A 56,652-nucleotide genomic window follows, 5' to 3' on the forward strand; every position below is an offset into this window, starting at 1 on the left:
TCAGAAGTGAAACGCCGTAGCGCCGATGGTAGTGTGGGGTCTCCCCATGCGAGAGTAGGACACTGCCAGGCATCAAATAAACGTTATCAGTGTGACGACTGGTAATGCGCAAATCGCAGAACGCGATATTGCCGGCATCGAAAGATGCAACGTAAAAGAATCGGTGGAGCGGTAGTTCAGTTGGTTAGAATACCTGCCTGTCACGCAGGGGGTCGCGGGTTCGAGCCCCGTCCGTTCCGCCACTTAATTGATAAGCCCTGAGTCTCGACTCAGGGCTTTTTCATATCTGCATTTTACGCTTTTCAGGCCGGAATTATCCTTCCTTACCGCCTTACCCCCCATATTGTTGCCGTTAGATCAAAAGTCTTATGCCGAACCAGGCGTTTTTGATCAATAAAAAAGTTGCCATAATCTTCCTCATACCACATCTACCTGTTAATGAGAGAAAACATTATGAGCATCCCTGCATTTGGTTTAGGTACTTTCCGCCTTCAGGATCAGGTTGTTATCGATTCTGTCAGCACCGCACTCGAGCTGGGCTATCGCACTATCGATACCGCGCAGATCTATGAAAACGAAGCGGCTGTTGGCCAGGCTATCGCTGCCAGCGGCGTGAAACGTGAAGACCTGTTCATCACCACCAAGATTTGGATCGCGAACCTGGCGAAAGGCGCGCTGATCCCAAGCCTGCAAGAAAGCCTGAAAAAACTGCAAACGTCCTACGTTGATCTGACGCTGATCCACTGGCCGTCACCCAATGACGAAGTGCCGGTTGCCGAATTTATGGCTGAGCTGCTGGAAGCGAAAAAGCTGGGATTGACTCGCCAAATTGGCGTATCTAACTTCACCATCGATTTGATGCAGCAAGCGATTGACGCGATTGGCGCCGATGAAATCGCCACCAACCAAATCGAGCTGTCACCGTTCTTGCAGAACCGCAAGGTGGTAGAATTCGCGCAGCAGCACGGCATCGCCATCACCTCTTACATGACGTTGGCCTACGGCAAAGCGCTGCAGGATGAAACGATCAAAAGCATCGCCGCTCGTCACAATGCAACTCCAGCACAGGTTGTCCTGGCTTGGGCATTGAAACTGGGCTATGCAGTTATTCCTTCCTCGACCAAGCGTGAAAACCTGGCGAGCAACCTGTTGGCGCAGCAACTGACGCTGACCGACGAAGATATGGCGCAGATTGCCGCACTGGAGTGCAACGGCCGTCTGGTTAGCCCGGAAGGTCTGGCGCCAAACTGGGATTAATCATTCCTCGCAGTAGTCAGCATAAGGCGCCCATCGGGGCGCCTTTTTTATCGTTTCAGGTATTCACTCACAAAATCAATAAAGCTGCGCAGACGGTTGCTGACGGCGCTGTCGCTGTAATAAACCGCGTTGATCGGCATGGCGACCGGCAGTGTCGCTTCCACCAGAATCGGAACCAAATCTCCACGTTTGATATCTTCGTCGCTCATAAAGTCCGACAGGCAGGCGATACCGTTGCCATGCAGACAGAGATGGCGCTGGGTTTCTCCGCTATTGGTCGTCAAGCCTGGGGTGATTTCCAACTGGCTGCCATCTGAACAAGCCAGTGGCCAGCGGTTCAGGCTGGGCAGGTCGTTGAAGCCGATGCAGCAGTGATGTGCAAGATCTTCTACCGTTAGTGGCGTGCCGTGTTGAGCCAGATAGGCGGGAGAGGCAAGCACATGCCGATAGCTGGTCATCAGTTTGCGTGCTTTCAGCGTGGAATCGGTCAGTTCGCCTACGCGGATTGCGATATCCACTTTTCGCTCGATCAAATTGATAAAGTTTTCCGAAGACACCAGCGATAGCGACATTTCAGGATAACGTTCGCGGAACTCCGCCACTAAAGGCGTCAGCATGTGCAGCACCACCGGCGTTGCCGCGTCGACGCGCAGCAGGCCTTGCGGACGCTGGCGGCTTTCCATCAGCGCATTTTCCGCCGCGGCCATGTCGTTCAGTACCTTCTGCACCTGGCGAAAGTAATTCTCTCCTTCCTGAGTCAGGCTGATTTGGCGCGTGGTGCGGTTGAGTAACGTCACGCCCAGTTTGCTTTCCAGTTTTTTCACCGTTCGGCTGACTACGGAGTTCGCTTGTTCCAGGCGTTCGGCCGCCCGGCTGAAGCTGCCGCTTTCCACTACGGTGACAAAGGTGATCAGCTCGTCTGAGTTTGCTTTCATTTTTGCTCCGATAGCAAAGTTAATTTGAAATTTTGAGCATTTTTATCATTTAAGCATAGGCCGATAATAGCCGTCATCAACTTGAATGCTATTTCGGAGTAAAAATGCCACTCGCATTACTTGCCTTAACCATCAGCGCTTTTGCTATCGGCACGACCGAGTTCGTGATTGTCGGGTTGATCCCGACTATCGCGGAACAGCTTGGGGTGACCGTACCGTCCGCTGGATTGCTGGTGACTATCTATGCCCTCGGCGTGGCCATTGGTGCGCCGGTGCTGACGGCCCTGACCAGCCGTATACCGCGCAAGCTGCTGCTGGTTGGCCTGATGGCGCTGTTCACTCTCGGCAACCTGCTGGCCTGGCAATCACCCAGCTATGAATCGCTGGTGATTGCCCGGTTGTTGACCGGCCTGGCGCACGGCGTGTTCTTCTCTATCGGCTCCACTATCGCGACGAGCCTGGTGGCGAAAGAGAAGGCGGCTTCCGCCATTGCCATCATGTTTGGTGGCCTGACGGTGGCGCTGGTGACCGGCGTACCGTTAGGGACATTCATCGGCCAGCAGTTTGGCTGGCGTGAAACCTTCCTGGCCGTTTCTCTGATTGGCGCGGTCGCTACAGTGGCCAGCATTATTCTGGTGCCGAACAATATCAAGAACCAGGGCAGCGCCGGCGTGCGGGAACAAATGAAAGTACTGACCCATCCTCGTCTGCTGCTGATTTACGCAATTACCGCATTGGGATACGGCGGGGTCTTCACGACCTTTACCTTCCTTGCGCCGATGATGCAGGAACTGGCGGGCTTCTCTGCTCCGACCGTGAGCTGGATACTGTTGGCTTATGGCGTCGCGGTGGCGGTGGGTAACATCTGGGGGGGCAAGCTGGCCGATCGCCATGGGGCGGTGCGTGCGTTGAGCTTTATCTTTGCCGCGTTGGCCGTTTTGTTACTGGTGTTTCAGTTTACCGCCAGCCACAGTATCGCCGCTTTGCTGACGGTGATTGCGATGGGCGTGTTCGCTTTCGGCAACGTGCCGGGGCTGCAGGTCTATGTGGTACAAAAAGCCGCGCAATACACGCCAAATGCGGTGGATGTGGCGTCCGGTCTCAACATCGCGGCGTTCAACATCGGCATTGCGCTTGGTTCGGTGATTGGCGGCCAGACCGTTGCCTCGCTGGGGCTGGCGCAGACCCCCTGGATTGGCGCGCTGATCGTGGTGGTTGCATTGTTGCTGGTTAGCCTCAGTGGCCGTCTGGATAAAAAGTCTCAGCGGCAAACAGCTTGATAGGCAACTATTACTGCCTGGCCCGCGTTTTGCGGGCCTTTTCGCATTTTTCACCTATTATCCCCCACCTTTACACAGCTATACCGTCAGAAGATTGAAATCGCTGCAGGTGGCCCCTATAACTGAAAAGGTGATGCCCGCAAAAGCCATGCCCTCTATGCGGGGTAGGCGTATAATCAATTCATCGTTGGCGAGTCTTCATCGCCAGTTTTCATGTTACTGGGTAATAGGCGAATCGCGTGCCGAAACGAACTTATGCAATGCGGTATGTTGCAGGTCAGCCAGTTGAGCGAATCTTTCCTGGCGCCGTTAACCAGCCGTTGCCGCCAGGGGCGGCGCTGCCGACGACCGGCGCCTTGCGCGTTATGGTGTGGAATATTTTCAAACAGCAGCGAGCCGACTGGCTTTCGGTGCTGAAAAACCATGGCAAAGACGCGCAACTGGTGCTGTTGCAAGAGGCGCAAACCACGCCGGAGCTGGTGAGCTACGCTACCGCCAACTACCTGGCGGCCGATCAGGTACCGGCCTTTGTGCTACCGCAGCACCCTTCCGGCGTGATGACGCTGGCGGCCGCTCATCCTGTTTACTGTTGCCCGCTGCGCGAGCGAGAGCCGCTGCTGCGGCTGTCCAAGTCGGCCCTGATCACCGTTTATCCGCTGTACAACGGCGAGCTGTTGATGGTGGTGAACATCCATGCGGTGAACTTTAGCCTGGGCGTCGACGTCTACAGCAAGCAATTGGGGCCAATTGGTGAGCAGATCGCCAGCCACCGGGGGCCGGTGATCATGGCCGGGGACTTCAACGCCTGGAGCCGCAAGCGCATCAATGCGCTGTATGACTTCGCCGGAGAGATGGCGCTGCGCGAAGTGAGCTTCGCCGACGATCATCGCCGCAAGGCCTTCGGCCGTCCGCTGGATTTCGTATTTTACCGCAATCTGGGGGTGGTGGAGGCGTCGGTATTGGTGACCAGCGCGTCGGATCACAATCCGTTGTTGGTGGAGTTCCACCCGGAAAAAGACTCTCCCGTCTGGTGAATCGCAGGTAATAAAAAAGCACCCCGCAGGGTGCTTTTTTGTACCGGAAACTTAGGTATCCGGCGTTAGCTTGTTGCCGACAAACAGGGTCAGCTTCAGACCTGGCTGCAGGTTGCCTTTGGCGAGCGTTGAATTCCAACGCATCACGTCGTTAATATCGACGCCGTGACGACGTGCGATACTGGCGAGCGAATCACCTTTACGGACCTGGTAGGTGATACTGCTGTTACTGCCAGTATTGCTGGCCACTTGCAGGGTTTGCCCAACTTTTATGGCGCTCTTGGCGCGTAAGTTGTTCCAACTCTGCAAATCGCTGGTCTTAACGTTCAGCCGCTTGGCAATGCCCGATAAGGTGTCGCCGGAGCGCACTTTATACGAACTGCCACCGGTCAAACCGCTGTTCTTCGCCAACTGCGTCGTTGGCTGAGTCACGGCGATCTGGCCATCGGCCAGCGAGTCTTTCAGTTGCTCTGCATGTCCTTTGGGAACCATGATGTAATGGGGCCCGTTGGGTGCCGTAACGCCTTTTTTGTAGCCTGGGTTATACGCTTTCATCTTGGTGACTGAAAGCCCTGCCATCTCAGCCGCCTGAGTCAGCTGGATCTGCTGTCCGACATCAATACGCGCCAGCGCACGGGTTTCATCCGTTTTCGGGAGTTTCACGCCGTACTTCTTGCTGTTCTTGATGATGTCGCTCAGCGCCAGCATTTTCGGGACATAGATTGACGTTTCACGCGGAAGCGACAATGCCCAGAAATTGGTTGGCTTACCCTGGCGTTTGTTTGCCTTCACCGCTTGCATCACGCGGCCTTCACCACTGTTATAGGCGGCTACGGTCAGTAACCAGTCGCCGTTAAACATGCGGTTCAAGCGCTGCATCATGTTAAGCGCAGCGGTTGTTGAGGCGACGACATCGCGTCGACCGTCATACCACTGATTGTTTTTCAAACCATAATTGCGACCCGTTTGCGGCACGATTTGCCATAGCCCTGCGGCGTTGGCACTTGACGTGGCGTGTGGGTCAAAAGCGCTCTCCACTATGGGTAGCAGTACCAGTTCCATCGGCATATTACGTTTCTTAATCTGCCCGACTATCCAGTACATGTACGGCTCTGCCCGTAATGTTACATCGTGGAGATAGCTCTTACTTTTTAAGTACTTTCTTTTCTGATCACGGATCCGGGAATTTTCCGGAACCTCCATCTTCAGCTCGTCGCTAATGAAGTTCCACAGGTCCTGTTGCGCGGCGGGACTGTTGTTATCCAACCACCGCGCCGAGCTCGCTCGGCCATTTGCTGTGTACTCTCCTGCTTCACCATCTTGACCAGCCGAAGACAAACTCTGTGCATGCTGTTCTGGCGCCGGTGCGTCCTGCCTGGACGACTGGCAACCCACTAGCAAGACTGAGGCGAGAAATATCGCTTTAGCCTTCATGTGTGTGTCAATGTAGTTGCTTAAAAGACGAGCAATAATACTTTGCTTCGCCAAATAACACAACTAAAAGCTTAGAAGTTATCTTTCCGCAGGCGTAATTCGGAAAAAACTGAATGAAGGCTTTGGGGTGGTGAATTAAAGCCTAATTTCTTTTGTAAATCAGTGTCATGGCAGCGTAAAAATAGGTTAATTTTGCGCTCTAATTGCAATGTAGTCGGCACGCTGGCTTGGCCTTTTGCCCTTAACGCTTCAACATGTTGTTGATATGTTTCAATCTCTCGATCTTCCGGCAAAATAGCCCGCGCAAACTTAAGATTTGAAAGAGTATATTCATGCGCGCAGCAAATTAAGGTGTTATCGGGAAGTTGCGCGAGTTGTTGAAATGAGTCGTACATTTGTTTGGCGGTGCCTTCAAACAGCCTGCCGCAGCCGGCGGAGAAAATGGTGTCGCCGCAGAACAGATAAGGGGCACTATAGAATGCCACATGGCCCAACGTATGACCGGGAACGGCGATAGTCTTGTAGTGGCGGCCATCGATGTCAAAGGTGTCGCCGTCGCGGACGATGTGGTTGGCGCCTTTGTCCGCGGTTTCTTGCGGCCCATAGACGGCCAGGCCGGGATACTGCGCCACGATCTGCGCCACGCCGCCGACGTGATCGTGATGATGGTGGGTCAGCAGGATCGCCGCCGGCGCCAGCTGCAGGCGCTGCAACGCTTCAAGTACCGGCTGCGCTTCACCCGGATCGACGATAATGCAGCGCCCCTGTCGGTCATCCAATAACCAAATGTAATTGTCCTGGAAGGCGGGAATGCTGATAAGATTCATGGTGTACCTCTCGTTGGCAACGGCTTGAAAGAAGATAATAAATCATGAAACCAGCCCATACTCTACAAAAGCTCACCGGCCCGCAGTCCTGGGCTGAGCTGCCGTGGGGGGAGTACTATCGTGAAGCGCTCGAGCGGCAGTTGCAACCCTGGTGGCCCAAGCTGTTCGGTTTCCATCTGCTGAAGATGGGCATGCTCAGTGCCGAGCTGGCCACGGACAAATGCGCAATCTCCCACCAGGTTAACGTAGGGCTGGAGGGGGAAGGGCTGCAGGTGGTCGCCGATGCTTATCAACTGCCGTTCGCCGCCAAGTCGGTAGATGCCTGCCTGCTGGCGCATACGCTGTCCTATGCGGACGATCCGCACCGCATGCTGCGTGAAGTGGACAGGGTGTTGATCGACGACGGCTGGTTGGTCGTCAGCAGCTTCAATCCGTTCAGCCTGCTGGGATTGGGCAAGCTGGTGCCCGGGTTGCGTCGCCGCCAGCCCTATGTCAGCCGCATGTTTACCCAGATGCGGCTGCTGGATTGGCTCAGCCTGCTGAATTACGAGGTGTTGCACCAGGCGCGTTTTCACGTGCTGCCGTGGCACCGCAAGGGCGGCAAGTTTTTATGTACCCATTTGCCGGCGCTGGGCTGCATGAGCGTGATTGTGGCGCGTAAGCGCACCTTGCCGCTGACGCCTACGCCGATGAAACTGGGGGCGAGAAAGCCGTCTCTCAGCCGCGCGGTGGGCGCGACCAAGAGCTATCGCAAGCTGCCTTAGGCTTCCGGTTGGTAACCGACGTCTTCCTGCGTCGGTTTGCCGGCCGCTTCGCGCGCCAGCACGTCACAACGTTCGTTCTCCGGATGGCCGGCGTGGCCCTTGACCCATTCCCATTTCACCTCGTGGCGCTGAATGGCCTGATCCAGCCGCTGCCACAGATCGACATTTTTGACCGGTTTTTTGTCGGCGGTTTTCCAACCGCGTTTCTTCCAGTTATGGATCCAGCTGGTGATGCCCTGGCGCACGTACTGGCTGTCGGTGCTGAGCGTCACGGCGCAGGGGACGGTCAGCGCTTCCAGCGCCACGATCGCCGCCATCATTTCCATGCGGTTATTGGTGGTCAGACGAAATCCTTCGCTGAAGGTTTTTTCCGTCTGCTTATAGCGTAGTATCGCGCCGTAGCCACCGGGGCCGGGGTTGCCAAGGCAGGAGCCGTCGGTGAAAATTTCTACCTGTTTGAGCATCTCTGGTAGACTCTTCCTATCAGTTTTATAAAAGCCAAGTCTGACATAAACGAGCGCTGTGAGCACTGCAATATGATCTCTACAACCACCAGACAGATTGTCCTCGATACCGAAACCACCGGTATGAACAAGCTTGGGGTGCACTACGAAGGGCACCGCATCATCGAAATCGGTGCGGTGGAGGTGATTAACCGCCGCCTGACCGGGCGCAACTTCCACGTTTACATCAAGCCGGATAGGCTGGTGGATCCGGAAGCCTACGGCGTACACGGCATCAGCGACGACTTCCTGGCCGACAAGCCGACCTTCGATCAGGTTGCCGAGGAATTTCTCGACTTTATCCGCGGCGGCGAGCTGGTGATCCATAACGCGGCGTTCGATATCGGCTTTATGGATCACGAATTCCGCATGTTGCAGCAGGGCATCCCGAAGACCGAGACCTTCTGCACCATCACCGACAGCCTGTTGATGGCGCGTCGCCTGTTCCCGGGCAAGCGCAACAACCTCGATGCCTTGTGCAGCCGTTATGAGATAGATAACAGCAAGCGTACGCTGCACGGCGCATTGCTCGATGCCGAGATCCTGGCGGAAGTCTATCTGGCGATGACCGGCGGTCAGACCTCGATAGCGTTCCAGATGGAGGGGGATACCCAGCAAAATGACGCCGCGCAAGAAATACAGCGTATCGTCCGCCCGGCTACGGCGATGAAAGTGGTCTACGCCAGCGACGAAGAAATAAAGGCGCACGAGGCGCGTCTGGATCTGGTGGCAAAAAAGGGCGGTAGCTGCCTGTGGCGCGGGGCGCCGGCGGAATAACGGCGTTTTTGCGTGAAAAAACCTCACCGGATGAATCTTCGTTGAAAAACTGTGCAAACGGTTCATTTGCGGAGAAAAAGGCGTTGACGGAACCGAGAGGCGTCCGTAATATGCGCCTCGTTCCCCCGCAAGAGGGAATGGCGCGGAGCGGTAGTTCAGTTGGTTAGAATACCTGCCTGTCACGCAGGGGGTCGCGGGTTCGAGCCCCGTCCGTTCCGCCACTATTCAGAAGCCCTGAGTTAGCGATAACTCAGGGCTTCGTCGTTTCCGTTCTCTGAAAAACGGTGCGGCCCAATCAACGGGGCCGGCGGACCGGCCCCTTATCCTCAGAATAACACCGAATAGTTCAAGCCGAAGGTGCGTCCGCGGCCTTTATAGCTGTACAGCTCAGGCGAGCCGTAGGTCGGGCTGTACAGGATCGGCGCGCGTTGGCCCCAAACGGTGGTGTACTCCTTGTCCAGCAGGTTTTCCACGCTGAAGCTGATTTTTCCTACCGGCAGGGTATAGCTGCCGAGGAAGTCGACGGTGTTGTAGCCATCGATCTTGCGGCCCTGAGTGGAGTTGGCTTTGGTGTAATCGCCGTCGTCCGACACGTCGAAGGTTTGCTGCGACTGTAAGCGCAGATTCCAGTCGCCCGGCGCCCAGCCGACATAAGCGGTGACTTTCGATGGGCTGGCGGTATCGACCACCAGCTTCTTCCATTCGCCGTTGACCTTGGTTTCGGAACGGATGAGGTTGAAGTTGGTACCGGCGCTCCAGTCGCTGTCTTCAAAGAAATAATCCACCGCGCCTTCCAGCCCATAGATGCGCCGCTTGTCCGCATTGACGTTGATGGTCATGTCGGTTTTGTTGATGGCGATGCTCTTGTCGGACAGCGAGTAGTAGGCGGCGATTTGCGTGCGCAGGTTATCGCCGGTATAGCGCCAGCCCAGCTCGTAGGCATTGACCTTGATGCCTTCCAGTTTGGAATCGCCGACGTTGACGCTCTTCAGCAATTGATAATGGCTGCCGTTCAACGCGTAGGTGCCGTTGCCGTAATATTTGCCCGGATCCGGGATCTCGAAGCCCTGAGAGAAGTTGAACCAGGTTTGCTGGCGCTCGGTCAGATGTGCCAACAGGCCGGCATTGAACAGCGCGTTGTTGTAGTCGGTTTTCCCTCCCGGTATAGCGTCGGCGGACGTCGCGGCGCCGGTGGCGATCGCCTGCTGTTGGTTATAACCGACGAAGTCATCAATCTTGTTTTCGGTGTACTGGTAACGCACGCCGCCGCTCAGGGTGAAGATGGGATTGATGTCGTAACTGGCCTGCAGGAACGACGCCAGGTTGCTGGTGGTATAGCTCGGGTAGCGGCCGGTGCCGTAAGCGTTCTCCAGCGTCATGCCGCCGGACTGTTGGGCCTTCGCCAGGTCGAAGAACTGCTGGTTGGCGTTGAAGCTCTCATGCTCGGCGTCGATGCCGTAAGTCAGCGTCAGCGCGTCGACAGGTTTGCTGTTTAACGTCAGTTTGCCGCCGTAAAAATCGGTTTTTTGCTGCGAAGCGCCAATGCTGCTGACGTAATAGTTCGGCGCTTTGCCCGCCAGCGTTGGGAATGGGTAGAAGGTCAACGTTTCGTCGCGATAGTAGACCTGCGCCACCAGATCCTGGCCGAGGAAATCGGTGTTGGAATATTGCAGGTTGATCAGGTGGCGCTCGGTGCCGGGGATGCGATCGGAGTTTAAGTTACCGCTGTTGTACGCCTTGGCGTTGCCGGTCACCGCCGCGAAGTTTTCCCCCAGAAACAGGCCGTGATCGCCGTCGGACTGGCTTTTGTAGTATTGGGTGGTCAGCTGCAGCTGTTGATGATCGTCGATGTTGAGGGTGCCGGTGCCCATCACATCGAGGCGATTGGAATACTGCAGGCCGGTTTGGGTATTGTCGATCAATACCTCATTGCCTTTGCCGTCATACCAGCCGCCATAGCGCTGGTAAGAAACGGACAGGCGCCCCGAGGCGTTGTCGTTGCCGCCGCTGACCGCCGCCGCCACGTTCTCGTCGTGATCGTTATGGCCGCCAAAGCCGGTTTTACCGCCGACCTGCAACTCGACCTGCTGTTCCTGTTGCCCTTTTTTGGTGACGATATTGATCAGGCCGCCGGTGCTGCCGCCGCCGTACAGCGAGGTCGCGCCGGAAATCACCTCGATATGATCGATATTGAACGGATCGATCGAATCCAACTGGCGGCTGTCGCTGCGCGATGAATTCAGGCGCACGCCGTCAATCATCACCATCATCGAGCGGCCGCGCATATTCATGCCATAGTTGGTGCGGCCCTGGCCGCTGACGTCCATGCCGGGGATCAGCTGCGCCAACATGTCCTTGATCTCTTTGCCGCCCTGAACCTGCTGTTCGATCTCCTGACTTTCGATCACCCAGGTGGTCTGCGCCATTTCCGCCATGCTACGGTGTGAACGGCTGGCTGAGACCACCATCTGCTCTTCGGCGCCGGCTTTCTGATCTTCGGCCCAGGCCGCTGGCGCAAGCATTGCCAGCAGACAAGGGTTCAAAACCCAAAGGTGTTTGCGTTTCATCGTTATTTATTTCCCAGGTGATATTGTTATTGCGTTATTTTTGAGAATGATTCTTTTATCAATAACGTTTCTTGTTATCAATAAAATCATGATATGATTTTTTGCGATACATTAACGTAATTAATTAGTTTTATTAACATTTTGCCCGCTGCGCGATCGAGCAACCCACGCCGTCAACACGGCAGCCGATCGGCCATACGTTCAAGCGACAGCCGTTGCCGGAGAATCGAGAACATGTCCGCCAGCTACAGAATTTTTGATATCACCTTGAAAAGCAAAATACTGATTTCACCTTCGCTGGTGCGCTGCGTGTTTGAAGGTGCGGATATTCATCGGATGAAGCTGGAAGCGCCGGATCAGCGCATCAAACTGCTGTTCCCGGCGGCGGACGGCCAGATCCCGCAATTGGCCAATAGCCCGGACTGGTACGGCGATTACATGGCGATCCCCAAAGAGCGGCGCCCGGTGATGCGCACTTATACGCTGCGTGCGCTGCGCCGTGAGCAGAATCAGATGGACGTCGAGTTCGTGCTGCATGGCGTGAACGGCCCGGCCTCCGCCTGGGCGACTCACGCCGAGCCGGGTGATGCCATTCAGACCGTCGCCCCCAACGCTGACTTCGACGGCGACAGCGGCGGCTACGAATGGACGCCGCCGGCGCAGTTGCAGCAGGCGCTGTTGATCGCCGATGAAACGGCCGTGCCGGCGGCGATGGGCATTCTGGAGCAATTGGCGCAGCAGGCTAATCCGCCGCGCGTGCAGGCGTTCTTCGAAGTGCCGCAGGCGGGGGATTGCCTGGATTTGACCCGTTTCCCGTTCGCCGAGGTTTACTGGCTGCCGCGCGATGTGGGCCGCCAATTGGCGCACGGCACGTTGCTGGTGGAAGCGGTGCGCCAGCGGGTGGATATCCCCGCGTCGGCCTGTGCGCAGGCGCAGTCCCTGGTGGAAAGCAGCCTGAGCGATGAGGTGTTGTGGGAGCGGGCAGCTGGCAGCAACGCTTTCTACGCCTGGGTGGCGGCCGAGTCTTCCACGGTGAAAACGCTGCGGCGTTACCTGATCGGCGAACGCGATCTGGACCGCGCTACCGTTAACTTTATGGCCTACTGGTGTTGAGTGCGCCGTCCTTTTCCGGCATCGGCGCTGGAGGCGCAGCAGGCCGCCGCACGGATGATGACGCGCGGCGACAAGCTGGCGGCGATCGGCGCGGAGCCTTTATCTCTCTGCCGAACATCGACGTGCCAATCGCCGGCTGGGAGCGTGTTTAATCAGTCGAGACGCAGAAAGCTGTCGGCGTCGCGCCAGGCCGGGAAGGCGTTGCGGTAACTCTGCAGGGTTTCCAGCGACAGCTCAGCGTCCAGCTGCGCGGCTGCGCCGGGCTCGGCATCAGCCAGGATCTCGCCCTGCGGGCTGATGATCAGGCTGTCTCCGCTGTAGTTCAGGCCGTTGGCATCGTCGCCCACCCGGTTGCAGCCCGCCACATACACCTGATTTTCAATCGCCCGCGCCGCCAGCAGCGTTTGCCAATGGCGGCTGCGCGGCGCCGGCCAGTTGGCGACGTACAGCGCCAGATCGTAATCCTGCTGATAGCGCGCCCAGACCGGGAAACGCAGGTCGTAGCAGATCTGCGGCAGGATGCGCCAGCCGCGCCACTCGAAGATTTCACGCCGGTTGCCGGCCTGGTAGTGCAGGTGTTCGCCGGCCATGCGGAACAGATGGCGTTTATCATAGGCATGCACCTGGCCGCCCGGCTCCACCAGCAGGAAGCGGTTGACCGCGCCCTCGTCAGTTTTCAGCGCCACGCTGCCGCCGATTAACGCATGGCTTTTCACCGCCCAACCGTGCAGCCAGTCGATCACCTGCTGTTCGGGCAGGGCGCTCTCGCCGGCATCCATGGCGAAACCGGTGGTGAACATTTCCGGCAAGACGATGAGATCACGCCCGGCGATCGGCGCCAGCAACGCGTCGAAGGCGGCCAGGTTAGCGAGGCCGTCGCGCCAGACCAGCGGTTGCTGCAACAGGGTAATTTTTAAAGTCGACATAACCGCTCCGCAGCTGCATCCAGCGTGGCGTCCTGTTTAGCGAAGCACAGCCGGATCAATTTATGAGGGAAAGGATCGGCACAGAAGACCGACAGCGGAATGGCCGCCACGCCCACGTGCTCGGTTAACCAATGGCAGAACGCTACATCGTCCAGATCGGAGATGGCGCTGTAGTCCGCCAGCAAGAAGTATGTACCGGCGCAGGGTAAAATTTCCAGTCGGCTGCTCGCCAGCGCCTGCACAAAGCGATCTCGCTTGGCGCGATAGAACGCCGGCAGCTGTCGCCAGTGCTCCGGCTCGGCGCGCAGGCTATCCGCCAGCGCCAGCTGCGCCGGAGTATTGACCGAAAAGGTCAGGTATTGATGCACCTTGCGCACCTCAGCGCTCAGCGCGGCGGGCGCCACGCAGTAACCCACTTTCCAGCCGGTCATGTGGAAGGTTTTTCCGAAAGAGGAGACCGCGATCGCCCGTTGGCGCAGCTGCGGGTGGGCCAACACGCTGGCGTGGCCGCCTTTGGCGAAGCAGATGTGTTCGTAAACCTCGTCGCTGAGCACGTAGATTTCGCGTTCGGCGATGGCGTGCCACAGCTGTTGCATGTCTTCCGCCTGCCAGGCGGTGGCGGACGGGTTGTGCGGCGTGTTGACGATCACCAGGCGGGTGCGCGGCGACAGCGCGGCGGCGAACCGTTGCCAATCCACGGCAAACGCGGGCGGCTGCAGGGCGAGGCGTTTGAGTACGCCGCCCGCCAGCGTCACCGCCGGCGCGTAGCTGTCGTAGCTCGGATCGAAACAGACCACCTCATCGCCGGGGCGCACCAGCGCGGTGATGGCGGCGAACAGCGCTTCGGTGGCGCCGGCGGTGACGGTCACTTCGCCGCCGGCGTCCGGCTGCCAGCCATACAGCTCGGCGGTTTTGTCGGCGATGGCTTCGCGCAGCGCCGCCACGCCGGTCATCGGCGCATATTGGTTGGCGCCCTGGGCGACGTGCCAGGCCAGGCGTTCTTTCAGGTAGTCCGGCCCGTCGAAATCAGGGAAGCCCTGCGACAGGTTGATCGCCTGATGCTGCTGCGCCAGCGCGCTCATTTGGGTGAAGATGGTGGTGCCCAGGGCAGGCAGTTTACTTTCGGGAATCAATGCGGAAGTGCTCATAGCAGGTGAATACTCCAGGCGCTTATATTGCCGTCAATATAACACGATGCTAGTATTTGGCAATCAAGACGCTTAGATGGCTAAATGCGAAAAAGTGCTTAGCCCGCCACGCGGCAGGCAACGTTTCATCTGCCGGCCGCCTTACCGAACGGGAAACGATAACAATGACGGAGAATCCGCAACTTACCGCATTACTGGCGGCCTGCCACTGGATTGGCGACAAAGGCTGGTGTCCGGCGACCGGCGGCAACATGTCGCTGCGCCTCGACGAACGCCAGTGCCTGGTCACCGAATCCGGCAAAGACAAAGGCAGCCTGAGCGCCGCCGATTTTCTGCAGGTGGATATCGCCGACAATCATGTGCCGAGCGGCCGTACGCCGTCGGCGGAAACCGGGCTGCATACGCTGCTCTATCGCTTGTACCCGCACCTTGGCGCGGTGTTGCATACCCATTCCGTCAACGCCACCGTGTTGTCGCGGGTGGAACGCGGCGATGCGTTGGTGCTGCAGGGGTACGAAATGCAAAAGTCGCTCGCCGGTCAGCGCAGCCACCTGGACAGCGTGGCGATCCCCATTTTCGATAACGATCAGGACATTCCCCGGCTGGCGTCGCGCGTCGCGGCCTATGCCGAGGTCACGCCGCTGCAGTACGGTTTTCTGGTGCGCGGCCACGGTCTCTATTGCTGGGGAAGTCAGGTGGCGGAAGCCCGCCGCCATCTCGAAGGGCTGGAATTCCTGTTCCAGTGTGAACTGCAACGTCGCTTGCTGGAGGCGAAATGATCCGCGCTATCGTGACCGATATTGAAGGCACCACCAGCGATATTCGCTTCGTGCACCAGGTATTGTTTCCCTATGCCCGCGAACGGCTGGCGGATTTTGTACGCCGTCACGCCACGGAGAGCGAAGTCGCCGCGCCGCTGGCGGCGCTGCGCGCTGAAATTGACCAGCCGCAGGCGGATCTCGACGCGCTGATCGCCGCGCTGTACCGCTTTATGGATGAAGACCGCAAATCCACCGCGCTCAAGGCGCTGCAGGGCATCATCTGGCGCAGCGGCTATCGCGAAGGGGATTTCCGCGGGCATCTGTACCCGGAGGTTGCGGGGCAGTTGGCCGCCTGGCAGCGTCAGGGGCTGAAGCTTTACGTCTATTCCTCCGGTTCGGTGGAAGCGCAGAAGCTGCTGTTCGGCCACAGCAGCGCCGGCGATCTGCAGCCGCTGTTCAGCGGCTATTTCGACACGCACGTCGGCGCCAAGCGTGAAACCGCGTCGTACCGCAACATTGCGCAGGCTATCGGCATCGCGCCCGACGAACTGTTGTTCCTGTCCGATATCCACCAGGAACTGGACGCCGCGCAGGCCGCCGGCTGGCATACCTGCCAGCTGATCCGCGATGAGGCGGATGCACAGAGCCGGCATCCGCAGGTCAGCCGTTTTGATCATATCGATTTAGGGGAGTTTGTCTCATGAGTGGATTGACCATTTTCAGTGATACAGCGCCGCAGCAGCCGCTGTGGCAGAGCCGCGACGCGCAGGAAATCCAGCGGCAGCTGGCGCAGATCGGCGTGCGCTTTGAGCGTTGGCAGGCGGATCGCGAACTGGGCGACAATCCGCAGCCGCAGGCGGTGATCGCCGCCTACCAGCATGAGATCGACCGGCTGGTGGCGGAAAAGGGCTACCAGAGCTGGGACGTGATCAGCATGCGGCCGGACCACGAACAGCGTCAGGCGCTGCGCGAAAAATTCCTGTCCGAACACACGCACGGTGAGGATGAAGTGCGCTTTTTCGTTGAAGGGGCGGGGCTGTTTTGCCTGCATCTGGACGGCAAGATCTTCCAGATCCTGTGCGAAAAGAACGATCTGATCTCAGTGCCGGCCAACACCCGTCACTGGTTCGATATGGGCTCGGCGCCGCACTTTACCGCGATCCGGGTATTTGACAACCCGGAGGGCTGGGTGGCGCATTTCACCGGCGACACGATCGCCGATGCCTATCCGCGTCTGGACTGATCGTCAACCGGCGGGCGTTAACCCAGTGTCCGCCGGAAAATCCCCGCTTCAACCTGCTGCGGCGTGATCACGCCGCTGTCGAACACCCACCCGCTGATGAGTTTTGCCGGCGTGACGTCGAACGCCGGATTGTAGACCGGCGCCTTGGCCGGCGCCCACTGGCAGGTGCCGAAGCTGCCTGAAACGCCGGTGACTTCGGCCGCCGCGCGTTGCTCGATCGGGATGGCGGCGCCGTCCGGACAGTGCGGATCGTGGGTGGTGTGCGGGGCGGCCACGTAGAACGGGATGCCGTGATAGTGCGCCAGCACCGCCAGGCTGTAGGTGCCAATCTTGTTGGCGACGTCGCCGTTGGCGGCGATGCGATCCGCGCCGACCCATACCGCATCGACCTGGCCTTGCGCCATCAGGCTGGCGGCCATTGAATCGCAGATCAGACGATAGGGAATGCCCAGCTCGCCCAGTTCCCAGGCGGTCAGGCGGCCGCCCTGCAGCAGCGGCCGGGTTTCATCGACCCATACTTGTTGCACCTTGCCCTGCTGGTGGGCGCGCAGCAGCACCCCGATAGCGGTGCCGACGCCGGCGGTGGCCAATCCGCCGGTATTGCAGTGGGTCAGCAGGCGGCTGCCGGGCTTGACCAGCCCTGCGCCGCGATCGGCGATGCGATCGCACAGCAGGCGATCCTCCTCCACCAACCGCAGCGCTTCGTCCACCATCGCCGGCGCCCAGTCAGGTTCCGCCAGCGCCAACTTCATGCGATCCAGATTGTTCATCAGGTTAACCGCCGTCGGGCGGGCGGCGCGCAGCGTGTGCAGCGCCTGCTCCAGCTCGGCGCGCGGCAGACCGCGTTCCGCGAGCAGCGCCAACAGCAGGCTGGCGGACAGCCCGATCAGCGGAGCGCCGCGCACCCGCAGGCTGTGAATGTGCCCGACCAACTCTTCCACGCTGTCGCAAGCGCGCCACCGCTTTTCCTGCGGCAGGGCTTGCTGATCGAGGATCCAAAGGCGGTTATCTCGCAGGGTCAAACTGGTGGTGTTAAGCGCTTGCATCGGCGGTTAATTCCTTGTTGCGTGGTTATTGCATCTGAAACGCTATTCTGCCAACATGACTTCCAGATGTATAGACGTCCAAATGCTTTTACGTCTAAATAATCAGAGTTGCTGGGTCAGTGAGAGAGAACAGAGGGGTTGGGGAATGTCGCTTTATCGTACGTTTACGGCTGCCGATGCCGTTGAATATGCCCGCCAATACGGGCAGGTGGCCGAACCGCAGGCGCTGGTGAGCGCCGACGAGATCGGTGACGGCAACCTGAACCTGGTGTTCAAGATCCGCGATCGTGAAGGTGTGAGCCGGGTGATCGTCAAACAGGCGCTGCCCTACGTGCGCTGCGTGGGCGAATCCTGGCCGCTGACGTTGGATCGGGCGCGCATCGAAGCGGAAACGCTGCTGGTCCACGGCGGTTTCTGCCCGCGGCATACGGTAAAAGTCTTGCATCACGATCCCGAGTTGGCGGTGATGGTGCAGGAAGATCTCTCCGATCATCGCATCTGGCGCAGTGAACTGGTGCAGGGGAACTATCATCCGCTGGCGGCCGGGCAACTGGCGGAATACCTGGCGCAGACGCTGTTTCACACCTCCGATTTTTATCAGTCGGCGCAGCAGAAAAAGGCGGAAGTCAGCCGTTTCACCAACCCCGAACTGTGCCAGATCACCGAAGATCTGTTCTTTACCGATCCCTATATCGACCATGAGCGCAATCAGTTCGAGGCGGCGCTGTTGCCGCAGGTGCAGGCGCTGCGCGAGGATGCGCCGCTGAAGTTGGCGGTCGCCGGCCTGAAACATCGCTTCCTCAGCAAGGCGGAGGCGCTGTTGCACGGGGATATCCACAGCGGTTCGATCTTCGTGGCGGAAGGGCGATTGAAAGCGATCGACGCCGAATTCGGTTTCTACGGCCCGATCGGTTTCGATGTCGGCACTGCGTTAGGCAACCTGCTGCTCAACTATTGCGGCCAGCCGGGGCTGTTCGGGCCGCGCGACGCCGCCGCCGGGCGCGAGCAGCGGCTGCAGGATGTGCGCGAGCTGTGGCTGATCTTTGCCGATCGCTTTCTGGCGCTGTGCCATCAGCAAAGCCGCGATGCGGCGCTGGCGACGCCGGGTTACGCCGAGCAGTTCCTGCAGCAGGTCTGGAGCGACGCGATAGGATACTGCGGCACCGAACTGATTCGGCGCACCATCGGCCTGGCGCACGTCGCCGATCTGGACAGCATCGCCGACGCCGACATGCGCCTCGACTGTCAGCGTCACGCCCTGGGATTGGGGCGCACGCTGATCGTCAATGCGCCGCAGATCGAGCATATCGACGCGCTGTTGGCGCGCATTCGTCAGCAGGGCTGAAAAGGCGGGTGCTCGTGGATCCTGCCTGACACCATCAGCCAACGGGCGGGGCGAACCCCGCCGTTGGGTTGCCTTACCGTCCGGATTCGTAAGCCAAAGTGGCCGCAACCTCCGAGTCTCCCAACCTGATGCGCAGTTCGCACAGCGAACCGCGGGTTAGCCAGATGAACGCGAGCAGCGTCATACAGACGATCACCAGTTTAAGTACGACCCGTTTTTGCTGCATTTTTGACCTCCCTATCCTTGCCTTGCGGCGGGTAAGAGGCTAACCTGATGTTGCTAGGCATCAGAGTGGCCTCGGGTTGATAATATCGACTCGGGGCCTTTCTCTTTCTCTCCTTTGCCAAGGCGCCGGACAGAAAGATCCAGAGCACCCGCCGCGCGGTCTACCCGAACTTCCTTCCCGTGAAATCCGCCGTTGCGCCAACCTGCGGCGTGGTGCGCAGTTTGTCCTGAAAGCAAAAGAAAAAAGGGGCGATGATGATCGCCCCTTGGATGCGTGGAGTGGGAGTTGGCGTTAAGCCGCTTCGGTCTGCTGCTGGCGCTTAGACTGCGCCGCCGGCTTTTCCGGCTTGGCGGCCGCCAGCGCATCCGGTGCAAAGTCGTCCACGTTGATGGAGCGCAGGCGGCTCTCTTCGGCTTTCACCAGGATCTTCGCTTCATCGGCGCTGATCTTGCCTTCTTCCAGCGCGCGCTCCGCCAAACGATCCAGACGGGTGAACGGCAGGTTTTTGCCGGCCGCCTTGCACAGACGTTCGTGAATCGGCTCGGCGGCCATCACGTCGGCCAGCGCCGCTTCCAGCAGGCCGATTGGGTTATGCTCGCTCGGCGTCAGGTACTGGCCGCGCCCCAGACGGCTGCGGGTGGCGGAAGGCACCTGCAGGATCTTGGCCAACTGATGATCCAGGCGATCGGACGGCGCAGTATGCACGCGGCCGAACGGGAAGACCACGAAGCGCAGCGCGCCGGCGATAAAGCGGTTCGGGAAGTTGCGCAGCAGATCATCCAGCGCCTGTTCGGCTTTATGCAGGCTGTCTTGCACGCCCCAATGCACCAGCGGCAGATCTTCTTTCTGACGGCCTTCGTCGTCAAAGCGTTTCAGCACGGCGGAAGCCAAATACATCTGGCTGAGGATATCCCCCAGGCGAGCGGAGATGCGCTCACGGCGCTTCAGGCTGCCGCCCAGCACGCCCATGGAAACGTCCGACAGCAGCGCCAGGTTGGCGCTCAGGCGGTTCAGCTGCTGATAGTAACGACGGGTCGCGTCCTTGGTTGGCGTGGCGCTGGTGCGGCCGTTGGTCAGGCCCAGCCAGAAGCTGCGTACCTTGTTGCTGCCGACGTGACCCAGGTGGCCGAACAGCGATTTATCGAAGGCGTTCAGATCGTTGTTCTGCGCCGCCGCCATTTCATCCAGCACATAAGGATGGCAGCGGATCGCGCCCTGACCGAAGATCATCATGGTGCGGGTCAGGATGTTCGCGCCTTCCACCGTGATGGCGATCGGTGCCCCCTGATAAGCGCGAGCCAGGAAGTTGGATTCGCCCAGCATGATGCCTTTACCGCCGGCGATATCCATGGCGTCAACGATCGACTGCTGGCCGCGGTGCGTGCAGTGGTATTTGACGATGGCCGACAGCACGGCCGGTTTCTCGCCCTGCACCAGCGCATAGGTGATCAGCGAAGCGGCGGCGTCCATCACATAGGTGTTGCCGGCGATGCGCGCCAACGGTTCCTCGATCCCTTCCATCTTGCCGATGGAGATCTTGAACTGACGGCGAATGTGCGCGTAGGCGCCGGTCGCCAGGGCGATGGATTTCAGGCTGCCGGTAGAGTTGGACGGCAGGGTGATGCCGCGACCGACCGACAGGCACTCAACCAGCATGCGCCAGCCCTGGCCGGCCATTTTCGGCCCGCCGATGATGTAATCGATCGGCACGAACACGTCGGTGCCGCGGGTCGGGCCGTTCTGGAACGGCACGTTCAGCGGAAAGTGACGGTTGCCGATTTCCACGCCCGGGGTGCTGGTCGGGATCAGCGCACAGGTGATGCCCGGGGATTCGTTGTCGCTCAGCAGGCGGTTCGGGTCATGCAGTTTGAACGCCAGGCCCAGTACGGTGGCGACCGGCGCCAACGTGATGTAGCGCTTGTTCCAGGTCAGGCGCATGCCCAGCACCTGCTTGCCTTGCCATTCGCCCATGCACACGGTGCCGACGTCCGGGATCGCGCCGGCATCGGAACCCGCTTCCGGGCTGGTCAGCGCGAAGCATGGGATTTCGTCGCCGCGCGCCAGGCCCGGCAGATAGTGGTTTTTCTGTTCTTCGGTGCCGTAGTGCTGCAGCAGTTCGCCCGGGCCGAGGGAGTTTGGCACGCCGACGGTGATCGCCAGGATGCCGGAAACGCCGGCCAGTTTTTGCAGCACCATCGCCTGAGCGTAAGGGGAGAATTCCAGACCGCCGTACTCTTTCTTGATGATCATCGCGAAGAAACGGTGTTCTTTCAGGTACGCCCAGAGTTCTGGCGGCAGATCGGCCAGTTCGTGGGTGATCTGGAAGTCGTTGGCCATGCGGCAGGCTTCTTCCACCGGGCCGTCGATAAACGCCTGCTCTTCTTCCGTCAGGCGCGGTTTCGGGTAGCTGTGCAGCTTGTTCCAGTCCGGCGCACCGCGGAACAGATCGCCTTCCCACCAAGTGGTGCCGGCGTCGATCGCTTCCTTCTCGGTGGTGGACATCGGCGGCATCACCTTGCGGAAGGCGCGCAGCGCCGGCGCGGAGAGCAGGGAACGGCGTACAGAGGAAAGGTTCAGCGGCAGCAGCACGATCGCCAGCGGCAGCAACAGCCAGAAGCTCCACAGGCCGATAGCGCCCATGACGGCGGTGTACGCCACCAGGATCAGGCTGCTGAGGGTAAGGTTCACTCGGTGGTAGAACACCACGCCGAGGAGAGCCAGGAAAACGACGATACTAAGAACCATCATAAGAAGCTCCGAAGTAGTAAGAGGTCTGACCTGTTGTGTGTATGTAATAGGTTTTAGTACAAGGCAGAATTTTTATCAATGCGTTTACAGTTTAATTACAACTCAGGTCACAAACTGACAGCACCAATCATCAAAAACCTCTCCGCTTCCTTAACCGGCGCGCTGTTTGGCCGAGAATGCTTCTCGCTGTTTCCGCGATCCGGTACACTGCGGAGCGGAAGATTTGACGATAACAAGAGGTTCCTCATGTACCACGACCTTATTCGCAGTGAACTGAACGAAGCGGCTGATACCCTGGCGAAATTTATCAATGACGACGCCAACATCGACGCCATCCAACGCGCGGCGGTGCTGCTGGCGGATTCCTTCAAAGCCGGCGGTAAAGTGATTTCCTGCGGCAACGGCGGTTCCCATTGCGACGCGATGCACTTCGCCGAAGAGCTGACCGGCCGCTACCGCGAAAACCGCCCGGGCTACCCGGCGATTGCCATCTCGGACGTGAGCCACCTGTCCTGCGTCAGCAACGACTTCGGCTATGAGTATGTGTTCTCGCGCTATGTGGAAGCGGTGGGCCGCGAAGGCGACGTGCTGCTGGGCATTTCCACCTCCGGCAACTCCGGCAACATCATCAAGGCTATCGATGCGGCGCGTGCCAAGGGGATGAAAGTGATCACCCTGACCGGCAAGGACGGCGGCAAGATGGCGGGTTCCGCCGATGTGGAAATTCGCGTGCCGCACTTCGGTTATGCCGATCGCATTCAGGAAATCCACATTAAAGCGATTCACATCTTGATTCAGCTGATCGAAAAAGAGATGGTTAAGGCGTAATAGCCTTCGGGGGGCTGCGGCTCCCCATGAATAAGACTGCGGGCGCCGCATGTATGCCGTGCCCGCACAGTCTGTGTCAGTGTGGTTAAGGAGTGCTGGCGATGTGTGAACTGCTCGGGATGAGCGCAAACGTACCGACCGATATCTGCTTCAGCTTTACCGGCCTGGTACAGCGCGGCGGCCGCACCGGGCCGCATAAGGATGGCTGGGGCATTACCTTCTATGAAGGGAACGGCTGCCGCACATTCAAGGATCCGCAGCCGAGCTTCAACTCGCCGATCGCCCGCCTGGTGCAGGACTACCCGATCAAGTCTTGCGCGGTGGTGTCCCATATTCGCCAGGCCAACCGCGGCGAAGTGGCGTTGGAAAACACCCATCCGTTCACCCGCGAACTGTGGGGCCGCAACTGGACCTACGCGCACAACGGCCAATTGAAAGGCTATCGTCAGTTGGATACCGGCACGTTCCGCCCGGTCGGCCAGACTGACAGCGAATATGCCTTCTGCTGGCTGCTGCACCAGCTGGCGCTGAAATATCCGCGCACCCCGAGCCAGTGGCCGGCGGTATTCCGCTACATTGGCCTGTTGGCGAGCCAACTGCGCAAGAAAGGGGTATTCAATATGCTGTTGTCGGACGGGCGCTTCGTGATGGCGTATTGCTCCACCAACCTGTATTGGATTACGCGCCGCGCGCCGTTCGGCAAGGCGACGCTGCTCGATCAGGACGTGGAGATTGATTTTCAGCAACAGACCACACCGAACGATGTGGTCACGGTGATCGCCACCCAACCGCTGACCGCTAACGAAACCTGGCACAAGATTGAGCCAGGCGAGTTCGCGTTATTTCACTTCGGTGAGCGGCTTGTTCTGAGCGAAGGGGTTGGTGTTGGGCGTCGGGCTGGCTGACGCGTACTGCGTCATCATGCCGCCGCTGCTCATCAGCGGTTGACCCAAGACGTACTGGCCATTGACCACGCCCATTGTCGGCGGTTGGCGGTTCTTCGCGAAGTAATCATAGCCCGGCTTCAGCTGGCGCCAGAAGGCGATATAGCTGGATGACGCATGGCGTTTCAGGTTCTGTTCGGTCATGCGGAACGGGTAGATGCTGATGTCGACGCGGCTTTGGCCATAGGCGAAGGCGGCTTCGACGTAGCGATAGATCTCATCCATATAGGTGTTGGTCATCGCGTAACAGCCGATCGATTTACATTCGCCGTGGATCATCAGATAAGCGCCGGAATAGCCCTGCGACTTATCGTAATCGTTAGGGAAACCGATATTGATCGCCCGATAATACTTGCTGTCGGGTTTCAGATGGCGCGCGTCAACGCTATAAAAGCCTTCAGGACTTTTAAAGTCGCCTTCACGACGTTTAGGACCCAGCCCGCCGGAGAAATTACAGATCGGGAACGTGTTGACCAGGCGGAATTCATTGCCCATTCTGGCATACAATTCCAGCTTGCGTTCCTCTTTGAAGATCTGAATATAGACCGGCGAACCCAATAATTGCTGTTTAACTACCGGCGCTTCGGGTACCTGCTCGCTGGCGCTGCAGGCCGTGATCATCGGCATAGAAACAAGCATCGCAAACAACAGCGCGATTTTGCTCATTATAATTCCTGCTTATATTTATCTGCCGGCGTAATCAACCTGGCCAGCATGCCACTGATTATTGTTTTTACTGCTGCAAAACACCGCCAGATTACCAGCGCGTTTATTTTTAGCAATACGTGATATGTATAAAAAAACGACAAAGCTCGATAAAAGTGAAATGACCGGCAGATTTTAACGATAAGTAGTGAAAAACAGGCGAAATTTAATTGCGTTTGCTTGACCCAAGTCACGACGGAACGCAGAACAATGTTGCGAACAATGTTAATATTCTCTCTTCAATTTAACGCGCGGTGGCGATTGAAGCGGCGGGGGTTATGGCATATAACCCGGCCGTTTCGGTGGTTATTTGGCTACAGGCCGTTAACACATCGATTGTCACGCAAATAACGGAGAGGGGGGAATCAAGGGAATGCGCGTTACCCCATATATTCACTGCGAGAAAGTTCATGTTGGGCGTGCCGTCGTGCGCACTGCCCGGCAATCCTGGCATCGTCCGCACCCGCCTCTGGGGCCGGGCAGACGTGTAAACCAAACTACATCGTATAAATCCTATGATTAAGATCAGAAAAGGGTTAGATCTGCCGATAGCCGGGGTTCCGGTTCAGGCGATCCAAGATGGCCCGAACATTCAGCATGTCGCCCTGCTTGGGGAAGAGTATGTCGGAATGCGCCCCTCCATGCTGGTGCAGGAAGGCGATACCGTTAAGAAAGGCCAGGCGTTGTTCGAAGACAAGAAAAACCCCGGGGTTTTCTTCACGGCACCCGCCAGCGGCCGCATCGCCGCGATTAACCGCGGCGAGCGGCGCGTATTGCAATCGGTGGTGATTGCGCTGGAAAACGGCGGCGACGATCAGCTTGAGTTTGCGCACTATCCGCTGGGTGAACTGAGCCAGCTGCCGCGTGAACAGGTCGAAAGCGAACTGATCGCCAGCGGCCTGTGGACCGCGCTGCGCACCCGTCCGTTCAGCAAAACGCCGAGCCCCGGCAGCGAGCCGCGCGCCATTTTCGTCACCGCGATGGATACCCAGCCGTTGGCCGCCGACCCGCAGGTGATCATCGCCGAACAGCAGGCGGCGTTTAACGCCGGGCTGGTGGTGTTGGCGCGCCTGACGGCGGGCAAGGTACACGTATGCCACGCCGCCGGCGCCTCGGTTGGGCAGCAAAGCGGCTCGCAGATCGCCTACAGCGAATTCGCCGGCCCGCATCCCGCCGGGCTGGCGGGCACCCACATTCATTTCCTTGAACCGGTCAGCCTGAAGAAAATCGTTTGGCACATCGGTTACCAGGATGTCATCGCCATCGGCACGCTGTTCACCACCGGCAAGCTCGATACCCGCCGTGTGGTGGCGCTGGCCGGGCCGCAGGTGGCGCAGCCGGCGCTGCTGCGCACCCGCCTGGGGGCCAGCCTCGATGAGCTGACCGCCGGCCGCCTGAAAGGCGGCGAGAATCGGGTGATCTCCGGTTCGGTGCTGAACGGCATGCACGCCGCCGGGCCGAACGCCTGGCTCGGCCGCTTCCACTCGCAGGTGTCGGTGTTGGAGGAAGGGCGCGACAAAGAGCTGTTCGGTTGGATCGTGCCCTCACCGAACAAATTCTCCATTACCCGCACCACGCTGGGCCACTTCCTGAAGAACAAACTGTTCGCTTTCTCAACCACCACTAACGGCGGCGAGCGCGCCATGGTGCCGATCGGCAACTATGAGCGGGTGATGCCGCTGGATATTTTGCCGACGCTGCTGCTGCGCGATTTGCTGGCGGGCGACAGCGACAGCGCGCAAGCGCTGGGCTGCCTGGAACTGGATGAGGAAGATCTGGCGCTGTGCACCTTCGTTTGCCCCGGCAAGTATGAGTACGCGCCGGTGCTGCGCGAGGTGCTGACCAAGATTGAGCAGGAAGGATAACCGATGGGCCTGAAGAATTATTTCGAGAAGATAGAGCATCACTTCACGCCGGGCGGCAAACTGGAAAAGTGGTACCCGCTGTATGAAGCGACCACTACGGTGTTTTACACCCCCGGCACGGTGACGCGCGGCGCTTCGCACGTGCGCGACGCCATCGATTTGAAACGCATGATGATCCTGGTGTGGCTGGCGGTGTTCCCGGCGATGTTCTGGGGCATGTACAACGTCGGCCAGCAGGCAATCCCGGCGCTGCACCATCTGTACAGCGGCGACGCGCTGCAACAGGTGCTGGCGGGCGACTGGCATTATCGCCTGGCGCAGTGGCTCGGCGCCTCGCTGGCGGCCGACGCCGGCTGGGTCAGCAAGATGGTGCTGGGCGCCTGTTACTTCCTGCCGATCTACGCCGTGGTATTCGTCGTCGGCGGCTTCTGGGAAGTGCTGTTCGCCATTATCCGCAAGCATGAGGTCAACGAAGGCTTCTTCGTCACGTCCATCCTGTTCGCGCTGATCGTGCCGCCGACCCTGCCGCTGTGGCAGGCCGCGCTGGGCATCACCTTCGGCGTGGTGGTGGCCAAAGAGATCTTCGGCGGCACCGGGCGCAACTTCCTCAACCCGGCGCTGGCCGGCCGCGCCTTCCTGTTCTTCGCCTATCCGGCGCAGATCTCCGGCGATTTGGTGTGGACCTCCGCGGACGGTTTCTCCGGCGCGACGCCGCTGGCGCAGTGGAGCGCGGGCGGGGCGCACAGCCTGAGCAACGTGGCCACCGGCCAGTCCATCAGCTGGCTGGACGCTTTCCTCGGCAACATTCCCGGCTCGATCGGTGAGGTGTCCACGCTGATGATCCTGATCGGCGGGGCGATTATCCTGTTCGGCCGCGTGGCCTCCTGGCGCATCGTCGCCGGCGTAATGCTCGGCATGGTGGCTTCCGCCCTGTTGTTCAACGCCATCGGTTCGGACACCAACCCGATGTTCGCCATGCCGTGGTACTGGCATCTGGTGCTGGGCGGCTTCGCCTTCGGCATGATCTTTATGGCGACCGACCCGGTTTCCGCCTCCTTCACCAATAAGGGGAAATGGTGGTACGGCATTCTGATTGGCGTGATGTGCGTGCTGATTAGGGTAGTCAACCCCGCCTATCCGGAAGGCATGATGCTGGCGATCCTGTTCGCCAACCTGTTCGCACCGCTGTTCGATTACCTGGTGGTGCAGGCCAACATCAAGCGGAGAAAAGCCCGTGGCGAATGAAGCGAAAAACGACGGCATCGGTAAAACGCTGCTGGTAGTGCTGCTGCTGTGTCTGGTGTGTTCAGTGGTGGTGGCGGGCTCCGCCGTCGGCCTGAAGTCCAAACAGCAGGAGCAAAAGCTGCTCGACAAGCAGCGCAATATTCTCGACGTAGCCGGCCTGTTGCAGCCGAAAATGGAGAGCGAGCAGGTCAAGCGCCTGTACAGCGAGCGCATCGAACCGCGCCTGGTGGATCTGAACAGCGGCGAGTTTGTCGCCGGCAAGGCGGCGGCGTTCGATCTGGGCGCCGCGCTGCGCGACGACGCCAAAAGCGTGGCGCTGGCGGCGGGCGACGATCCGGCCGGCATCAAGCGCCGCAGCAACCTGGCGGAAATCTACCTGGTGCGCGATGAAAGCGGCCAGGTGAACAAGATTGTGCTGCCGGTATACGGCACCGGTCTGTGGTCGATGATGTACGCCTTCGTGGCGCTGGATAATGACGGCAACACGGTCAAGGGCATCACCTACTACGACCAGGGGGAAACCCCGGGGCTGGGCGGGGAGGTCGAGAACCCGTCCTGGCGCCAGCAGTGGGTCGGCAAGCAGCTGTTCGACGACAATGGCCAGCCGGCGATCCGCGTGGTGAAAGGCGGCGCGCGTCAGGGGGATGTACACGGGGTGGACGGCCTGTCCGGCGCCACGCTGACCTCCAACGGCGTACAGCATACGTTTGATTTCTGGTTGGGCGAGCACGGCTTCGGCCCGTTCCTGAAAAAAGTTCGTGAAGGAGCGCTGAAAAATGGCTGATTCCAAAGAGATAAAGCGGGTCCTGCTGGGGCCGCTGTTCGACAATAACCCGATCGCCCTGCAGGTGCTGGGCGTCTGTTCGGCGCTGGCGGTGACCACCAAGCTGGAGACGGCGGTGGTGATGACCATTGCGGTGACGCTGGTGACCGCGTTCTCCAGCTTCTTCATCTCGCTGATCCGTCATCATATTCCCAACAGCGTGCGCATCATCGTGCAGATGGCGATCATCGCCTCGCTGGTGATCGTGGTCGATCAGCTGCTGCGCGCCTATGCGTTTGAGATCTCCAAGCAGCTGTCGGTGTTCGTCGGCCTGATCATCACCAACTGCATCGTGATGGGGCGCGCCGAGGCCTACGCCATGAAGTCGCCGCCGATCGAGAGCTTTATGGACGGCATCGGCAACGGGCTGGGTTACGGGGTGATCCTGGTGCTGGTCGGTTTCCTGCGCGAGCTGATCGGCTCCGGCAAGCTGTTCGGCGTGCCGGTGCTGGAAACGGTGCAGAACGGCGGCTGGTATCAGCCGAACGGCCTGTTCCTGCTGGCGCCGAGCGCGTTCTTCATCATCGGCCTGCTGATCTGGGTGCTGCGCACCCTGAAGCCGGCGCAGATCGAAAAGGAGTAAAGGCCGATGGAACACTATATCAGCCTGTTTGTGCGCGCGGTGTTCGTTGAGAACATGGCGCTGGCGTTCTTCCTCGGGATGTGCACCTTCCTGGCGGTGTCGAAGAAGGTCTCGACCGCCTTTGGCCTGGGCATCGCGGTGACCATCGTGCTCGGCATTTCGGTGCCGGTGAACAACCTGGTCTACAACCTGATCCTGCGCGACGGCGCGCTGGTGGAAGGCGTCGATCTGAGCTTCCTCAACTTCATCACCTTCATCGGCGTGATTGCGGCGCTGGTGCAGATTCTGGAGATGATCCTCGATCGTTTCTTCCCGTCGCTGTATAACGCGCTCGGCATCTTCCTGCCGCTCATCACCGTGAACTGCGCCATCTTCGGCGGCGTGTCCTTCATGGTGCAGCGCGACTATAACTTCGCCGAATCGGTGGTGTACGGCTTTGGTTCCGGCACCGGCTGGATGCTGGCGATCGTCGCCATGGCGGGGATCCGCGAAAAACTCAAGTATGCCAACGTGCCGGCAGGGCTGCGCGGCCTGGGCATTACCTTTATCACCACCGGACTGATGGCGCTGGGCTTCATGTCCTTCTCCGGTGTTCAGTTGTAAAGGCGGGAAGAATTTATGGAAATTATTTTAGGCGTAGCAATGTTCACCGCCATCGTGATGGTGCTGGTGTTGCTGATCCTGTTCGCCAAGTCGAAGCTGGTGAATACCGGCGACATCGCGGTGGAAATCAACGGCGATCTGGATAAGAGCTTCCATGCGCCGGCGGGCGACAAGCTGCTCAACGTGCTCTCCAGCCAGGGGATCTTCGTCTCCTCGGCCTGTGGCGGCGGCGGTTCCTGCGGCCAGTGCCGGGTGGTGATCAAAGAGGGCGGCGGCGATATCCTGCCGACCGAGCTCTCGCACATCAACAAGCGCGAAGCGAAAGAGGGTTGCCGCCTGGCGTGCCAGGTGAACGTGAAGCAGAACCTGAAGATCGAACTGCCGGAAGAGATCTTCGGCGTGAAGAAATGGGAGTGCGAGGTTATCTCCAACGATAACAAAGCCACCTTTATCAAAGAGCTGAAGCTGAAGATCCCCGATGGCGAAGACGTGCCGTTCCGCGCGGGCGGTTTCATCCAGATCGAAGCGCCGGCGCACGACATCAGTTACGCCGACTTCGACGTGCCGCAGGAGTATCGCGGCGACTGGGACAAGTTCAACCTGTTCCGCTACCGCTCGACGGTGAACGACACCACGGTGCGCGCCTACTCGATGGCCAACTACCCGGAAGAAAAGGGCATCATCATGCTCAACGTGCGTATCGCCACGCCGCCGCCGAACAATCCGGACGTGCCGCCGGGCATCATGTCTTCCTATATCTGGTCGCTGAAGCCGGGCGACAAGGTGACCATCTCCGGGCCGTTCGGCGAGTTCTTCGCCAAGGACACCGACGCCGAAATGATCTTCATCGGCGGCGGCGCAGGCATGGCGCCGATGCGCTCGCACATCTTCGATCAGCTCAAGCGTCTGAACTCGAAGCGCAAGATCACTTTCTGGTACGGCGCGCGTTCGCTGCGCGAGATGTTCTATGAAGACGATTTCAACCAGCTGCAGGCGGAGAACGAAAACTTCACCTGGCACGTGGCGCTATCGGATCCGCAGCCGGAAGATAACTGGACCGGCTACACCGGCTTTATCCATAATGTTCTGCTGGAGAACTACCTGAAGAACCACCCGGCGCCGGAGGACTGCGAGTTTTACATGTGCGGGCCGCCGATGATGAACGCCGCGGTGATCAAGATGCTCAAAGATCTGGGCGTCGAAGACGAAAACATCATGCTGGATGACTTTGGTGGCTAAATTGCGCGCATTGGCGACGAAGAACTGGCTGGCGGGCGTGGCGCTGAGCGCCACCCTGCTGCTGACCGGCTGCGGGCCGGAACAGGTGGATCTGACGGGTAAAACCATGGGCACCTCGTATTCGATCCGTTACGTGGCCGGCGACAATACGCCGTCGGCGCGCGAGATGCAGGCGGAGATCGACAAACGACTGGAACAGGTGAACGATCAGATGTCCACCTACCGGCCGGATTCCGAGCTCAGCCGCTTCAACGCCAGCCGCGACATTGACCGGCCGTTCCCGGTTTCGCCGGCCACCGCCGAAGTGGTGCGCGAAGCGCTGCGCATCAATCGCGTCACCGATGGCGCGCTGGACGTGACCGTCGGGCCGCTGGTCAACCTGTGGGGCTTCGGCCCGGAAGGGCGGCCGGATAAGGTGCCGAGCGAGGCGGAGCTGGCGCACCGCCGCGCCTGGACCGGCGCCGACAAACTGGCGGTGCAGGGCAGCGCGCTGGTGAAAAGCATCCCCGAGCTGTACGTCGATCTGTCGTCGATCGCCAAAGGGTATGGCGTGGACGTGGTGGCGGAGTATCTGCAATCGCAACACGTGAAAGACTACATGGTGGATATCGGCGGCGAGGTGCGCACCCGCGGGCATAACGGCGAGCAAAAGCCGTGGCGCATCGCCATCGAGCGCCCGACCACCGGCGCGCAGCAGCAGGCGCAGCTGGTGATCCAACCGGGGGAGATGTCGATCGCCACCTCGGGTGACTATCGCAACTACTTCGAGCAGGACGGGGTGCGCTATTCGCACACCATCGATCCGATCACCGGGCGCCCGATCCATCATCGGCTGGTGTCGATCACCGTGCTGAGCCCGACCTGCATGACCGCCGACGGCCTGTCCACCGGCCTGAACGTGATGGGGCCAGAGCGCGGCATGGCGCTGGCCAACCTGCTCGGTATCCCGGTGTTCATGATCGTGAAAACCGCCGACGGGTTTGAGGAGCGTTATTCGGACGCGTTCAAACCCTATCTGAAAAAGCGTTCGTGAGGTTGCTATGTTGACGGTATTCGCCGCTACCTTCGTGTTGTTCCTGCTGATCGTCGGCGGGATGTCGCTGGGTTACGTGTTCAAACGCAAAAGCCTGCAGGGCAGCTGCGGCGGCATCACCGCGCTGGGCATGGAGAAAGTCTGCGACTGCCCGGAGCCGTGCGATGCGCGCAAAAAGCGCGAAGCCAAAGCGGCGCAGCGGCGCGAGCAGTTGGACAAGCACCGCATTCTGTAGCGAAGCGAAAACCCGGCCTTGGCCGGGTTTTTTATTTGATAGGAAAAATGTACATCCTCTATTTTGTTCTTATCAAGCTTTAGGTCTTAAGGTTGATACAGCTCTCATTTTAAAAACATCCGGATTTTTCTGTTGCTTCTCAGTTGGTTAGCTCGTTGACTCGGTTGGTTAATATGTCGTCTCATTAGGTTTCTTTTGGATTCAGGGAGTTCCAGGATGGAACAACAAGAAGGGATAAAACGGGGGTTAACGGTGGGTGAAATTAATTTGGCCCGTTCCGTGTTTGGCAGGTCAGTTTTCTATGAGAAGGTGTTTGTCCACTGCGATAGCTATCTGCCGTTTGGATTGCAAGCCAGCAGAACGGCGATGGCGCCCAACGGAGAAGTCTGGTTTAGACAAGCTTTGTATAAGGCTGATTTTTCCACGGCTGCTGCAGGTTTCCAGCATGTATTTATCCACGAAATGAGCCATGTCTGGCAGCACCAAAAAGGCATGTGGGTGAGAACCCGAGGTTTATTGAGTTGGGCTGCTGAATACAAATATCGACTCGATGGTAAACAGCCATTGCATAACTACTCTATGGAACAGCAGGCTTCAATCATCGCTGATTATTGGTTCCTGAAGAAGTATGGTTACACTATCTGGCTGGGTGCGATTAACAATGGCGTGAATTTTCAGGGCGTAACGGATAAAACGATCGCCAGAAAATACGAATATGCGCTTTCTCAGTTTCTTAAGCAGAGGTAACAGGATGAACCGCATTATTTTGGCTGGAACGCTAACTTTGTTGCTCGTCGGCTGCATGCACATGAACGATCCGAGGCCAAAAAACTACGCGGCCAACGTCACTGTCGTTGATAACCACGTTTGTGTGCGGGTTCAACCTGAAGGGGACGAACGCTTGGCCGGCGTCATTATCGAAGAAATCGGCAACGCCAATGCTATCTTCGGCAAGCACTTCGCGGATAACGAGATGCCTGCGGTCACCGCGGCTACGTGCATTCCCGACGATAACTATAAATTCGAAGGCGGGAAGTCTTACGGGATATCGGTGACGCTGTTGTCGCGGGATAAACGAAGTAAAGGTCTTGAGCCTGCCGCCCGGCTATTCGGTGCTGGGTTTAGTGTTCGCTATGAAAATAGCACCATCCAGGTGGTTCCTGCTCGCTAACGGATATTGAAAGCCATACGGGCATAAGGCGGGATGACGAACCGCCTTATGCCGTAACCGGTGATTTATTTCGCCTTGCGGAAACTTTTCGCCTCGGCCGGCGAGTTGACCATCACGCCGTCGGCGCCCAGTGCCAGCGCCTGCTGATACGCCTGCGGCGTGTTGACGCCGAACAGAATGATGTGCGCCGGGCCCTGCGAGCGGAAGCAATCCATCGACTCTTTATCCCAGGTCAGAAACGCCTTCGAGCGCCCTTCGCCGAGGGTGTACTTCTCTACCACTTCCACCTCGCGCTTCAGCTCCAGCCCATACCAGCGCGGCTGTCGGTTGTCCGGTTTGACATCGCACTGGTGCGCCATGGTGACGTTGGCCAGCAGCGTGCGGGTCTCGTCGCGGCTTTCAAAGCGCGGGACGGCCGGCGGCAGCGCCTGCAGGTATTTGGCATCGGTAGAGTAAACGCGGGTGCGGTTCAGGCTGTCGGTGCTTTCCAGCGTCGCCAGCAGCGCCTGGCCAAACTGCGCCGGATCGGCGTCCGGGGATTTGATGTCCAGATAGAAAGTCACGCGCGGAAAGGCCTTCAACACCTCATCCAGCCGCGGAATGCCGATGCCCTGGCCGCGGAACGGATGCGCATCGCCTTTGGCGAACGCCCAGCCGGCATCGGTCCCGGCCAACTGCGCGGCAGTATAGGCAGAAACCGGGCCCTGCCGGTTGGTCAGCGCCTTCAGATCCGAGGGGCGATACAGCACGATGACGCCGTCTTTGGATGCTTGCAGGGTGATCCAAACGGCGTCGGCGCCGTTTTTCAGCGCGGTTTCGATGGCGATGCGGGTGTTCTCCGGCGCATCGGCGGTGCCGCCGCGATGGGCGACGATCGCCGGCGCGTGACCGGCGGCGGCGCTGGCCGCCAGCGCGCTCAGCGACAGTGCGGAAGCCAGCAGCCAATGAGAAAATCTGATCATGTAGAGTACCTTGTCGTTATCGTTGTGGTGAGCCGCACGGGATGGCGGAAATCATACTATTGAAAAATTAAGCTTTTTTAACAACGCGGAAATATCTGGCGGAAACGGCGCTTTCATCGAAGCCTGCGGCCTTGAGCTTTCGGTATATGGCTGTATACTTATACAGTATTGCTGGAGGGTGCGATGCGTAAAATCATTCATGTCGATATGGACTGCTTCTTCGCGGCGGTGGAAATGCGCGACGATCCCAGCCTGCGCGATATCCCGCTGGCGATTGGCGGCAGCGCCGATCGGCGCGGGGTGATCAGCACCGCCAACTACCCGGCGCGGCGCTACGGCGTACATAGCGCCATGTCCACGGCGATGGCGCTCAAGCTATGTCCGCATCTCACCCTGCTGCCGGGGCGCATGGCGGCCTACAAAGAGGCTTCGCAACACATCCGTGAAATCTTCGCCCGTTACACCTCGTTGATCGAGCCGCTGTCGCTCGATGAAGCCTATCTCGACGTGACCGACAGCCCGCAATGCAACGGTTCGGCGACGCTGATCGCCCAGGAGATCCGTCAGGCGATCGCCGACGAGCTGAACCTCACCGCGTCGGCCGGCATCGCGCCAATCAAGTTTCTCGCTAAAATCGCCTCCGAGATGAACAAGCCGAACGGGCAATACGTGATCACGCCGGCGCAGGTGCCGGCGTTTTTGCAGCAGCTGCCGCTCAGCAAGATCCCCGGCGTCGGCAAGGTGACCGCCAAGCGGCTGGAAGAGGTGGGGCTCATCACCTGCGCCGACGTGCAGCAATACGATTTGGCGCAGTTGCTCAAGCGTTTCGGCAAGTTCGGCCGGGTGCTGTGGGAGCGGTGTCAGGGCATCGAGCGGCGCGAAATCTCGGCGGAGCGGCTACGTAAATCGGTGGGCGTGGAGCGCACGTTGGCGGAAGACATTCACGACTGGGAAGACTGCGAAACGCTGATTATCGACAAACTCTACCCCGAGCTGGAGATGCGGCTGCGCAAGGTGAAGCCGGATCTGCACATCGCCCGGCAAGGCGTGAAGCTGAAGTTTCAGGATTTTCAGCAAACCACTCAGGAACACGTGTTCCCGGTGCTGAACCGGCAGGATTTGCTGGCGGTGGCGCGGCAGGCGTGGCGCGAGCGGCGCGAAGGGCGCGGCGTGCGGCTGGTGGGGCTGCATGTGACGCTGCTCGATCCGCAGCTGGAGCGGCAGCTGGCGCTGCCTTGGGAATAAAAAAAGCCGGCAAGTCGCCGGCTTTTTGCGTTAAGCGCGCAGATTACGCGCGTTCAGGGATCGCTTTCAGCAACGAGGTCAGCAGCTTCCAGTACAGACCGACGCTTTCGATATGCACCTGCTCATCCGGCGAGTGTGGGCCGGTGATGGTTGGCCCGATCGATACCATGTCCATGTTTGGATACGGCTTTTTGAACAGACCGCATTCCAGACCGGCGTGGATCACCATGATGTTCGGCGTCTTGTTGAACAGATCCTGATACAGCTCGCGCACCAGGTGCATCACCGGTGAGTCGGCGTCCGGCTGCCAGCCCGGGTAGCCGCCCTTCGGCGCCACTTTGGCGCCGGCCAGCTGGCCCAGCGCGGTCAGCATCTCGACCACGTAGTCTTTGCCGCTGTCGATCAGGGAGCGGATCAGGCAGATGATTTCCGCTTCGTTTTCGCTGGTGGTGACCACCCCGACGTTCAGCGAGGTTTCCACCACGCCTTTCACCGCGTCGCTCATGCGGATCACGCCGTTCGGCGTGCCGTTCAGCAGGGCCAGGAAGCGTTGCTGGCTGTCGGCGCTCAGCGCCTGCGAAGCGCTGGTGGCCGGCTCCAGCAGCACGGTGATGTTCTTCTCTTTGGCGGAGAGTTCGTTCTGCAGCACGGCCAGGAACTCCTGGCTCAGCGCTTTCAGCGCGTCGGCTTTGTCCGCCGGCACCGCTACCACCGCGGAGGCTTCACGCGGGATGGCGTTGCGCAGGGTGCCGCCGTTCAGGTCCAGCACGCGCAGGTTCAGCGCCGCCGCATGGGCGAACAGGAAGCGCGCCAGCAGTTTGTTGGCGTTGCCCAGCCCGACGTGGATCTCGGCGCCGGAATGGCCGCCTTTCAGGCCCTTGAGGGTCAGCTTCAGGGTTTGGTAACCGGCCGGCACCGCTTCGCGCTGCAGCGGCAGGGTGGTGATGAAGTCGATGCCGCCGGCGCAACCCATGTAGATTTCGCCTTCTTCTTCGGAATCGGTATTGATCAGGATGTCCGCCTGCAGCCAGTCCGGCTGCAGCCCGAAGGCGCCGTCCATGCCGGCTTCTTCGGTCATGGTCAGCAGCACTTCCAGCGGGCCGTGCTCAACGCTGTCGTCGGCCAGCACCGCCAGGGCGGAGGCCATGCCGATGCCGTTGTCGGCGCCCAGCGTGGTGCCGCGCGCTTTCACCCACTCGCCGGCGATATAAGGCTGGATCGGATCCTTGGCGAAGTCGTGCACGGTGTCGTTATTCTTTTGCGGCACCATGTCCAGGTGCGCCTGCAGCGCGACCGGCTTGCGGTTTTCCATGCCTTTGGTGGCCGGCTTGCGCAGCAGGATATTGCCGACCCGATCGCGCTCGGCGTGCAGATTCTTTTCTTTGGCCCAGGTGAGGATGTGCTGCGCCAGCGCTTCTTCATGATAAGAAGGGTGCGGGATAGAACAGATCTTGGCGAAAATATCCCACAGCGGCTGTGGCGAAAGCTGAGACAATTCAGACACTATAAGTCTCCTGTGACGGCAGGCTCCGACAGGACGGGCGTGCCGCGCGGTTAAGGTGAGCGGGTATCTGTGCGTCGTGGCACGATCGTCAGAGAATATCACTTTATTTCCGGCGGTGCGCCCCCCGTATTGTGCGGTTTAAGCGCTTGATCACACGGCTTCGCGGCGGGAACGCTCGCTTTTTCAGCATCAATCACCGAAAAGCCGCCCGGCGGAAATCGCGAGGTTTTCCTCGGTACAGCTGGAATTCAACGCGGCCAGTCTCTATAATCTCGCGCAACCTTTTTTCCCCTGAACTATAAAGTAAGCCGCTTCACCAACCGGCTGGGACACGATTCTATGAGCGAAAAATACGTTGTTACCTGGGATATGCTGCAAATACATGCACGCAAGCTGGCGCACCGCCTGCTGCCTGCCGACAAATGGACCGGCATCATTGCCGTCAGCCGCGGCGGCCTGGTGCCGGCGGGCCTGCTGGCGCGCGAGCTGGGCATCCGCTATGTGGATACCGTCTGCATTTCCAGCTATGACCATGACAACCAGCGCGAAATGAAAGTGCTCAAGCGCGCCGAAGGCGACGGTGAAGGCTTCATCGTGGTGGACGATCTGGTGGATACCGGCGGCACCGCAAAAGCGATTCGCGACATGTACCCGAAAGCGCATTTCGTCACCATCTTCGCCAAGCCGGCGGGCCGTCCGCTGGTGGACGACTACGTGATCGACATCCCACAGGACACCTGGATTGAGCAGCCGTGGGACATGGGCGTCAGCTTCGTTCCCCCTATCGGCGGTCGCTAAGCCCAGCCAGTTCCAAGTCAACGCCCGGTTATGCCGGGCGTTTGTTTAATGATAAACGTGATGGCGTTGTCAGGCTTACCGAAGGCAAGATATAAAAAATAAGGAAAATCAATTTATTGATTTTCGGCCGTTGACCACAAAGGAGGAAAAACCACGCTTTTTCCTCCTTTGTCAGCCGCCTGACGCCCGGTTATGCCGGGCGTTTGCGTTATCTTGGTTTATCCCGCCAGAGTTAGGTACACTACCTCCAGTTAAGTAGGCCTGTTGCGGCCTATCGCCAGATTTACGGAGGCTGTTGTTACCATGGCACAGGCCAACCTTTCTGAAATTCTTTTCAAGCCCAAATTCAAACACCCTGAAACCTCGACGCTGGTGCTGCGCGCGCGCAACAAAGTGAGCGCCGCCATGCATTCCGCGTTGGAAGGCGACACCACCGGCAGCTGGTACCGCATGCTGAATCCGCTGCTGTGGGCCTGGCGCGGCGTCAGCCCGATCGAAATCCACGAAGTGCTGGCGCGCATCGCCGCCTCGGACGCCGAGCGCAGCAATCCGCAGCGGCTGGATACCGTGGTGGGCTACCGCAACGGCAACTGGATCTACGAGTGGATCCATCAGGGCATGCAGTGGCAGCAGCGGGCGACGGAGCAGCAGGATCCGCTGCTCGGCGGCGAGTACTGGCTGAAGGCCGCGAGCCTGTACAGCATCGCCGGCTACCCGCATCTGAAGGGCGACGAGTTGGCTGAACAGGCGGAGATGCTCGCCAACCGCGCTTATGAAGAGGCGGCGCTGCTGTTGCCGTATCAGTTGAAAGAGCTGGAGTTCCGCATCGAAGGCGGCGGTTGCGTCACCGGTTTCCTGCACATGCCCGAGAAGGGCGAAGCGCCGTTCCCGACGGTGCTGATGTGCGGCAGTCTCGATACGCTGCAGACTGACTATCATCGCCTGTTCCGCGACTACCTGGCGCCGCACGGCATCGCCATGCTGACGCTCGACATGCCGTCGATAGGTTCCTCCTGCAAATGGAAGCTGACGCAGGACTCCAGCTACCTGCACCAACAAGTGTTGATCCAGCTGGCCTCGGTGCCGTGGGTGGATCATCAGCGGGTGAGCGCCTTCGGCTTCCGCTTCGGCGCCAACGTGGCGGTGCGGCTGGCCTATCTGGAGCCGCAGCGGCTGCGCGGCGTGGCCTGCCTGGGGCCGGTGGTGCATCGCCTGCTGTGCGACAGCAGCACCCAGTTGAACGTGCCGGACATGTATATGGACGTGCTGGCCAGCCGCATGGGCATGGCCAATGCCTCCGACAACGTGCTGAAAGTGGAGTTGAACAGCTACTCGCTGAAAATGCAGGGGTTGCTGGGGCGCCGTTGCCCGACGCCGATGATCTCCGGCTACTGGGAGCGCGATACGCTCAGCCCGAAAGAAGAGTCGCAGCTGATCGTCACCTCCTCGGTGAGCGGCAAGCTGGTCGCCATCCCGCGCACCCCGGTTTACGACAGCTTCCACCGGGCGTTGCTGCAGATGTCCGGTTGGCTGAGGGACAAAATGCGTTAATTAGTTGCTAAATTTTAACAGTTTGTTAAAAAGAGTGGTCTACATTGAGGAGGTTAGAGAATGACGTTACCGAGTGGTCACCCTAAAAGCCGACTAATGAAACGTTTTGCCAGCTTGGGGCCGTACCTGCGTGAAGGGCAATGTGAAAACGACCGTTTTTTCTTTGATTGTTTGGCCGTCTGCGTCAATGTAAAGCCCGCTCCGGAGAAGCGTGAGTTCTGGGGCTGGTGGATGGAGCTGCAGGCGGAAGAGGCGCGCTTCACCTATTCGTACCAATTCGGCCTGTTCGACAAGGAAGGCGACTGGACGGCGCAAAACATTAAGGATGATGAAGTGAGTGCCAAGCTGGAAGACACCCTGCGCGACTTCCATCGCCGCCTCGGCGAGCTGCTGGCGACCATGGAGCTGGGGCTGGAACCCGCCGACGATTTCAAAGAAAAACTGATCAAACTCTCCGCCTGACCCCGTTTGACCACGTATTGTGCTGATTTCGCGTTGTGCCTGTTGGCATAACGCGTCTCTCCTGTTACAAAGACCTTTGCACTCTTATTCTCATCATACCCTATAGCTTTCGAGTTGCGGCTAGGCGGCAAGCGCAGGAATCCCCAGGAGCTTACTGAGGTAAGTGACTGGGGTGAGTGCGTGCAGCCAACAACGCTGCAGCTTGAAAGATGACGGGTATATTACACGGCAGAAATACTATGAACGGCAGCCAGACATTGGTTGTGAAATTGGGCACCAGCGTGTTGACCGGCGGATCGCTGCGTCTGAACCGCGCCCACATCGTCGAATTGGTGCGCCAGTGCGCGCAGCAACACGCCGCGGGCCACCGCATCGTCATCGTCACCTCCGGCGCCATCGCCGCCGGGCGCGAACACCTGGGCTACCCCGAGCTGCCCGCCACCATCGCCTCCAAGCAGCTGCTGGCGGCGGTGGGGCAGAGCCGGCTGATCCAGCTGTGGGAACAGCTGTTCTCCATTTACGGCATCCACGTCGGGCAGATGCTGCTGACGCGCGCCGATCTGGAAGACCGCGAGCGCTTCCTCAACGCGCGCGACACCATGACGGCGCTGCTGGACAACCGCATCGTGCCGGTAATCAATGAGAACGACGCCGTCGCCACCGCCGAAATCAAGGTGGGCGACAACGATAACCTGTCGGCGCTGGCGGCCATTCTGGCCGGGGCCGACAAACTGCTGCTGCTGACCGATCAGCAGGGCCTCTACACCGCGGATCCGCGCAACAACCCGCAGGCCGAACTGATCCGTGAAGTGCACGGCATCGACGACGCGCTGCGCGCCATCGCCGGCGACAGCGTCTCCGGCCTGGGCACCGGCGGCATGGGCACCAAGCTGCAGGCGGCCGACGTGGCCTGCCGCGCCGGCATCGATGTGGTGATCGCCGCGGGCAGCAAGCCGGGCGTGGTGGCGGACGTGATCGAAGGCAAACCGGTGGGCACCCGTTTCCACGCGCTGGAAACCCCGCTGGAAAATCGCAAGCGCTGGATCTTCGGCGCGCCGCCGGCCGGTGAGATCACCGTCGATGACGGCGCGGTGGAAGCGATGATGGCGCGCGGCAGCTCGCTGCTGCCGAAAGGCATCCGCGAAGTGAAGGGCGACTTCTCGCGCGGCGAAGTGATCCGCATCCGCAACCTGGCGGGGCGCGATCTGGCGCACGGCGTCAGCCGCTATAACAGCGATGCGATGCGCATGATCGCCGGGCACCACTCGCAGGAAATCAGCGAGATCCTCGGTTACGAATACGGTCCGGTGGCAGTGCACCGCGACGATATGATTGTCAGTTAAGGAGTGAGCATGCTGGAGCAGATGGGGAAGGCCGCCAAGCAGGCCTCCTGGCAGCTGGCGGTGCTGAGCACGGCGAAGAAGAATCAGGTGCTGTCGGTGATGGCCGACATGCTGGAAGCCAACAGCGAAGCGATCCTGCTGGCGAACGAACAAGACATGGCGCAGGCGCGTGCTACCGGCATGAGCGAAGCGCTGCTCGATCGCCTGCTGTTGACCCCGGCGCGGCTGGCGGCGATCGCCAACGACGTGCGCCAGGTGTGCCGCCTGAACGATCCGGTCGGCCACGTGCTGGACGGCAACCTGCTGGACAGCGGGCTGAAGCTGGAGCGCCGCCGGGTGCCGCTCGGCGTGATCGGCGTGATTTACGAGGCGCGGCCGAACGTCACCATCGACGTCGCCAGCCTGTGCCTGAAAACCGGCAACGCAGTGATCCTGCGCGGCGGTAAAGAGACGCACAACACCAACCAGGCAACGGTGAAAGTGATCCAGCAGGCGCTGGAACAGTGCGGCCTGCCGGCGGCGGCGGTGCAGGCGATCGACAGCCCGGATCGCGCGCTGGTGAACGAACTGCTGCGCCTGGATCGCTATGTCGACATGCTGATCCCGCGCGGCGGCGCCGGCCTGCACAAGCTGTGCCGCGAGCAATCGACCATTCCGGTGATCACCGGCGGCATCGGCGTGTGCCATACCTACGTGGATGCCAATGTCGATTTCGACAAGGCGCTGACGGTGATTGAAAACGCCAAGATCCAGCGCCCGAGCGCCTGTAACTCGCTGGAGACGCTGCTGGTGAACCGCAGCATCGCCGCTGAGTTCCTGCCGGCGCTGAGCGCCAAAATGGCGGCGGCGGGCGTGACGCTGCACGCGGCGGAAAACGCGCTGCCGCTGCTGCAGGGCGGCCCGGCGACGGTGGTGCCGGTGAATACGGAGGATTACGACGACGAATGGCTGTCGCTGGATCTGAACGTGCTGCTGGTGGACGATATCGATCAGGCCATCGATCACATCCGCACCCACGGCACTAACCATTCCGACGCGATCCTCACCCGTTCGCTCAGCAGCGCCGAGCACTTCGTGCGCGCGGTGGACTCCTCGGCGGTGTACGTTAACGCCAGCACTCGCTTCACCGACGGCGGCCAGTTCGGCCTGGGCGCAGAAGTGGCGGTGAGCACCCAGAAACTGCACGCCCGCGGTCCGATGGGCCTGGACGCGCTGACCACCTACAAGTGGATCGGCTACGGCGACGATCTGGTGCGCAGCTAAGGCCGCATTGCGGTCATAAAGAGGTCAGGGCGCAGCATGCTGCGCCCTGATTGTTTTTGGAAAAGGGAGATTGCACGACAGTCTGGTTGCTTGCAAAACAACCAAACGCCTCGGCGGCTATTGACTCATTTCGTGCACGGGTCTACCTTGTTCAACGCACTTCCGGCTTGCCCTGCAGGCCCGGCTCGATGCCGATATAGCTCAGTTGGTAGAGCAGCGCATTCGTAATGCGAAGGTCGTAGGTTCGACTCCTATTATCGGCACCATCCTCTCTTCCTGTAAAGTCCGTATTTATCCATAAACACTCTGTTTTAAAAAGACATTATGATTTTTTTATCCGTATTAGTCCGTAATGTTCCAGTGGAATCCGGTCTCTAATGTGTATAGGATTGCGTATATGTTCCTGTTCGGTCTTGGATTCCTATACACATGCCTTTAAACGATATGCAGATTATGGTGAGGATATTCCTTCCTTAAATAATTAGTGCTCATTGCCAATTTTAGTTAAACCAACACGCTTGCAAGGCATTGATTGCGTGTGAAATTAATCGCGGTAGTGATTTTTATATCTATTAGAGGCCACATAAACAGAGTGTTTTGTAAATCTCGAAAATATAAGGCGGTCTGATGCTATACTGTGTGATTTAGCTGATAATTCATTTATAAACAGAAAGCTCTCCTTCAGGCCGAGTCTTAAACCTACGATGCATCCATAGATATTGTTCGGGGGCTCGGCAGATTTCCTTTTCGATAATTTTATTTATGTAGTTTGCTGCTATAATCTCATCACCTTTGGGATAATCTAAAAGCGGAGAGCTGATAAACATACGATAGCCCTTTTTATTACTAAGTCGGATCATGCTCAAAGTAATCAAGTCCGCTCTTGCGAGTTTCGATAGAACAAAAGTTCCGTTCGTAGTGGCTGCATTTTTAACGCAGAAGAAAGGCGCAAAAACACTACCCTCGGGCCCATAATCCTGATCAGGTGCAAACCAAACAGCCTCGCCGGCTTTCAGTGCCCGGACAAACCCAAGTAAATTGCGTCGATTAATCATTGCTTTGTTTGAGCGCATTCGACCTTTAGTTTGTATCCATTCCATAAGCAGATTATTGTGTGGACGGTAAGTAGCCATCATTGGATGGCATACCCCCATAACTCTTCCGCATAATTCAAGGGACATGAAGTGAACGCCTAAAACCATTACGCCTCGGGTAGCTTTCGTTAGATTTTCAATACCTTCAACCTCAAACCATTTCCTCACCCTGGCATCACTCCAAAACCAAGCCATACCAGTTTCCATCAACCCTAACCCCAAGGAAACAAAATTTTTTCTGACCAGCTGATCCCGTGCTTTTGTTGTCATTTCCGGGAAGCAGAGCTCTATATTTTTGTCGGCAATGCGCCCGCGCCTTTTAAGAAAAGGTCTAGATGACCTCCCCAGAGTAGAACCTAATAAATGCAGTGCCGGATAGGGAAGTTGGACGATAATCCAGAGCAAACCTAGCCCAAACCAGGTAATCCAGTAACGGGGATGGAGTAAAGCCTTTGTAAAATGTTGTGACATGTTTTTCCTTAACTCGACCCGAAAATTAAATATATAGTTTGTAATGTATAAATAAAACTATGTCTTTAGCATTACATACTACTTAGACAATGGTGTTGTGTTTAGATTCAAAATATAAATTAGTCGGCGCATAGTGGTTGCAATCATCCTTGTCATTATTCTTCTGGATGTTTCATTAGCCTGATTTCGTTTTTTACAACTCGAAATGCATTAATCACATTCATAAACTCAGCAGGGAGTCATTGGCTTTAACTATCCATATAGTATACGGTTTCTCTTTATTCTTGAGCTATGAGAGCAGAACCAAGCAACAAAGTAATATTTTGTGATATAATACCCTTCCATGAGAAATTTATAATGAAATCAGAAGACACCCTTGACTGGTACCCTGCACAGTTACCCCCAGTGAAAATTATCCTTGGTGAGGCGGTGCTGGCCGTGGGAAAACAAGGCAGGCCGATTAACACCCGAACGTTGCTTGAATACCTCCAGGTAATGCAACTCAAACAGAAAAGACGAGATGATAAAGTCGTAATGCAAACCGCAATCGAAGTTCTCAGGGACAATCAGCGCATTAACGGCAGGCTTTAATGTGCCTTTTAAGGCAGTATCAGTTTTGAATAATTTCAACCGTATGATTTTTCCCATCATCCCGCAAAGGAATGTTGTCGCCAGGCAGTACGATGCCATCCAGTGTGACACGATACTCTCCCTCTCCGCGTGAAACCATAATCTGATACTGGCTTTCACCATGTTGATATGACATCGAAAAAGAGGGCCACTCATCCGGCAATCTGGCATGGACAGTAAAGATAGCACCGGAGCGTTTTATACCCAGAAATTCCTCGGTAAGTAAGCGGTAGGCCCAGCCTGCGGAACCGGTATACCAGCTCCATCCCGCTCGTCCGGTATGGGGAGCGACACTATAGACATCAGCACTCATGACATAAGGCTCAGCCTTATAAATCCCGACCGAGCCTGCATTAAGGGTATGATTTATCGGGTTGATCATTGACCAGAGTTGCCAGGCGCGTTCTGCATTTCCCATCCGTGCAAATGCCATAACGGCCCAGATGGCGCCATGTGTATACTGCCCCCCATTTTCCCGCACGCCGGGCAGATAACCCTGGATGTAACCCGGGTTAGGTCCATGACCATCGAATGGTGGTGTTAACAGCCTTATCAACCCGCCATCGTTATCTACCAGGTGCTTATCCAGCGCCTGCATGGCCTGTGCGCACCGTCCCGTGCTGGCAGCCCCGGACAATACAGACCAGCTCTGCGCAATCGCATCTATCCGGCAGTCCTGCGAGGCTTTCGATCCCAGGGGAGTACCATCGTCAAAATAACCGCGCCGGTACCATTCGCCATCCCAGGCGTGGGTTTCGAGATTGTTTTGCAGGTGTAAGGCCTGCGAACGACACATCAAGGCGATACTGTCATCCTGCCTGCGCTCTGCCAGTGCGGCAAACCGCTGCAAAATGTCATACAGGAAGAAACCCAGCCAGACGCTTTCACCTCTGCCTTCGATACCAACCCGGTTCATCCCGTCATTCCAGTCACCTGCCCCCATCAGCGGCAGGCCATGCTCACCGAACCTCAGTCCATGTTGAATCGCTTTGACGCAGTGTAACCACAATGTCTCTTCGGTGCCGCTGACGACCGGCGTGTCATAGATAGACTCTTCACCGGGCTGGAGCAGGCGACCTTCCAGATACGGTATGCGCATCTCCAGCACATCCATATCCCCCGTCGTTTCCACATAGTGGCAAACGGCAAGCGGAAGCCACAGGTAGTCATCAGAACAGCGGGTACGAACCCCGCTGCCGTGTGGAGGGTGCCACCAGTGTTGCACATCTCCTTCGATAAATTGCCGTGATGCGCACAGCATTATCTGTTCGCGCATTCGGTTCGGATCGGCATGACTCAGTGCCAGCGTATCCTGCAACTGATCGCGAAAACCAAATGCACCGCCGGACTGGTAGTAACCACTGCGAGCCATAAGGCGACAGGCTACGGTCTGGTATAACAGCCAGCCGTTGACCAGCAAATTCACAGATGTATCAGGCGTATTAACCACGATTTTATCGAGCACATGGTGCCAGTAGTGGTGAACGCGGTTCAGCTCCAGGCGGGCCGCATCCTCATTGAGATAGCGGGTAAGCATCTCCTGAGCCTGGGCATGATTATCTGCCGCGCCAAGGACAAAAATAAACGTTCTCTGGTCCCCGTCAATAAATGTAGCCGCTGACTGGACGGCTCCACAGGGATCGAGGCCGGCGCCGGTTTTACCCGAGAGTCTGCGCAGTTTCATGGTGGATGGGCTGCGCAACGAACCGTTACGGCCAATAAACTCCCGGCGATCTCCCATCAACGAACAATAATTACCGCTGACGGCAAAAAATGCAGTGCGCTCGCCACCGTTGTCACCGTAAAAGTTATTTGCCATCACACCGCAACCGCCAGGGATACTGGCAGCATGTGTCACGATATGAGGGGCGGAGCGGATTCGTGACTCTCCGAGCGTCCACTCCACGTAGCCCGTGACGGACAGTTTACGAGTGCGTCCCGAATTGTTACTGAGCGTCAGGATTGCAAGTTTAACCGGGGCCTCTTCGGCAACAAATACCGTCAGCTCACTGTCTATACCACTCTCCCGATGGGCAAATACGCTGTAGCCAAAACCATGGCGTGTCAGATAATCCCCTTGTCCGCGCGTAGGTAAAATCGTCGGTGACCAGCACTCACCACTCTCTTCATCACGCAGGTAATACGCCTCACCGCTACGATCGCTCACAGGATCGTTCTCCCACGGCGTTAACCTGAATTCATGGGCATTCTCATACCAGCTATAGGCCTGCCCCGCATCCGAAATCACACTGCCAAAACGGGCATTCGCCAGTACATTTGCCCAAGGGGCGGGCGTTGACTCATTTTCCCGGAGCACAATCTGATATTCCCGGCCGTCATGAGAAAATCCGCCGTACCCATTGAAATGGCGCAACTGGCTGGTATCGGGGGCCCAATCGGTATGTTGGTTACTCTCCGAAACAATATGCGGAATCAACGGTCTGGCCGGAGGTTTTGGGGTGTGAATACGCTGGTTAAGCTGTTCATTAATTCCACCCGCACGGTCATCGAGGTAAAGACAAGCCACGCTCATCAGCAGCAGCTTATCCTCAGTGGTGAGGTGCTCGCCATTACGCACAAAAAGGCCGCCCGTTTTATCCAGCAGACTGGCTTCTGACCCGGCATAAATTAAATCCATAATCTGATTTTGCAATCCCTGCTGGTATCCCCCTGGGCTGTTATTCAAGATCACCAAGTCCACCTCCAGCCCTTTCAGCCGCCAGTATCGGTGTGCCTGAATCAGGGTGGTGACGGAGGCGACGCCTTCCTCGCTGGAAATGCTGAGCAGCACTATCGGCAGATCACCTGAGATTGCCCAGCCCCACAGGCCGGACTGACCACGCCGATTATGGCTGATGGTTTGGCCCTCGGCACGCAACTCCTGACTGGGATAAAGTACTGCGCTGGCAAGACGATTAAACAAGGTGGCATCATCTTCACTGGCGTTCATCTGACGTAATACCACCAGACTATGCGACCACGCCAGTTCAAACACGCGGTCAGCGATAGGATAGTCGCGATATTTTTCGAGCAATGCCAGGCTTTGCTGGCGGCTTTCACTAATGCCATAAACGATATCAATCGTAACCGGTTGTCCAGGCTGCAGGATGATGGCGTGACGTATCGCCAGTATAGGATCCAACACTGAGCCCGATGTGTTGCTGAGCGCTCCGCCTTGCTCGATGGCCCGAGCATCGGCTGGGCTTCTGCCTCGTCCAAGGAACTCTGCCCTGTCTGTTTCAAACGAGACGCTCTTATGGTGACCGCCATGCACCACCATCATGTGAAACAGGCAAGGGCTCGACTCATCCGGCGAGCGCGGGCGCCGGTGGCAGAGGATAGCATCACGTTCAGGATCAAGCTCGGTCTGGATAAACAAATTGCTGAACGCTGGGTGTGCCAGATCGCTGGCATCAGACGCCAGTACCACTTCGGCGTAGGTTGTCAGTTCCAGGGAGCGCGGCTGGCGGCCCCGGTGCACCAGGGTGATCCGTCGTAGTTCAATATCATCCTCCGGGGAGACAACAACCTGGGTTTTGACGCTGAGCGTCCCGAAGGTGCGCCTGAATTCCGCCCCCGCATCGGTAAATATCACTTCTTCGTCGAGCCCGATAGCGTTGCCTGTCGGTTGCCAGGTATTGCTCCATATCTCACCCGTCTGCATATCGCGGATATAGCAGAACGTTCCCCAGTTATCCCGGGTGGTATCACTTCGCCAGCGCGTTAGGGCAATATTATTCCAGCGACTGTAGCCTCCCCCGCCAGCCGTCAACATCAGATGATAATGGCTGTTGGACAACAGCTGAATTTCCGGAACCGGGGTGTCCACCCCGTTGAAAATACGAGGTTCATAGCGAACGGGTTTGACCCTTCCTTCATGAGATTCAAAATGACGACGCGGGCTGTAGAGATCGACCGCATCCGGCACGCGCTCCTGTAACAACAAACTCGCTGACTGGAAGAGCGTGCTGGACATAAATCGCTCAGTCATGGGGGCGTCAAGCAGCACGTGGGCGAGCGCCTGAAATGCCATGCCTTGATGATGTGCCATCCAGGACTGCACTACCGCATACAGTTGACCGGTTGCAAGGCGTGAAGGGGTATAATCCAGCGCTTCATAGAAGCCATACTCACCCTGTGCGCCATTTTTTTGCAATCGGAACAGGTTTTCACACGCTTTTTGCGGTGAGACCATCAGCGCCAGCAGGGTGGCGTAAGGGGCAACCACCATATCATCGGCAAGTCCCCGACGCAGACCGAGCCCTGGCACGCCAAATGCCTGATACTGATAGTTTTGCTGAACATCAAAAGCATGATAGCCAGACTCTGATACTCCCCAAGGCACCCCACGCTCTTTACCCCAGTGTATCTGGCGCATCACCGCCGACTGGCTCATCTCATCAAGCAGACTGCCTGGCCACGTGGGCATCACCAGATTAGGCATCAGGTATTCAAACATCGAACCGCTCCATGACATCAGGGCTGTTTCATTGTCTATGGTGGTGAACAACCTCCCCAGCGCGTACCAGCTTTTGAGTGGCAACTGATTCGCCGCAATGGCGAGGAAACTGGTCAGTCGGATTTCAGATGGGAAAAGATCGTAATGGCTTTTGTCTGACGTATTCGTGTCACAGTTGTAACCGACACTGAGCAGACTGGTTGCCTCACTGTACAGAAAGGCGAAATCCATCCGAGCATGGTCATTCAGCCGTTGTTCAAGCTCGGCGATAATTTTCAGCCGCATTTGAGCTTGCGCCGTCACGGACGCCGGAGGCGTTCCTTCTCCGGTAAATGTCGCACGGGCCAACCAGTTCAGCGTCGGCAGCGTCTGTTTGTTCCAGGACGCTGGCAACCAGTCGAGTAGTAGCGACCATTCATGACCAAGCTGCACCAGCTGATTTTCCAGATGTTTTGTCCAGCGTACCTGAAGGTGGGAGTCTTGATGACATTGCGTTGTAAGGTGGTTGCACTGAGTGCGCATTTTTTTCAGTTCGCTGAAAAGCGCTGGCGGAGACAGTGACACCGCACTTTGGCAGTGTTTGCGCAGTAGCCGCAAAGCGGTAGGCGCGCTTGAGCCCCAATGTTTCTCTAGAATCTCCAGCGTATCGTTCAGCCCGGCCAGCATCTGTTCGATGTTTAAAACAGGCTGATGGCGCATGGCAGATAGCCCTTCACGCAATGTCAGTAAATGACCCGCCATATTGCCACTGTCGACACTTGAAACGTAGCGTGGGCTGAGCGGTGCCAGCGTACGGGTGTCGTACCAGTTATAGAGATGTCCCCGGTAGTGTTCCATTTTGTCCAGCGTATCAAGCGTTAGCGAGACGCGCTGCAATACCTCCCCGCCGGAAAGATAACCAAAGTCCCAGGCCGTCAGATTGGCCAGCAGGGAAAGGCCAATATTGGTAGGAGAGGTACGGTGAGCCACTGTCGGTTGCGGTATTTCCTGATAGTTGTCAGGCGGAAGCCAGTTCTCTTGTGCCGTGGCAAAGGTCTCAAAAAATGCCCAGATTTCACGGCTTGTCTGGCGTAGCAGCCGTTTTTGCTCTTGGTTCGGCGAAAAGGCCTTACGAACGGGTTGGCGGCTCAACCCTTTCATCAGCAGGGGAGCCAGGCACCATAACACACTGACCGGCAAAGCGATCGCCAGCAGCTGCGGCGCAATATGTACGGTCAGAATGGTGAGTGCCACTCCGCCAGCGACGTTCAGCCACATAGCTTGGTAGAAACGGCCAACCGAAGTTCTGGCCTGATTGTCGTCCGGACGATGGCTGACCCACTGGCTGAGATTGCGCTGGCTAACGCCCAGACGCCATAGCGTCACGATAATCGCATACAATGAATATCCGGCTTCGTGCGGCAGTATCGCAAAATTAAGCCCGATGCCTGACAGACGCTTCAGCGCCCCTGAAGCTACCAGCAACAAATGCGGTTTCAGGTGGCGGCGAAGGGGCTTATGCAGCAGATCATAGAGGATGCTCAGCATCGCAGGTAACAGCCATATCAGCGCCAGCACGCCAAGCCAATAAACCGGATTAGGCACCCAAAGCAGTGTCAAGAACAGCAATACCAGTAAAGAGGGGGCGACGAGACTGCGGCGCAAATTATCAAACAGTTTCCAGTAAGAGAGTGCGGATAGAGGATTCTTATCCCGGCTTCCATCCGCTTTTCTGACGCGCAGTTTCAACCAGTTCAGCAGTTGCCAGTCACCCCGGATCCAGCGTGAGCGGCGTGCCACATCCGAAAGGTAATTATTGGGGTACTGTTCGTAGAGTAAAACTTCACTCAGCAGCCCCGAACGCGCGTAGCACCCTTCCAGTAAATCATGGCTGAGAACCAGATTTTCAGGACAAACGTTGGCCGTGGCTTGAACAAAGGTATCGACATCATAAATCCCCTTGCCCACGAACGATCCTTCCCCAAAGAGATCCTGGTAGATATCGGAAGACATCATGGAATAGGGGTTATTGCCAGGTGCGCTGCTGCGCATGGCCGCGTATCGCCCCTGGCCATTATGCGGCATCGCCTCCGCCAGTCCGGGCTGTAGAATGCCGAATCCTTTGACCACCCTCTGGCGTACCGGATCATACTCTGGCTTATTCAGCGGATGCGCCATCGTCGCGACCAGCTTGTGTACCGTATCGCGCGGCAGCACCGTGTCGCTGTCCAGCGTAATGACATATTTTATATAGCCCGGTAAAAGATGAGCAGGCATGTCTGCAACGCTGACAAATTGTGCCGCAGGATGGCGTAGCCAGTCGTTTAACAACGCCAGTTTGCCCCGCTTGCGTTCATAACCCATCCAGGTCCGCTGAGAAGGGTTCCATTCAGGCTGCCGGTGCAGCAGATAAAAACGAGGGTGTCGGGATGGATAGCGGCGGTTAAGCGCCTGCATATCGGTGATCGCCTGTCTGAGGAGGGCTTTGTCTGCAGGCGCTTGTTTATTTTCTGCATCGGCAAAATCGGTGAGCAGAGCGAAACAGATGTTTTCGTTTTGATTCCCCAGCCAACATACTTCGAGACTGGTGAGGAGTTTGCTGAAGCTTTCGTGACTTGTCAGCATGCAAGGGATGACGATCATGGCTGCACTATCTACGGGAATACCGGCTGAAAAGTCCATCCTCGGTAATGGGCGGGGGATTCGAAAACGAGTGGTGGCATCGCTGAGCAGATCACTTGCTAATTGGCTAACAGCAATGACAAGAGGCAATGCCACAACGATCGGCAGCCAATACGTTCCTTGCTGCGCAGTTTCATGCAATACCCCGGCCACCGTTGCTGTGGTCAACAAACTCAGGCTGCCAAGCCATGACAGCAGGGATATTCTGTTGAAACTGTGCCGCAGGCGTATAAACGTTGAGGTGTCAGCCAGCAGATGAATTTCCAACTTCTCTCGACCTTCGCCTACCAGATAATAGCCAATGTGGGACTTCGATGTGTCGGGAGCGTTCTCCCTGGTAAGAGCCAGTAACCGGCTGGCTACCTCAGGCTCACTGAGGCCGCTATCTCTGGCCAAAATCTCAATGACGTGGCGATAATGATCCCGAGTATCAAAGTGCATTTGGGGATAAATACCGGCAGGATCACCGCGTAATACCTGTTCAACGGTGCTTATCGCCTCAGCGAAATCAGCCCAGTTCGTTTCGCTCAGTAAACGCAACCCAGCGATGCTGTTACTGACTGAAAGCTGACTGGCAGCGAGCTGTTGATTGAAGCGATGAATCAGTGCCTCGGTTGTGATCCCCTGTTCCGCCAGGCACTGGTCAACCCAGGTCAAAGGCAACGACACCGCATTGCCATGCCCCTGCAGACGCCGTACTAACTCCGCGACAAATGCACTGCTCAACGGAGGACGTGAGCGCGCCATATCGGCGACTACCATGATTAAGTCAGCGGGAGCATTCTCTGCACATTCGAAAATTCTTGTTATCCACGCATCTGCCAGGTTTCGTTCCCGCTGAGCCTTTACGACTTCCATGCTGATGCGGCGAAGATTTTCAATCAGAGCCAGGCGCAGCATGCCCGGTAGGGCCCAAACTTCGCCCAACGTCAGTGGGGTGACCTGTTGGTAGGCCGTGATATAGCTGGTCAGGCTGGCAGTGTCCCAGCGGCCATCGCCGTGCGCAATGGCTTCCGATGCAATATCATAAATTCGCGGACAATTCTGAGGCGATATTAGGGATGGGAGACCTTTGCCGAAGCTTTTCGGCAAGTGTTGGCGAACGATGCGAATTTGCTCCTCAATAAGGTAGTAATTATCCAACAACCACTCCCCGGCAGGCATAATGCTCGCTTTTATACCTGAGTTAAGCTCGTAGCAGTTCTGCGTGATAGCGGCCTCATTGTTGCCGAGCCTTTTGAGAAGGTAGTAGGGAAGCTTATTTGGAGATAATTTATGGGCACGTGCCAACTTTTGGCCGTAACGTTCCATCTGAGATGTTGAAAACAACTCTGATCGTACCGCCCCCTCACCTGCAGGATCGTTAGCGGCAAGCGGCGATCGTTCGGTTTTTTTTGCCAGAATTCGGGAGTGGCTAAACCATTCCCTGGGGTTCATTTTCATAGAGTTGCTCAGTTGCGACGTTAATGCGCAGGAGCAGTTGCGAAATCAGTTCAGAAGCGTTCTCTCAGGATGGATGTAAGCCATCCGGGATTTAACAGCTGCTTGAATATGTCTTAGGCGTACTCACAAAATTTAGCATCACCATGTATCAGAGTTTAGCGTGACTTGACAAATAGCGCTTTACATTCAGGGCAAAGCATTGCTTGTTTCAGTCGAAGCTTGCTAACCGCCTGAGATGACTTGAATCCACAAACAGGGCAAATTACAGCAGATCTAGATATGCCGCCGATGTACTTCATTGCGTAATCGATAAAAGACATATGGATTAACCTTTCAATGAATGAGATTTATCATATCATTAACGGTCGTTTTTTGTACTGTTAATGTTTTTCTTTTATTATAGTACATAATTATCATATGCTTATGTTAAGCATTAGCCCGAAATTATAAAATATACGATGTCAATCAAGTCAGGTTGCAAGAAAAAATTGTATTTTACTGATTTTTACTTCCTGGAACGTTTTACAGCAACTTTTCAGCAGCAGCAAAAATCTCGTCGGATGTTAAATCACGATCAGAGGCGACATGAACAATTGTGTGGTCACCTGTCCGAGAAGCTAATCCCGCCGTCATTATAGGTAATTGTACTTTCTCTCCATTCGGATAAGAGCGTGAAATTGTTTTTACGCCGTCCTGAAGCTCAGTGATACAAGATGGAGCAGAATTAAAAAAAATAATGACTTTTATCATGACGTTACCTTGTTGATGGATGCGTATTTATTACAAAATATTTAGTGGGGTATTAATCGTCCAAAAACAAAAGTTATAGCCTCCTTATCAACATAAAAAGCTATTTCAATGTGATATATATTATTAAATTCCTACTTGGGTGTGAGAAGTCAGAATAGTACACTAATCAAAAAAGGTAGATTGAAACATTAGCTATAGGGGCTGAATATATGACTCATTTAAACCGACATTTTCTGCGGTTTACTTTTAATAACTTAGTCTTACACCCTTATTAAAGAGATAGCAATGTTTATTTTTAGCCGTCTAAAAGGCCAGGGTGAATGTGTAAGATTGAGATGGTTTTTTTATTCATTTAATGTATACTTAAGGCTGTTTTCATCTTATAAGGTTGTTCTTTGTTCCAAAAAATGACAGGCATCATCAAAATATTTGATAATAAAACAGGTAAAGGATTAATTATCCCCTCTGATGGAAGAAAAGACGTACGAGTACACATTTCAGCATTATCATCACGTGAAACTCAAACAATCACCCCTGGAATTCGAGTGGAATTTAGAAGAGTGAATGGGCTTAATGGGCCTACGGCAGCAAATGTCTATCTTTCCTAACATCATTAGAATTATCTTCATTAACAGTAACATGATTAAAAATCCACATCCAATACTTGGTTAATAATTAAGTCTATAGAGAGACTCACTCCACCTTTTTAATTTTTCAGGCCAATATGAGTTAAGGTGGTTAATAAAAATAATTTGCTCATCATCCGTCCACCTTCCCTCGAAATATTTGTCTCAAGAGTGATTCAGAATGCTATTGGACCTCCTGGTAGCCCTGCCACAGTTGGCTGTATGGGGAAAATGTGGATTGGCGATCGATGCGACTGCGAGCAGTCGGAGACATTGAACAGCGCCATATCTGATTGATAGAAGGCAAAGCAACCAAACGCACCACCGTTGAAATAGTCTGCGTAGTTTTGAACATTAACAATTACGACAAAAACGATACTAGTCAGGCCCTGTCTATAAGACTTTGGCATTAACCGGTGCATTGGTAGGAAAAGGGCTATGCACTAAACATATGGTGCCTGATATATCCCTACTACCACAACTATTGGGCCTGTGAGGCTGCCGCACTGTGACAGGAGTTGATAGAATCTTAACGTCGTAGGTATCAACCGCATGAGCGTGATGGCGACTATCGCCCGGTGGCTGGCCAGTGCCGTTAATACCCCGCCGCCACTATCGACAAACTGGAGTCGGCGCGCAAATGTGCCTAGGTCGTCGGTTACTCGCTGATTATCCTGCCCGACCAGGAAAAGTGGAGTGGTGACGAGGCGGGTATCAAGGCCATCACCGGCGGCGATGCGGTCGCCATCGATCCGAAATACCGCGACGCCTACGCGGTCTACATCCCTGCAGTTATACTGGCGGTGAATAACAACCCGATGCAGTTCAGCGAGCGCAGCGGCGGCATCTCGCGCCGCCGGGTGATCCTGACGTTCCCGGAGGCTATCGCCTCTGAAGAGCGTGACCCGCTGCTGCTAGCGAAGATCACCGAAAAGCTGGCGGTCATCGTGCGTCACCTGATGCAACGCTTTGCCAACCCGAACGAGCCCCGCGCACTGCTCCAGGCGCAGCAGATTTCGGCAGAAGCCCTGGAAATCAAACGGCATGCCGATCCGCTTATTGATTTTGTGGTTACCTGACGGTGCTGGGCACCCCGGAAGGGGGGATGATCGGTAATGCCAACATCACCCCGCCGAATCCGCGCCGCTACCTGTACCACGCCTACCTGTCGTTTATGGCCGCAAGAGGCTATCAGCACGTGATGAACCTGACGGCGTTCGGCCAGGCGGTGCCGCAGACGTTGAAAAAGTATGAGCATACGCTGCTGAAACGCCGCACCAAGTAGAGAATACAAACCAACCTGATATTGAGTGAAGAATGTGAAGCGGACTGGCTGCCGAAGTGCGGGGCGGTGTGACGATGAGTGGGTCGATCGGCCGGGCCGATCAATAGGCCATTATTGATCTGCCGAACCCATTGGACGCTCAATCGCCGCGACGCCTATAGTGGCAGTGACCCAAACACACACAGCAACACCAGGGCATCCTATCGTCCGCTGAACGGCCAATATCATAACGACAAGCGCTCCCCAAACCGGCTCAGGCCGGTTTTTTTGTGCCTGCGATTTAGACTGTTCACCCTGTAGGTGAACAGGAGTGTACACCGAGAAGGTAGCTATACACCCATCAATGCATTGAAATAAAAAGATAAAATCAAAAGGTGTATAGGGTGAACAGTTTTCCTATAAATCTTTTTTTAATATGATGAGCACTGGGCGAGTGCTAATTGATTATAATTTATTCTATGTATTGTGCATCATTTTATTATGTATAGATATATGTATAGCTTTCTGTTTTTGTTTATAAAATTAGTTTTAAAACAGTGTGTTGTTTGGTATGTTTCGCTCCTATTATGGCACCACCTCCTCTCCAGACTCACTTTGCTTACCCTTTCGCCGGTTAAACAACCGTTTAATTAATCACTGTTATAATTACCCCTGTTGAGTCTTGATGGGTGAATGTTTTCACCTCAAGCATTGCGATGCGGCGCTCTGCGTAGCGGCATCCGTTTTTTGGACATGCCGGTGGTTCGGTGAGAAGTAAGGAGAAGTGCACTATGAGCAGAAAAGACAAGCTCGCGGCGGCCCTGCTGGCCATCTTCCTGGGTGGGCTGGGTATTCACAAGTTTTACCTGGGGATGAAGTGGTGGGGGCTGTTCTACCTGCTGTTCTGCTGGACGGGGA

The 56,652-nt window shown here is 57.2% G+C and carries 48 protein-coding genes, 3 tRNA genes and 1 pseudogene (1 of these 52 only partly in view); 35 read left to right on the top strand and 17 right to left on the bottom strand.

Annotated elements, in window-relative coordinates; all coding sequences use genetic code 11:
• Positions 1–165 precede the first annotated feature (165 nt).
• Both ACTJJ6_RS09800 and dkgB read left to right on the top strand, forming a co-directional pair.
• A tRNA-Asp gene (locus ACTJJ6_RS09800) sits at positions 166–242 on the top strand.
• A gap of 211 nt (positions 243–453) precedes the next feature.
• On the top strand, positions 454–1,257 hold the full coding sequence (gene dkgB, locus ACTJJ6_RS09805; protein WP_016929009.1) for a 2,5-didehydrogluconate reductase DkgB: 804 nt from the start codon (positions 454–456) through the stop codon (positions 1,255–1,257).
• A 47-nt stretch (positions 1,258–1,304) separates the two neighbouring features.
• On the opposite strand, the gene yafC is transcribed toward dkgB, so the two are convergent.
• Complete coding sequence (yafC, locus tag ACTJJ6_RS09810) at positions 1,305–2,192, bottom strand: DNA-binding transcriptional regulator YafC (protein WP_004930183.1); 888 nt, start codon at positions 2,190–2,192, stop codon at positions 1,305–1,307.
• A 104-nt stretch (positions 2,193–2,296) separates the two neighbouring features.
• On the opposite strand from yafC, the gene ACTJJ6_RS09815 reads away from it, so the two are divergent.
• Together ACTJJ6_RS09815 and ACTJJ6_RS09820 are read left to right on the top strand one after the other, a co-directional pair.
• Positions 2,297–3,472 carry an MFS transporter gene (locus ACTJJ6_RS09815; RefSeq protein ID WP_016929008.1) on the top strand — a complete coding sequence of 392 codons (1,176 nt, stop codon included), beginning with the start codon at positions 2,297–2,299 and terminating at the stop codon, positions 3,470–3,472.
• 239 nt (positions 3,473–3,711) lie between these two features.
• On the top strand, positions 3,712–4,506 hold the full coding sequence (locus ACTJJ6_RS09820) for an endonuclease/exonuclease/phosphatase family protein (RefSeq protein WP_028127832.1): 795 nt from the start codon (positions 3,712–3,714) through the stop codon (positions 4,504–4,506).
• A gap of 51 nt (positions 4,507–4,557) precedes the next feature.
• Here ACTJJ6_RS09820 and mltD read toward each other — a convergent pair whose 3' ends face one another.
• Both mltD and gloB read right to left on the bottom strand, forming a co-directional pair.
• On the bottom strand, positions 4,558–5,940 hold the full coding sequence (gene mltD, locus ACTJJ6_RS09825) for a murein transglycosylase D (protein WP_004930188.1): 1,383 nt from the start codon (positions 5,938–5,940) through the stop codon (positions 4,558–4,560).
• Positions 5,941–6,011: 71 nt separating this feature from the next.
• Positions 6,012–6,767 carry a hydroxyacylglutathione hydrolase gene (gene gloB / locus ACTJJ6_RS09830; protein WP_016929005.1) on the bottom strand — a complete coding sequence of 252 codons (756 nt, stop codon included), beginning with the start codon at positions 6,765–6,767 and terminating at the stop codon, positions 6,012–6,014.
• A 44-nt stretch (positions 6,768–6,811) separates the two neighbouring features.
• Between gloB and ACTJJ6_RS09835 the strand changes: the two genes are divergently transcribed.
• A complete protein-coding gene (locus tag ACTJJ6_RS09835) occupies positions 6,812–7,531 on the top strand; it encodes a class I SAM-dependent methyltransferase (RefSeq protein WP_049300346.1) in 720 nt (239 codons plus the stop codon).
• On the opposite strand, the gene rnhA is transcribed toward ACTJJ6_RS09835, so the two are convergent.
• Complete coding sequence (gene rnhA, locus ACTJJ6_RS09840) at positions 7,528–7,995, bottom strand: ribonuclease HI (protein WP_004930193.1); 468 nt, start codon at positions 7,993–7,995, stop codon at positions 7,528–7,530. The two genes, ACTJJ6_RS09835 and rnhA, sit on opposite strands and share 4 nt — an antisense overlap.
• A 72-nt stretch (positions 7,996–8,067) precedes the next feature.
• On the opposite strand from rnhA, the gene dnaQ reads away from it, so the two are divergent.
• Both dnaQ and ACTJJ6_RS09850 read left to right on the top strand, forming a co-directional pair.
• Entirely contained in the window at positions 8,068–8,811 is a 744-nt protein-coding gene (gene dnaQ / locus ACTJJ6_RS09845) for a DNA polymerase III subunit epsilon (protein ID WP_143778594.1), read from the top strand.
• A gap of 144 nt (positions 8,812–8,955) precedes the next feature.
• A tRNA-Asp gene (locus tag ACTJJ6_RS09850) sits at positions 8,956–9,032 on the top strand.
• A gap of 105 nt (positions 9,033–9,137) precedes the next feature.
• Here the strand turns inward: ACTJJ6_RS09850 and ACTJJ6_RS09855 are convergent.
• On the bottom strand, positions 9,138–11,378 hold the full coding sequence (locus ACTJJ6_RS09855; RefSeq protein ID WP_049299730.1) for a TonB-dependent siderophore receptor: 2,241 nt from the start codon (positions 11,376–11,378) through the stop codon (positions 9,138–9,140).
• Between the two features lie 234 nt (positions 11,379–11,612).
• Between ACTJJ6_RS09855 and ACTJJ6_RS09860 the strand changes: the two genes are divergently transcribed.
• Complete coding sequence (locus ACTJJ6_RS09860; RefSeq protein ID WP_116403898.1) at positions 11,613–12,491, top strand: siderophore-interacting protein; 879 nt, start codon at positions 11,613–11,615, stop codon at positions 12,489–12,491.
• Positions 12,492–12,643: 152 nt separating this feature from the next.
• On the opposite strand, the gene ACTJJ6_RS09865 is transcribed toward ACTJJ6_RS09860, so the two are convergent.
• Both ACTJJ6_RS09865 and ACTJJ6_RS09870 read right to left on the bottom strand, forming a co-directional pair.
• The gene (locus tag ACTJJ6_RS09865; protein WP_016929001.1) at positions 12,644–13,417 is read right to left on the bottom strand and encodes an amidohydrolase; all 774 of its coding nucleotides are present in this window, start codon (positions 13,415–13,417) and stop codon (positions 12,644–12,646) included.
• Entirely contained in the window at positions 13,405–14,565 is a 1,161-nt protein-coding gene (locus ACTJJ6_RS09870; protein WP_016929000.1) for a pyridoxal phosphate-dependent aminotransferase, read from the bottom strand. The genes ACTJJ6_RS09865 and ACTJJ6_RS09870 overlap by 13 nt, the downstream gene beginning before the upstream one ends.
• Before the next feature lie 164 nt (positions 14,566–14,729).
• Between ACTJJ6_RS09870 and ACTJJ6_RS09875 the strand changes: the two genes are divergently transcribed.
• From ACTJJ6_RS09875 to ACTJJ6_RS09885, 3 genes are read left to right on the top strand one after another with little or no spacing between them, the layout of a single operon-like run.
• Positions 14,730–15,344, top strand: a complete 615-nt coding sequence (locus ACTJJ6_RS09875) for a methylthioribulose 1-phosphate dehydratase (RefSeq protein WP_016928999.1) — start codon at positions 14,730–14,732, stop codon at positions 15,342–15,344.
• Complete coding sequence (mtnC, locus tag ACTJJ6_RS09880; protein ID WP_016928998.1) at positions 15,341–16,030, top strand: acireductone synthase; 690 nt, start codon at positions 15,341–15,343, stop codon at positions 16,028–16,030. The genes ACTJJ6_RS09875 and mtnC overlap by 4 nt, the downstream gene beginning before the upstream one ends.
• The gene (locus ACTJJ6_RS09885; protein WP_028127829.1) at positions 16,027–16,569 is read left to right on the top strand and encodes a 1,2-dihydroxy-3-keto-5-methylthiopentene dioxygenase; all 543 of its coding nucleotides are present in this window, start codon (positions 16,027–16,029) and stop codon (positions 16,567–16,569) included. Before mtnC ends, ACTJJ6_RS09885 begins: the two co-directional genes overlap by 4 nt.
• Before the next feature lie 17 nt (positions 16,570–16,586).
• Here the strand turns inward: ACTJJ6_RS09885 and mtnA are convergent, their stop codons facing one another.
• Positions 16,587–17,615, bottom strand: coding sequence for an S-methyl-5-thioribose-1-phosphate isomerase (gene mtnA, locus ACTJJ6_RS09890; RefSeq protein ID WP_049299727.1), 1,029 nt, complete (start codon positions 17,613–17,615; stop codon positions 16,587–16,589).
• Positions 17,616–17,760: 145 nt separating this feature from the next.
• Between mtnA and mtnK the strand changes: the two genes are divergently transcribed.
• Positions 17,761–18,960, top strand: coding sequence for an S-methyl-5-thioribose kinase (gene mtnK, locus ACTJJ6_RS09895; RefSeq protein WP_016928995.1), 1,200 nt, complete (start codon positions 17,761–17,763; stop codon positions 18,958–18,960).
• Positions 18,961–19,033: 73 nt separating this feature from the next.
• Here mtnK and ACTJJ6_RS09900 read toward each other — a convergent pair whose 3' ends face one another.
• Positions 19,034–19,186: a type I toxin-antitoxin system Hok family toxin gene (locus ACTJJ6_RS09900; RefSeq protein WP_016928994.1), complete on the bottom strand. Its 153-nt coding sequence runs from the start codon at positions 19,184–19,186 to the stop codon at positions 19,034–19,036.
• A gap of 291 nt (positions 19,187–19,477) precedes the next feature.
• Positions 19,478–21,934, bottom strand: coding sequence for an acyl-CoA dehydrogenase FadE (gene fadE / locus ACTJJ6_RS09905; RefSeq protein ID WP_016928993.1), 2,457 nt, complete (start codon positions 21,932–21,934; stop codon positions 19,478–19,480).
• A gap of 246 nt (positions 21,935–22,180) precedes the next feature.
• Between fadE and lpcA the strand changes: the two genes are divergently transcribed.
• Together lpcA and ACTJJ6_RS09915 are read left to right on the top strand one after the other, a co-directional pair.
• The gene (gene lpcA, locus ACTJJ6_RS09910) at positions 22,181–22,762 is read left to right on the top strand and encodes a D-sedoheptulose 7-phosphate isomerase (RefSeq protein ID WP_004930220.1); all 582 of its coding nucleotides are present in this window, start codon (positions 22,181–22,183) and stop codon (positions 22,760–22,762) included.
• 101 nt (positions 22,763–22,863) lie between these two features.
• Positions 22,864–23,667 carry a class II glutamine amidotransferase gene (locus tag ACTJJ6_RS09915; RefSeq protein ID WP_004930222.1) on the top strand — a complete coding sequence of 268 codons (804 nt, stop codon included), beginning with the start codon at positions 22,864–22,866 and terminating at the stop codon, positions 23,665–23,667.
• Here ACTJJ6_RS09915 and dpaA read toward each other — a convergent pair.
• Positions 23,602–24,372 (bottom strand): peptidoglycan meso-diaminopimelic acid protein amidase, encoded by a 771-nt coding sequence (gene dpaA / locus ACTJJ6_RS09920; RefSeq protein WP_004930225.1) that lies wholly within the window; start codon positions 24,370–24,372, stop codon positions 23,602–23,604. The genes ACTJJ6_RS09915 and dpaA overlap by 66 nt on opposite strands.
• A 554-nt stretch (positions 24,373–24,926) precedes the next feature.
• Between dpaA and ACTJJ6_RS09925 the strand changes: the two genes are divergently transcribed.
• The 10 genes from ACTJJ6_RS09925 to ACTJJ6_RS09970 all read left to right on the top strand — a co-directional run bounded on the left by ACTJJ6_RS09925 (position 24,927) and on the right by ACTJJ6_RS09970 (position 33,208).
• Positions 24,927–26,276: a Na(+)-translocating NADH-quinone reductase subunit A gene (locus tag ACTJJ6_RS09925; RefSeq protein WP_028128252.1), complete on the top strand. Its 1,350-nt coding sequence runs from the start codon at positions 24,927–24,929 to the stop codon at positions 26,274–26,276.
• Between the two features lie 3 nt (positions 26,277–26,279).
• Complete coding sequence (locus ACTJJ6_RS09930) at positions 26,280–27,521, top strand: NADH:ubiquinone reductase (Na(+)-transporting) subunit B (protein WP_016928991.1); 1,242 nt, start codon at positions 26,280–26,282, stop codon at positions 27,519–27,521.
• On the top strand, positions 27,511–28,305 hold the full coding sequence (locus ACTJJ6_RS09935) for a Na(+)-translocating NADH-quinone reductase subunit C (RefSeq protein WP_016928990.1): 795 nt from the start codon (positions 27,511–27,513) through the stop codon (positions 28,303–28,305). Before ACTJJ6_RS09930 ends, ACTJJ6_RS09935 begins: the two co-directional genes overlap by 11 nt.
• Complete coding sequence (locus ACTJJ6_RS09940; protein ID WP_004930232.1) at positions 28,298–28,927, top strand: NADH:ubiquinone reductase (Na(+)-transporting) subunit D; 630 nt, start codon at positions 28,298–28,300, stop codon at positions 28,925–28,927. The genes ACTJJ6_RS09935 and ACTJJ6_RS09940 overlap by 8 nt, the downstream gene beginning before the upstream one ends.
• Positions 28,928–28,933: 6 nt before the next feature.
• Positions 28,934–29,530, top strand: coding sequence for an NADH:ubiquinone reductase (Na(+)-transporting) subunit E (nqrE, locus tag ACTJJ6_RS09945; protein ID WP_004930235.1), 597 nt, complete (start codon positions 28,934–28,936; stop codon positions 29,528–29,530).
• 15 nt (positions 29,531–29,545) lie between these two features.
• The gene (gene nqrF, locus ACTJJ6_RS09950) at positions 29,546–30,769 is read left to right on the top strand and encodes an NADH:ubiquinone reductase (Na(+)-transporting) subunit F (RefSeq protein WP_033634097.1); all 1,224 of its coding nucleotides are present in this window, start codon (positions 29,546–29,548) and stop codon (positions 30,767–30,769) included.
• Complete coding sequence (locus ACTJJ6_RS09955) at positions 30,753–31,802, top strand: FAD:protein FMN transferase (protein ID WP_049299726.1); 1,050 nt, start codon at positions 30,753–30,755, stop codon at positions 31,800–31,802. The genes nqrF and ACTJJ6_RS09955 overlap by 17 nt, the downstream gene beginning before the upstream one ends.
• A 7-nt stretch (positions 31,803–31,809) precedes the next feature.
• The gene (gene nqrM, locus ACTJJ6_RS09960) at positions 31,810–32,037 is read left to right on the top strand and encodes a (Na+)-NQR maturation NqrM (protein ID WP_004930244.1); all 228 of its coding nucleotides are present in this window, start codon (positions 31,810–31,812) and stop codon (positions 32,035–32,037) included.
• A 216-nt stretch (positions 32,038–32,253) separates the two neighbouring features.
• Positions 32,254–32,784, top strand: a complete 531-nt coding sequence (locus tag ACTJJ6_RS09965; RefSeq protein WP_143778593.1) for a type IV secretion protein Rhs — start codon at positions 32,254–32,256, stop codon at positions 32,782–32,784.
• Between the two features lie 4 nt (positions 32,785–32,788).
• Positions 32,789–33,208 carry a putative T6SS immunity periplasmic lipoprotein gene (locus ACTJJ6_RS09970; RefSeq protein WP_016928983.1) on the top strand — a complete coding sequence of 140 codons (420 nt, stop codon included), beginning with the start codon at positions 32,789–32,791 and terminating at the stop codon, positions 33,206–33,208.
• 65 nt (positions 33,209–33,273) lie between these two features.
• On the opposite strand, the gene ACTJJ6_RS09975 is transcribed toward ACTJJ6_RS09970, so the two are convergent.
• On the bottom strand, positions 33,274–34,170 hold the full coding sequence (locus ACTJJ6_RS09975) for a glycerophosphodiester phosphodiesterase family protein (RefSeq protein WP_440801275.1): 897 nt from the start codon (positions 34,168–34,170) through the stop codon (positions 33,274–33,276).
• A gap of 183 nt (positions 34,171–34,353) precedes the next feature.
• On the opposite strand from ACTJJ6_RS09975, the gene dinB reads away from it, so the two are divergent.
• Positions 34,354–35,415, top strand: a complete 1,062-nt coding sequence (dinB, locus tag ACTJJ6_RS09980; RefSeq protein ID WP_440801277.1) for a DNA polymerase IV — start codon at positions 34,354–34,356, stop codon at positions 35,413–35,415.
• Between the two features lie 43 nt (positions 35,416–35,458).
• Here dinB and pepD read toward each other — a convergent pair whose 3' ends face one another.
• The gene (gene pepD, locus ACTJJ6_RS09985; RefSeq protein WP_049299722.1) at positions 35,459–36,919 is read right to left on the bottom strand and encodes a beta-Ala-His dipeptidase; all 1,461 of its coding nucleotides are present in this window, start codon (positions 36,917–36,919) and stop codon (positions 35,459–35,461) included.
• Between the two features lie 339 nt (positions 36,920–37,258).
• Here pepD and gpt point away from each other — a divergent pair, with 339 nt between their 5' ends.
• From gpt to ACTJJ6_RS10015, 6 genes are all read left to right on the top strand, one after another.
• Positions 37,259–37,717, top strand: a complete 459-nt coding sequence (gene gpt, locus ACTJJ6_RS09990) for a xanthine phosphoribosyltransferase (protein ID WP_004930253.1) — start codon at positions 37,259–37,261, stop codon at positions 37,715–37,717.
• A 303-nt stretch (positions 37,718–38,020) separates the two neighbouring features.
• Entirely contained in the window at positions 38,021–39,268 is a 1,248-nt protein-coding gene (frsA, locus tag ACTJJ6_RS09995) for an esterase FrsA (RefSeq protein ID WP_016928979.1), read from the top strand.
• Between the two features lie 60 nt (positions 39,269–39,328).
• On the top strand, positions 39,329–39,730 hold the full coding sequence (gene crl / locus ACTJJ6_RS10000) for a sigma factor-binding protein Crl (protein ID WP_033641981.1): 402 nt from the start codon (positions 39,329–39,331) through the stop codon (positions 39,728–39,730).
• A gap of 239 nt (positions 39,731–39,969) precedes the next feature.
• Positions 39,970–41,073, top strand: coding sequence for a glutamate 5-kinase (proB, locus tag ACTJJ6_RS10005; protein WP_015376738.1), 1,104 nt, complete (start codon positions 39,970–39,972; stop codon positions 41,071–41,073).
• 9 nt (positions 41,074–41,082) lie between these two features.
• On the top strand, positions 41,083–42,336 hold the full coding sequence (gene proA, locus ACTJJ6_RS10010; protein WP_164053711.1) for a glutamate-5-semialdehyde dehydrogenase: 1,254 nt from the start codon (positions 41,083–41,085) through the stop codon (positions 42,334–42,336).
• 190 nt (positions 42,337–42,526) lie between these two features.
• Positions 42,527–42,602: transfer RNA gene (locus ACTJJ6_RS10015), tRNA-Thr, on the top strand.
• A 390-nt stretch (positions 42,603–42,992) separates the two neighbouring features.
• On the opposite strand, the gene lpxP is transcribed toward ACTJJ6_RS10015, so the two are convergent.
• Positions 42,993–43,901 carry a kdo(2)-lipid IV(A) palmitoleoyltransferase gene (gene lpxP, locus ACTJJ6_RS10020; protein WP_075205901.1) on the bottom strand — a complete coding sequence of 303 codons (909 nt, stop codon included), beginning with the start codon at positions 43,899–43,901 and terminating at the stop codon, positions 42,993–42,995.
• A 357-nt stretch (positions 43,902–44,258) separates the two neighbouring features.
• Between lpxP and ACTJJ6_RS10025 the strand changes: the two genes are divergently transcribed.
• The gene (locus ACTJJ6_RS10025; RefSeq protein WP_016929262.1) at positions 44,259–44,492 is read left to right on the top strand and encodes a hypothetical protein; all 234 of its coding nucleotides are present in this window, start codon (positions 44,259–44,261) and stop codon (positions 44,490–44,492) included.
• A 19-nt stretch (positions 44,493–44,511) separates the two neighbouring features.
• On the opposite strand, the gene ACTJJ6_RS10030 is transcribed toward ACTJJ6_RS10025, so the two are convergent.
• The 3 genes from ACTJJ6_RS10030 to ACTJJ6_RS10040 form a co-directional block, all read right to left on the bottom strand.
• Positions 44,512–53,094 carry a GH36-type glycosyl hydrolase domain-containing protein gene (locus ACTJJ6_RS10030; protein ID WP_440801287.1) on the bottom strand — a complete coding sequence of 2,861 codons (8,583 nt, stop codon included), beginning with the start codon at positions 53,092–53,094 and terminating at the stop codon, positions 44,512–44,514.
• A 155-nt stretch (positions 53,095–53,249) separates the two neighbouring features.
• Positions 53,250–53,414 carry a YnfU family zinc-binding protein gene (locus ACTJJ6_RS10035; protein ID WP_216606217.1) on the bottom strand — a complete coding sequence of 55 codons (165 nt, stop codon included), beginning with the start codon at positions 53,412–53,414 and terminating at the stop codon, positions 53,250–53,252.
• Between the two features lie 202 nt (positions 53,415–53,616).
• Positions 53,617–53,844 carry a hypothetical protein gene (locus ACTJJ6_RS10040; RefSeq protein WP_128868729.1) on the bottom strand — a complete coding sequence of 76 codons (228 nt, stop codon included), beginning with the start codon at positions 53,842–53,844 and terminating at the stop codon, positions 53,617–53,619.
• Between the two features lie 395 nt (positions 53,845–54,239).
• Between ACTJJ6_RS10040 and cspF the strand changes: the two genes are divergently transcribed.
• The 3 genes and pseudogenes from cspF to ACTJJ6_RS10055 all read left to right on the top strand — a co-directional run.
• Positions 54,240–54,452 carry a cold shock-like protein CspF gene (cspF, locus tag ACTJJ6_RS10045; RefSeq protein ID WP_072022372.1) on the top strand — a complete coding sequence of 71 codons (213 nt, stop codon included), beginning with the start codon at positions 54,240–54,242 and terminating at the stop codon, positions 54,450–54,452.
• Positions 54,453–55,025: 573 nt separating this feature from the next.
• Positions 55,026–55,827, top strand: a pseudogene (locus ACTJJ6_RS10050) (primase-like DNA-binding domain-containing protein); the annotation flags it as partial.
• A gap of 698 nt (positions 55,828–56,525) precedes the next feature.
• Positions 56,526–56,652 carry the 5' portion of a TM2 domain-containing protein gene (locus tag ACTJJ6_RS10055; protein ID WP_015376761.1) on the top strand. 92 nt of this gene lie beyond the right edge of the window, so only the first 127 of its 219 coding nucleotides appear in the window; its start codon is at positions 56,526–56,528; its stop codon lies off the right edge, out of view.

Origin of the sequence: Serratia sp. 22278 (assembly GCF_052045405.1) — a bacterium.
GTDB classification, from domain to species: Bacteria; Pseudomonadota; Gammaproteobacteria; order Enterobacterales; family Enterobacteriaceae; genus Serratia; species Serratia marcescens.

What these genes read in the sequence shown, in the direction of transcription:
- dkgB (WP_016929009.1), top strand. Translation starts at nt 454, where the DNA reads ATGAGCATCCCTGCATTTGGTTTAGGTACTTTCCGCCTTCAGGATCAG.
- yafC (WP_004930183.1), bottom strand. Translation starts at nt 2,192, where the DNA reads ATGAAAGCAAACTCAGACGAGCTGATCACCTTTGTCACCGTAGTGGAA.
- ACTJJ6_RS09815 (WP_016929008.1), top strand. Translation starts at nt 2,297, where the DNA reads ATGCCACTCGCATTACTTGCCTTAACCATCAGCGCTTTTGCTATCGGC.
- mltD (WP_004930188.1), bottom strand. Translation starts at nt 5,940, where the DNA reads ATGAAGGCTAAAGCGATATTTCTCGCCTCAGTCTTGCTAGTGGGTTGC.
- gloB (WP_016929005.1), bottom strand. Translation starts at nt 6,767, where the DNA reads ATGAATCTTATCAGCATTCCCGCCTTCCAGGACAATTACATTTGGTTA.
- ACTJJ6_RS09835 (WP_049300346.1), top strand. Translation starts at nt 6,812, where the DNA reads ATGAAACCAGCCCATACTCTACAAAAGCTCACCGGCCCGCAGTCCTGG.
- rnhA (WP_004930193.1), bottom strand. Translation starts at nt 7,995, where the DNA reads ATGCTCAAACAGGTAGAAATTTTCACCGACGGCTCCTGCCTTGGCAAC.
- dnaQ (WP_143778594.1), top strand. Translation starts at nt 8,068, where the DNA reads ATGATCTCTACAACCACCAGACAGATTGTCCTCGATACCGAAACCACC.
- ACTJJ6_RS09855 (WP_049299730.1), bottom strand. Translation starts at nt 11,378, where the DNA reads ATGAAACGCAAACACCTTTGGGTTTTGAACCCTTGTCTGCTGGCAATG.
- ACTJJ6_RS09860 (WP_116403898.1), top strand. Translation starts at nt 11,613, where the DNA reads ATGTCCGCCAGCTACAGAATTTTTGATATCACCTTGAAAAGCAAAATA.
- ACTJJ6_RS09865 (WP_016929001.1), bottom strand. Translation starts at nt 13,417, where the DNA reads ATGTCGACTTTAAAAATTACCCTGTTGCAGCAACCGCTGGTCTGGCGC.
- ACTJJ6_RS09870 (WP_016929000.1), bottom strand. Translation starts at nt 14,565, where the DNA reads ATGAGCACTTCCGCATTGATTCCCGAAAGTAAACTGCCTGCCCTGGGC.
- ACTJJ6_RS09875 (WP_016928999.1), top strand. Translation starts at nt 14,730, where the DNA reads ATGACGGAGAATCCGCAACTTACCGCATTACTGGCGGCCTGCCACTGG.
- mtnC (WP_016928998.1), top strand. Translation starts at nt 15,341, where the DNA reads ATGATCCGCGCTATCGTGACCGATATTGAAGGCACCACCAGCGATATT.
- ACTJJ6_RS09885 (WP_028127829.1), top strand. Translation starts at nt 16,027, where the DNA reads ATGAGTGGATTGACCATTTTCAGTGATACAGCGCCGCAGCAGCCGCTG.
- mtnA (WP_049299727.1), bottom strand. Translation starts at nt 17,615, where the DNA reads ATGCAAGCGCTTAACACCACCAGTTTGACCCTGCGAGATAACCGCCTT.
- mtnK (WP_016928995.1), top strand. Translation starts at nt 17,761, where the DNA reads ATGTCGCTTTATCGTACGTTTACGGCTGCCGATGCCGTTGAATATGCC.
- ACTJJ6_RS09900 (WP_016928994.1), bottom strand. Translation starts at nt 19,186, where the DNA reads ATGCAGCAAAAACGGGTCGTACTTAAACTGGTGATCGTCTGTATGACG.
- fadE (WP_016928993.1), bottom strand. Translation starts at nt 21,934, where the DNA reads ATGATGGTTCTTAGTATCGTCGTTTTCCTGGCTCTCCTCGGCGTGGTG.
- lpcA (WP_004930220.1), top strand. Translation starts at nt 22,181, where the DNA reads ATGTACCACGACCTTATTCGCAGTGAACTGAACGAAGCGGCTGATACC.
- ACTJJ6_RS09915 (WP_004930222.1), top strand. Translation starts at nt 22,864, where the DNA reads ATGTGTGAACTGCTCGGGATGAGCGCAAACGTACCGACCGATATCTGC.
- dpaA (WP_004930225.1), bottom strand. Translation starts at nt 24,372, where the DNA reads ATGAGCAAAATCGCGCTGTTGTTTGCGATGCTTGTTTCTATGCCGATG.
- ACTJJ6_RS09925 (WP_028128252.1), top strand. Translation starts at nt 24,927, where the DNA reads ATGATTAAGATCAGAAAAGGGTTAGATCTGCCGATAGCCGGGGTTCCG.
- ACTJJ6_RS09930 (WP_016928991.1), top strand. Translation starts at nt 26,280, where the DNA reads ATGGGCCTGAAGAATTATTTCGAGAAGATAGAGCATCACTTCACGCCG.
- ACTJJ6_RS09940 (WP_004930232.1), top strand. Translation starts at nt 28,298, where the DNA reads ATGGCTGATTCCAAAGAGATAAAGCGGGTCCTGCTGGGGCCGCTGTTC.
- nqrE (WP_004930235.1), top strand. Translation starts at nt 28,934, where the DNA reads ATGGAACACTATATCAGCCTGTTTGTGCGCGCGGTGTTCGTTGAGAAC.
- nqrF (WP_033634097.1), top strand. Translation starts at nt 29,546, where the DNA reads ATGGAAATTATTTTAGGCGTAGCAATGTTCACCGCCATCGTGATGGTG.
- ACTJJ6_RS09955 (WP_049299726.1), top strand. Translation starts at nt 30,753, where the DNA reads ATGACTTTGGTGGCTAAATTGCGCGCATTGGCGACGAAGAACTGGCTG.
- nqrM (WP_004930244.1), top strand. Translation starts at nt 31,810, where the DNA reads ATGTTGACGGTATTCGCCGCTACCTTCGTGTTGTTCCTGCTGATCGTC.
- ACTJJ6_RS09965 (WP_143778593.1), top strand. Translation starts at nt 32,254, where the DNA reads ATGGAACAACAAGAAGGGATAAAACGGGGGTTAACGGTGGGTGAAATT.
- ACTJJ6_RS09970 (WP_016928983.1), top strand. Translation starts at nt 32,789, where the DNA reads ATGAACCGCATTATTTTGGCTGGAACGCTAACTTTGTTGCTCGTCGGC.
- ACTJJ6_RS09975 (WP_440801275.1), bottom strand. Translation starts at nt 34,170, where the DNA reads ATGATCAGATTTTCTCATTGGCTGCTGGCTTCCGCACTGTCGCTGAGC.
- dinB (WP_440801277.1), top strand. Translation starts at nt 34,354, where the DNA reads ATGCGTAAAATCATTCATGTCGATATGGACTGCTTCTTCGCGGCGGTG.
- gpt (WP_004930253.1), top strand. Translation starts at nt 37,259, where the DNA reads ATGAGCGAAAAATACGTTGTTACCTGGGATATGCTGCAAATACATGCA.
- frsA (WP_016928979.1), top strand. Translation starts at nt 38,021, where the DNA reads ATGGCACAGGCCAACCTTTCTGAAATTCTTTTCAAGCCCAAATTCAAA.
- crl (WP_033641981.1), top strand. Translation starts at nt 39,329, where the DNA reads ATGACGTTACCGAGTGGTCACCCTAAAAGCCGACTAATGAAACGTTTT.
- proB (WP_015376738.1), top strand. Translation starts at nt 39,970, where the DNA reads ATGAACGGCAGCCAGACATTGGTTGTGAAATTGGGCACCAGCGTGTTG.
- proA (WP_164053711.1), top strand. Translation starts at nt 41,083, where the DNA reads ATGCTGGAGCAGATGGGGAAGGCCGCCAAGCAGGCCTCCTGGCAGCTG.
- lpxP (WP_075205901.1), bottom strand. Translation starts at nt 43,901, where the DNA reads ATGTCACAACATTTTACAAAGGCTTTACTCCATCCCCGTTACTGGATT.
- ACTJJ6_RS10025 (WP_016929262.1), top strand. Translation starts at nt 44,259, where the DNA reads ATGAAATCAGAAGACACCCTTGACTGGTACCCTGCACAGTTACCCCCA.
- ACTJJ6_RS10030 (WP_440801287.1), bottom strand. Translation starts at nt 53,094, where the DNA reads ATGAAAATGAACCCCAGGGAATGGTTTAGCCACTCCCGAATTCTGGCA.
- ACTJJ6_RS10035 (WP_216606217.1), bottom strand. Translation starts at nt 53,414, where the DNA reads ATGTCTTTTATCGATTACGCAATGAAGTACATCGGCGGCATATCTAGA.
- ACTJJ6_RS10040 (WP_128868729.1), bottom strand. Translation starts at nt 53,844, where the DNA reads ATGATAAAAGTCATTATTTTTTTTAATTCTGCTCCATCTTGTATCACT.